Origin of the sequence: Phaeovulum sp. W22_SRMD_FR3 (genome assembly GCF_052113705.1) — a bacterium.
In the GTDB taxonomy this organism is placed as follows: domain Bacteria; phylum Pseudomonadota; class Alphaproteobacteria; order Rhodobacterales; family Rhodobacteraceae; genus JBGQOG01.
Genome location: NZ_JBGQOG010000024.1, coordinates 1 through 51,790, shown reverse-complemented (window position 1 = coordinate 51,790; position 51,790 = coordinate 1). Strand labels below are relative to the sequence as shown.

General features: G+C 64.3%; 45 protein-coding genes and 1 tRNA gene. 15 read left to right on the top strand and 31 right to left on the bottom strand.

Translation table 11 applies throughout. The annotated features are described in order from the left end of the window. Positions 1 to 74 precede the first annotated feature (74 nt). From ACEN2S_RS20605 to ACEN2S_RS20585, 5 genes are all read right to left on the bottom strand, one after another. Positions 75 to 1,163: a hypothetical protein gene (locus ACEN2S_RS20605; RefSeq protein ID WP_441870024.1), complete on the bottom strand. Its 1,089-nt coding sequence runs from the start codon at positions 1,161 to 1,163 to the stop codon at positions 75 to 77. A gap of 53 nt (positions 1,164 to 1,216) precedes the next feature. Then, a complete protein-coding gene (locus ACEN2S_RS20600) occupies positions 1,217 to 1,813 on the bottom strand; it encodes a hypothetical protein (RefSeq protein ID WP_441870022.1) in 597 nt (198 codons plus the stop codon). An 86-nt stretch (positions 1,814 to 1,899) separates the two neighbouring features. After that, positions 1,900 to 2,937, bottom strand: coding sequence for a hypothetical protein (locus ACEN2S_RS20595; protein WP_441870020.1), 1,038 nt, complete (start codon positions 2,935 to 2,937; stop codon positions 1,900 to 1,902). 22 nt (positions 2,938 to 2,959) lie between these two features. Beyond that, positions 2,960 to 3,394 (bottom strand): helix-turn-helix transcriptional regulator, encoded by a 435-nt coding sequence (locus tag ACEN2S_RS20590; protein WP_441870030.1) that lies wholly within the window; start codon positions 3,392 to 3,394, stop codon positions 2,960 to 2,962. 46 nt (positions 3,395 to 3,440) lie between these two features. Beyond that, positions 3,441 to 4,073, bottom strand: coding sequence for a TetR family transcriptional regulator (locus ACEN2S_RS20585; protein WP_441870028.1), 633 nt, complete (start codon positions 4,071 to 4,073; stop codon positions 3,441 to 3,443). 423 nt (positions 4,074 to 4,496) lie between these two features. Here ACEN2S_RS20585 and ACEN2S_RS20580 point away from each other — a divergent pair, with 423 nt between their 5' ends. Both ACEN2S_RS20580 and ACEN2S_RS20575 read left to right on the top strand, forming a co-directional pair. Continuing rightward, positions 4,497 to 5,930: an NAD-dependent succinate-semialdehyde dehydrogenase gene (locus ACEN2S_RS20580; protein ID WP_441870018.1), complete on the top strand. Its 1,434-nt coding sequence runs from the start codon at positions 4,497 to 4,499 to the stop codon at positions 5,928 to 5,930. A gap of 239 nt (positions 5,931 to 6,169) precedes the next feature. Further along, entirely contained in the window at positions 6,170 to 7,375 is a 1,206-nt protein-coding gene (locus tag ACEN2S_RS20575; protein WP_441870016.1) for an aminopeptidase P family protein, read from the top strand. Between the two features lie 56 nt (positions 7,376 to 7,431). On the opposite strand, the gene ACEN2S_RS20570 is transcribed toward ACEN2S_RS20575, so the two are convergent. The 4 genes from ACEN2S_RS20570 to ACEN2S_RS20555 form a co-directional block, all read right to left on the bottom strand. Then, entirely contained in the window at positions 7,432 to 8,805 is a 1,374-nt protein-coding gene (locus tag ACEN2S_RS20570; protein ID WP_441870014.1) for an aspartate aminotransferase family protein, read from the bottom strand. A gap of 454 nt (positions 8,806 to 9,259) precedes the next feature. After that, positions 9,260 to 10,372, bottom strand: a complete 1,113-nt coding sequence (gene argE, locus ACEN2S_RS20565) for an acetylornithine deacetylase (RefSeq protein ID WP_441870012.1) — start codon at positions 10,370 to 10,372, stop codon at positions 9,260 to 9,262. A 338-nt stretch (positions 10,373 to 10,710) separates the two neighbouring features. After that, a complete protein-coding gene (locus ACEN2S_RS20560) occupies positions 10,711 to 12,150 on the bottom strand; it encodes an NAD-dependent succinate-semialdehyde dehydrogenase (protein ID WP_441870010.1) in 1,440 nt (479 codons plus the stop codon). A gap of 1 nt (position 12,151) precedes the next feature. Continuing rightward, the gene (locus ACEN2S_RS20555; protein ID WP_441870008.1) at positions 12,152 to 13,198 is read right to left on the bottom strand and encodes a tartrate dehydrogenase; all 1,047 of its coding nucleotides are present in this window, start codon (positions 13,196 to 13,198) and stop codon (positions 12,152 to 12,154) included. Positions 13,199 to 13,655: 457 nt separating this feature from the next. Here ACEN2S_RS20555 and ACEN2S_RS20550 point away from each other — a divergent pair, with 457 nt between their 5' ends. Next, positions 13,656 to 14,384: a heparan-alpha-glucosaminide N-acetyltransferase gene (locus ACEN2S_RS20550; protein WP_441870026.1), complete on the top strand. Its 729-nt coding sequence runs from the start codon at positions 13,656 to 13,658 to the stop codon at positions 14,382 to 14,384. 460 nt (positions 14,385 to 14,844) lie between these two features. Here ACEN2S_RS20550 and ACEN2S_RS20545 read toward each other — a convergent pair. After that, a tRNA-Ser gene (locus ACEN2S_RS20545) sits at positions 14,845 to 14,934 on the bottom strand. Between the two features lie 164 nt (positions 14,935 to 15,098). Here ACEN2S_RS20545 and ACEN2S_RS20540 point away from each other — a divergent pair. Next, the gene (locus ACEN2S_RS20540) at positions 15,099 to 15,923 is read left to right on the top strand and encodes a DUF2059 domain-containing protein (RefSeq protein ID WP_441870006.1); all 825 of its coding nucleotides are present in this window, start codon (positions 15,099 to 15,101) and stop codon (positions 15,921 to 15,923) included. A gap of 51 nt (positions 15,924 to 15,974) precedes the next feature. Here ACEN2S_RS20540 and ACEN2S_RS20535 read toward each other — a convergent pair whose 3' ends face one another. From ACEN2S_RS20535 to ACEN2S_RS20490, 10 genes are all read right to left on the bottom strand, one after another. Continuing rightward, positions 15,975 to 17,153: a pyridoxal phosphate-dependent aminotransferase gene (locus tag ACEN2S_RS20535; RefSeq protein WP_441870004.1), complete on the bottom strand. Its 1,179-nt coding sequence runs from the start codon at positions 17,151 to 17,153 to the stop codon at positions 15,975 to 15,977. 37 nt (positions 17,154 to 17,190) lie between these two features. Next, the gene (locus tag ACEN2S_RS20530; protein WP_441870002.1) at positions 17,191 to 17,808 is read right to left on the bottom strand and encodes a TetR/AcrR family transcriptional regulator; all 618 of its coding nucleotides are present in this window, start codon (positions 17,806 to 17,808) and stop codon (positions 17,191 to 17,193) included. Further along, a complete protein-coding gene (ppk2, locus tag ACEN2S_RS20525) occupies positions 17,801 to 18,676 on the bottom strand; it encodes a polyphosphate kinase 2 (protein WP_441870000.1) in 876 nt (291 codons plus the stop codon). Before ppk2 ends, ACEN2S_RS20530 begins: the two co-directional genes overlap by 8 nt. Positions 18,677 to 18,734: 58 nt before the next feature. Further along, positions 18,735 to 19,682: an alpha/beta fold hydrolase gene (locus ACEN2S_RS20520; RefSeq protein ID WP_441869998.1), complete on the bottom strand. Its 948-nt coding sequence runs from the start codon at positions 19,680 to 19,682 to the stop codon at positions 18,735 to 18,737. Continuing rightward, complete coding sequence (locus tag ACEN2S_RS20515; RefSeq protein ID WP_441869996.1) at positions 19,672 to 20,595, bottom strand: homoserine O-succinyltransferase; 924 nt, start codon at positions 20,593 to 20,595, stop codon at positions 19,672 to 19,674. Before ACEN2S_RS20515 ends, ACEN2S_RS20520 begins: the two co-directional genes overlap by 11 nt. A gap of 99 nt (positions 20,596 to 20,694) precedes the next feature. After that, positions 20,695 to 21,567, bottom strand: a complete 873-nt coding sequence (locus ACEN2S_RS20510) for an ATPase (protein WP_441869994.1) — start codon at positions 21,565 to 21,567, stop codon at positions 20,695 to 20,697. Positions 21,568 to 21,601: 34 nt separating this feature from the next. Continuing rightward, positions 21,602 to 22,594 carry a DMT family transporter gene (locus tag ACEN2S_RS20505; RefSeq protein ID WP_441869992.1) on the bottom strand — a complete coding sequence of 331 codons (993 nt, stop codon included), beginning with the start codon at positions 22,592 to 22,594 and terminating at the stop codon, positions 21,602 to 21,604. A 208-nt stretch (positions 22,595 to 22,802) separates the two neighbouring features. Continuing rightward, the gene (locus ACEN2S_RS20500; RefSeq protein WP_441869990.1) at positions 22,803 to 23,900 is read right to left on the bottom strand and encodes a hypothetical protein; all 1,098 of its coding nucleotides are present in this window, start codon (positions 23,898 to 23,900) and stop codon (positions 22,803 to 22,805) included. Between the two features lie 114 nt (positions 23,901 to 24,014). Continuing rightward, the gene (locus ACEN2S_RS20495) at positions 24,015 to 24,938 is read right to left on the bottom strand and encodes a DMT family transporter (RefSeq protein WP_441869988.1); all 924 of its coding nucleotides are present in this window, start codon (positions 24,936 to 24,938) and stop codon (positions 24,015 to 24,017) included. A 66-nt stretch (positions 24,939 to 25,004) separates the two neighbouring features. Beyond that, the gene (locus ACEN2S_RS20490) at positions 25,005 to 25,187 is read right to left on the bottom strand and encodes a hypothetical protein (protein WP_441869986.1); all 183 of its coding nucleotides are present in this window, start codon (positions 25,185 to 25,187) and stop codon (positions 25,005 to 25,007) included. A gap of 275 nt (positions 25,188 to 25,462) precedes the next feature. Between ACEN2S_RS20490 and ACEN2S_RS20485 the strand changes: the two genes are divergently transcribed. Next, positions 25,463 to 26,443: a tellurium resistance protein gene (locus ACEN2S_RS20485; protein ID WP_441869984.1), complete on the top strand. Its 981-nt coding sequence runs from the start codon at positions 25,463 to 25,465 to the stop codon at positions 26,441 to 26,443. A 78-nt stretch (positions 26,444 to 26,521) separates the two neighbouring features. Beyond that, positions 26,522 to 27,970: an IMP dehydrogenase gene (gene guaB, locus ACEN2S_RS20480; RefSeq protein ID WP_441869982.1), complete on the top strand. Its 1,449-nt coding sequence runs from the start codon at positions 26,522 to 26,524 to the stop codon at positions 27,968 to 27,970. Between the two features lie 87 nt (positions 27,971 to 28,057). On the opposite strand, the gene ACEN2S_RS20475 is transcribed toward guaB, so the two are convergent. Next, positions 28,058 to 29,527, bottom strand: coding sequence for an MDR family MFS transporter (locus ACEN2S_RS20475; RefSeq protein WP_441869980.1), 1,470 nt, complete (start codon positions 29,525 to 29,527; stop codon positions 28,058 to 28,060). 273 nt (positions 29,528 to 29,800) lie between these two features. Between ACEN2S_RS20475 and ACEN2S_RS20470 the strand changes: the two genes are divergently transcribed. Beyond that, positions 29,801 to 30,394, top strand: a complete 594-nt coding sequence (locus tag ACEN2S_RS20470; RefSeq protein ID WP_441869978.1) for a MarR family winged helix-turn-helix transcriptional regulator — start codon at positions 29,801 to 29,803, stop codon at positions 30,392 to 30,394. 117 nt (positions 30,395 to 30,511) lie between these two features. Here ACEN2S_RS20470 and ACEN2S_RS20465 read toward each other — a convergent pair whose 3' ends face one another. The 8 genes from ACEN2S_RS20465 to ACEN2S_RS20430 all read right to left on the bottom strand — a co-directional run bounded on the left by ACEN2S_RS20465 (position 30,512) and on the right by ACEN2S_RS20430 (position 39,958). After that, positions 30,512 to 31,498: an MBL fold metallo-hydrolase gene (locus ACEN2S_RS20465; protein WP_441869976.1), complete on the bottom strand. Its 987-nt coding sequence runs from the start codon at positions 31,496 to 31,498 to the stop codon at positions 30,512 to 30,514. 413 nt (positions 31,499 to 31,911) lie between these two features. After that, the gene (gene guaA / locus ACEN2S_RS20460) at positions 31,912 to 33,468 is read right to left on the bottom strand and encodes a glutamine-hydrolyzing GMP synthase (RefSeq protein ID WP_441869974.1); all 1,557 of its coding nucleotides are present in this window, start codon (positions 33,466 to 33,468) and stop codon (positions 31,912 to 31,914) included. Positions 33,469 to 33,597: 129 nt separating this feature from the next. After that, a complete protein-coding gene (locus ACEN2S_RS20455; protein WP_441869972.1) occupies positions 33,598 to 34,887 on the bottom strand; it encodes a branched-chain amino acid ABC transporter permease in 1,290 nt (429 codons plus the stop codon). Beyond that, positions 34,884 to 35,894 carry a branched-chain amino acid ABC transporter permease gene (locus tag ACEN2S_RS20450; RefSeq protein WP_441869970.1) on the bottom strand — a complete coding sequence of 337 codons (1,011 nt, stop codon included), beginning with the start codon at positions 35,892 to 35,894 and terminating at the stop codon, positions 34,884 to 34,886. The genes ACEN2S_RS20455 and ACEN2S_RS20450 overlap by 4 nt, the downstream gene beginning before the upstream one ends. A 1-nt stretch (position 35,895) precedes the next feature. Beyond that, positions 35,896 to 36,600 (bottom strand): ABC transporter ATP-binding protein, encoded by a 705-nt coding sequence (locus ACEN2S_RS20445; protein WP_441869968.1) that lies wholly within the window; start codon positions 36,598 to 36,600, stop codon positions 35,896 to 35,898. Next, positions 36,597 to 37,391 (bottom strand): ABC transporter ATP-binding protein, encoded by a 795-nt coding sequence (locus ACEN2S_RS20440; protein ID WP_441869966.1) that lies wholly within the window; start codon positions 37,389 to 37,391, stop codon positions 36,597 to 36,599. Before ACEN2S_RS20440 ends, ACEN2S_RS20445 begins: the two co-directional genes overlap by 4 nt. Positions 37,392 to 37,495: 104 nt before the next feature. Continuing rightward, positions 37,496 to 38,680, bottom strand: coding sequence for an ABC transporter substrate-binding protein (locus ACEN2S_RS20435; protein ID WP_441869964.1), 1,185 nt, complete (start codon positions 38,678 to 38,680; stop codon positions 37,496 to 37,498). 180 nt (positions 38,681 to 38,860) lie between these two features. Then, positions 38,861 to 39,958 (bottom strand): GlxA family transcriptional regulator, encoded by a 1,098-nt coding sequence (locus ACEN2S_RS20430; RefSeq protein ID WP_441869962.1) that lies wholly within the window; start codon positions 39,956 to 39,958, stop codon positions 38,861 to 38,863. A 211-nt stretch (positions 39,959 to 40,169) separates the two neighbouring features. On the opposite strand from ACEN2S_RS20430, the gene ACEN2S_RS20425 reads away from it, so the two are divergent. Then, the gene (locus ACEN2S_RS20425; protein ID WP_441869960.1) at positions 40,170 to 41,543 is read left to right on the top strand and encodes a class II 3-deoxy-7-phosphoheptulonate synthase; all 1,374 of its coding nucleotides are present in this window, start codon (positions 40,170 to 40,172) and stop codon (positions 41,541 to 41,543) included. Positions 41,544 to 41,649: 106 nt separating this feature from the next. Here the strand turns inward: ACEN2S_RS20425 and ACEN2S_RS20420 are convergent, their stop codons facing one another. Further along, positions 41,650 to 42,438, bottom strand: a complete 789-nt coding sequence (locus tag ACEN2S_RS20420) for a PAS domain-containing protein (protein WP_441869958.1) — start codon at positions 42,436 to 42,438, stop codon at positions 41,650 to 41,652. A gap of 204 nt (positions 42,439 to 42,642) precedes the next feature. Between ACEN2S_RS20420 and ACEN2S_RS20415 the strand changes: the two genes are divergently transcribed. Genes ACEN2S_RS20415 through ACEN2S_RS20405 form a run of 3 tightly spaced genes read left to right on the top strand, consistent with a single transcriptional unit; the run spans position 42,643 to position 44,681 of the window. Then, complete coding sequence (locus tag ACEN2S_RS20415) at positions 42,643 to 43,515, top strand: YicC/YloC family endoribonuclease (RefSeq protein WP_441869956.1); 873 nt, start codon at positions 42,643 to 42,645, stop codon at positions 43,513 to 43,515. Between the two features lie 3 nt (positions 43,516 to 43,518). Beyond that, a complete protein-coding gene (gmk, locus tag ACEN2S_RS20410; RefSeq protein WP_441869954.1) occupies positions 43,519 to 44,163 on the top strand; it encodes a guanylate kinase in 645 nt (214 codons plus the stop codon). Further along, on the top strand, positions 44,160 to 44,681 hold the full coding sequence (locus ACEN2S_RS20405; RefSeq protein ID WP_441869952.1) for a gamma carbonic anhydrase family protein: 522 nt from the start codon (positions 44,160 to 44,162) through the stop codon (positions 44,679 to 44,681). The genes gmk and ACEN2S_RS20405 overlap by 4 nt, the downstream gene beginning before the upstream one ends. A 6-nt stretch (positions 44,682 to 44,687) precedes the next feature. Here the strand turns inward: ACEN2S_RS20405 and ACEN2S_RS20400 are convergent, their stop codons facing one another. Beyond that, the gene (locus ACEN2S_RS20400) at positions 44,688 to 45,806 is read right to left on the bottom strand and encodes a Gfo/Idh/MocA family protein (protein WP_441869950.1); all 1,119 of its coding nucleotides are present in this window, start codon (positions 45,804 to 45,806) and stop codon (positions 44,688 to 44,690) included. Between the two features lie 82 nt (positions 45,807 to 45,888). Between ACEN2S_RS20400 and ACEN2S_RS20395 the strand changes: the two genes are divergently transcribed. The 4 genes from ACEN2S_RS20395 to iolE all read left to right on the top strand — a co-directional run bounded on the left by ACEN2S_RS20395 (position 45,889) and on the right by iolE (position 51,523). Then, positions 45,889 to 46,737, top strand: a complete 849-nt coding sequence (locus ACEN2S_RS20395; protein ID WP_441869948.1) for a MurR/RpiR family transcriptional regulator — start codon at positions 45,889 to 45,891, stop codon at positions 46,735 to 46,737. A 134-nt stretch (positions 46,738 to 46,871) separates the two neighbouring features. Continuing rightward, complete coding sequence (locus tag ACEN2S_RS20390) at positions 46,872 to 48,788, top strand: bifunctional 5-dehydro-2-deoxygluconokinase/5-dehydro-2-deoxyphosphogluconate aldolase (protein WP_441869946.1); 1,917 nt, start codon at positions 46,872 to 46,874, stop codon at positions 48,786 to 48,788. Beyond that, positions 48,785 to 50,611: a 3D-(3,5/4)-trihydroxycyclohexane-1,2-dione acylhydrolase (decyclizing) gene (gene iolD, locus ACEN2S_RS20385; protein WP_441869944.1), complete on the top strand. Its 1,827-nt coding sequence runs from the start codon at positions 48,785 to 48,787 to the stop codon at positions 50,609 to 50,611. Before ACEN2S_RS20390 ends, iolD begins: the two co-directional genes overlap by 4 nt. Before the next feature lie 15 nt (positions 50,612 to 50,626). Then, on the top strand, positions 50,627 to 51,523 hold the full coding sequence (gene iolE, locus ACEN2S_RS20380) for a myo-inosose-2 dehydratase (protein WP_441869942.1): 897 nt from the start codon (positions 50,627 to 50,629) through the stop codon (positions 51,521 to 51,523). The last annotated feature ends 267 nt before the right edge of the window (positions 51,524 to 51,790 follow it).

The following is a 51,790-nucleotide window of genomic DNA, read 5'->3' as shown; positions in this document are numbered from 1 at the left end:
TTCCGTCTCGTCATATCCACACTCCAGTTCCTTGGTCACGATCTTATCTTCGTGTCCACGAAACCGGCAGCAGCTCAGACAGGCAGCCGCGCGCGGACCTGATCGCCGTGCGAGAGCCGCTCGCAGATCCGGTCCAGCAGGAAACGCAACTGTTGCAAGCTGCCTGCGGAGGCGCGGATATCGTCCCACAATTCCTTATGCGCGGGCGTGGCAGTGAGGATGGTGCCCCGAAAATCGCCGCCCATGAGGCTTTCAGCCAGATCGCGCCCGGTTTGAGCGGACCAGGGCATCAGGGGGGAAAGCGCGAGGCTCGCCAGAACCATGGCCGGGGTCGGCGGGCGTTTGGCCAGCGCCAGATGCAGCGCGGTCTCGCCAATGACATCACGCTCGGGCAAACGGCCCGGCAGGCCGGAAAGGGCCACGCCCTGGGCAGCGAAAGCGCGCGCGATCTGGCGTGGATCGTCCCCTGTCAGCACGGCGATATTACGGGCTGGCACCCCAGATTCAATCAGCGTCCGGGCGCGCGCAGCGGCGAAATCGGCGCAGGCAGCGGGATCGCGCAAGCCATAGAACGCGAGGCTGTCATCCAGAACCCCGGAGGTGATCGCCTGCGCGGAAACCCCGCCCTGCAACGCGTGCAGGCGGCTGCCGATCGGGGCCGCCGGCGTGTAGGGGCTTGCGGGAACAGAGCCGAACTCATCCCGGATCCGGCCATAAAGCGCCTGCATCGCAGCGGGAGCCAGAGGATCCAGCGAACCTTCAACCACCGGCAAGGGATCAAGGAACCGCCCATGCGGCAGGGTCAGCACATGGCGGATCGGTGCCAGCCCCTCTGGCAGCGCATCGCCCAACCTTTGCCACAGCGCGACCAGCGCCAGGAGATGCCGCCTGGCGCGGTGCTCGGGTAGGTGATCGACGCTTGGCACCTTCAGATCCGGGGTGGCCAGCACAAGATCCGTCAGCGCAGTGGTGACGGCCGAGATCGTCTCGACCGGTGCATTGTCGAGACTTTCCGCCCAGACCGGATCAGGCGCCTCGGCAATGGCGCGCCCCGGCGCCCACTCGGCGGCTATAGGCGCAAGGGACAGTTCGGCAAGGCCGGTATCGGTCAGGCGGTATTGCAAGCCGGAACGCGGATCAATGACGAGAAAGGGGTAATGCATGAATGGCCTGCAATCTGCTGATCAGGGAAACTGTAAAGAGGTTGAGCACGATATCAAAGCATTAGACGAGATGATCCTTGCCCGGGGGGATATAGAAGCGCCAGAAGCAGACCCGAGAGTGCGTAGGGCTCATCACCCATGACTGGCCGTGTGCCATCACTCTGAAACAGACTGAGGGCGGAGATGGGCGCCTTCGGGGCCAGTGCAGCCCACACCTCCGTCTCGTCCAGATTGCAGCACAAGGCAATCACCGCCTCGTCCGAAAGGCCGATCTCGCGTTTCAGCACAGCGGTGCAATCCGCGACCGCGCCTCTGCGCTGTTGCAGAACAAGCAAGCGCAGGATCGCCGTCTCGTCCGCATTAAGGCCCAGATGCGCCGCGATAGTGCGCAAACGGGCAAGCGGTTGGTCCGGTGGCACCACCATATCCCGCAAGGTTGCGCCGATATAATCGCCAAGTGCCTGCCAATACTGTGAGGACACACCGGGCCTATGGCGTCCCATCGGGGCGACAGGCGGCAAGGCGCAAAAGACATCCGGGCGTGTGCAAATCCACCCCGCCAAGACCAATGCCTCGGAGCGATGGGCCGGGATGGCATGGAGCAGCCGCAACGCGATGCCGTGCAGTGTATGGGTTTCGGTCTGGTGCATCCTGCCCTCTGTGGTTTGAGAGCAGGATGCGGGTTGGATGCATCAGATTCGGACGGAGCCCCGACGACATCCTGTATATGCCAACACTAATCTTTGTTTGTCTGTAATGCCCTTCTCAGAAGCTGGGCGAACGCGCTGGCATGAAATATTCCGTCCTCCTCTGGTTCCGGAAGGTCTTTCGCGAGTCGAACAAGTAAATTCCAATCCTTCTCGTCAAGAGATTTTCTGGTGCCAGTCGGAAATGCACTGCCATTAGGAAGCGTTATCAGTCCAGTTCCGTCTCGAGTATAGAAGTGGCCTTTATTGTCCGCTGTGACATTGTCGAATCTGTGGGCCAAAATGTGGGCCAAGACTTTTGGTCTGCCACCGTTTGGGCCGAAGTAGAACTCGACAAATTTTGCATTTAGGTTTTCCATTTCACCATGTGGCCAACCAATAAAAGTCCGCTCTGGATCATGTTTCAGTAGTGCCTCAAAACTAACGTCGCCTCCCGCACCGCTTTTTGCAGATTCTTCTGCGGCGACTTTGATTTCATTGTCATCCGCATTTGTTCTGCAAATGATGAAGCCAACCCCGGCATGTGAAAAATGATCCGGGTCAGCCGCGATTTGCTCAAGCACCGTCATCCCGTTAAAGTCAGCAATTCGGTTTGCGGTCCGTGGCCGGTATCGTTCCGCCGCAAGTTGAAGCGCCTCTTTGTCAACCATACTTGCCTGAGAATACAGGTTATCAAACCACTTAGTAGCTTGCTCCCAGAGATGGCCACCCTGCTTGTGAAAGACCCCAGCTTCAATAAGTTGCGCCGGGTTTACATCAAGACCTAGACCATTGGCAGATGCGTTGGCGGAACCAATCACCACACCGGCATTCGAGATATAAACCTTGGAGTGCAGGTTGTCGATGTGCTTCAGGCTCCTGTTTTTGGGCGCCCCTAAGGATTCCAACGCTTTAGGAGAGGTCGATCCACCGACGATGTCGCAGACAATCCTGACATCCCCCCTGCGCGCCAGATCTTCACCAAACCCATGCGCACCCCAATAAGCGACCGCACACCGAACATCTTTGCCGACGACAACCTCGCGGATTCGCTTTGTCAGTGACGCACCCGATAGGAACTCAGCCATTATATCTCCCCTCCAAAATATACTACCCGCTCAGCGTCTCAACCCTATCGCCCCAGCGGGCGAGATACCATTCCATTTCCTGCCGCCCCCCGGCTCTGAACCGCACCACCAAAGACCCGTCCTCCAGACTCTCCATGCTTTGCTTCGGATGGAACACGTATCCTGCAGCCTCCTCCGCCACATCGGGCAGAAAGCGCCACTCGACATCCTGCGGCTCTTCACGCCAGATGCCGAAGCTCTCGGAGAGCCAGTCCTGCAAATTGAAGCCTGCGGGACGAGTATAGGCGTCAGCCTCCAGAGTAATCTTTTCAAATCCCGCCAGCGCAAACAGCCGCAAGTCATCCTGATATTCACTCCAGGCCAGCAGGTATTGCCGCCCCTGACCAAACAGCATGGCGATGGGGCCAAGGCGGGTGTTACGCGACAGCTTGCCGGTGCTGCGGGAGCGGTGGTCGATGAATATGACAGCGACTTGATGTCGATCATTCCCCTGGACTATTTGCTCAACGTGCTCGGACCAGAAAAGGTGAAGGCTCTCGGGATCTCGGCTGATAAGCCCTTCCGGGTCGTCCTTTCGGTGATGGTTGACGCCTTGGCTTTGGCCGGAATGAAGGCGCCCTGTAGCCCGGCTTGCCTGTGCAAGGCGCGGCTTTCGGCGCTCCGGTCGCGGCGCATACCATAGGTCTGCGTGGCCTATGTCCGCTTTGGGCGTTTTGGCATGGCTGCGGGGCGCGCGGGCAGGTCGCCGCGATCTCGGGCGCGATCTCGGGCGGCGTGTCATGGGCCTTTTGCGTGATCATGTCAGCAAAGCAGGTGACATCGGGCAGATCGCCGGTCAACAGATCTTTGCGCAAATCAAGATCGGCAGGCAGCCGGGCAGGCGGGTCGGCACTGTGCTGGCAAGACGCCCGGACGAAAAGCCCGCCGGGCACCTCGTCCCAATGGGCCGCGGCGGCAGGCATCAGCGCGTCCTTGCAGGCGAAGGGGTGGAAAAAGCTGCCCTTGCTGGCCCCGGCCTCGGCGCAGAGCTGTTCAACGCCTGTCGCGGTATCGCCCTTGGCGCGCAGAATGCTGAGCGCCGCGTCGAGACGCCCGGTTTTTGAATTTGTTGCGGGACGATCTTTGACTATCCACACCCTTTGGCATGTTGAACCCGGCAGGCAGGGAGTCAAAGCAAATTTTCACGCCGCCTGCACGAGAGCGGGTTCTGGTCTGCTGATCTGGCCGCGCAACCCGGTCGCCCGCGCGCTGGCCCCGGGGCGGCGGCGCGCTCAGAGGGGGCGGGGCCCGGGCTTCCCCTCCCGCGCGGCTTTCGCCCGCGTGCCGGGCGGTTTCGGGCCAGATGCCGCTTTATGCATAACGCGCTGATATGGGTGGTTTTGGCTTCTGGTATGCAAGTCGAAATACCCCGGCTTCCCCCGGTTTTTATGATGCCTTTGTGCATCTGCGGCGGTTGACCTCTGCCCGACGCACGCTAGGGTCTCCCCCATCCGCCACGGGGCTTCACCCGGACGGCGCATCCATTGGGTCCCGCTTTCGGGGACCGTTCGAGAGGTTCTATGTCCAGCTATCCCAACACCCAGCTTTTCATCAACGGCATCTGGCGCGACGGCAGCGGCGCGGCGATCCCGGTGGTCAACCCGGCGACCGAAAAGGTCATTGGCCATGTCGCCCATGCCGAAATTGCCGATCTGGAGGCCGCCGCCGATGCTGCCGTCGCCGGGTTCGAGATCTGGCGCAACACCTCGGCCTATGACCGCGCCAAGGTGATGCGCAAGGCGGCCGACCTGCTGCGCAGCCGCGCCGACATGATCGCCGAGCTGATGACGCTTGAGCAGGGCAAGCCGCTGATCCAGTCGAAAATGGAGATCATGGGCGCCGCCGATGTCATTGACTGGTTTGCCGGTGAGGCGCAGCGCACCTATGGCCAGATCATCCCGGCGCGCGCGGCCAATGTCACGCAGATGACGATCAAGGTGCCGGTCGGCCCGGTGGCGGCCTTCACGCCCTGGAACTTCCCGATCAACCAGGTGGTGCGGAAGCTCTCGGCGGCGCTGGCCACCGGCTGTTCCTTTATCGTGAAAGCACCGGAAGAAACCCCGGCCTCACCCGCGGAACTGATCCGCGCCTTTGCCGATGCCGGTGTCCCGGCGGGTGTCGTCAACCTCGTGTTCGGCGTGCCGTCGGTGGTGTCGGAATACCTCATCGCGCATCCGGCGATCCGCAAGATTTCCTTCACCGGCTCGACCCCGGTCGGCAAGCAACTGGCCTCGCTCGCCGGTCTGCACATGAAACGCGCGACGATGGAACTGGGCGGTCACGCGCCGGTGCTGATCTTCAACGATGCCGATATGGAAAAGGCCATCTCTTTGATGTCGATGCACAAATCCCGCAATGCCGGGCAGGTCTGCGTCTCGCCGACCCGTTTCCTCGTGCAGGATGGCGTGGCCGATCAGTTCATCGAGGGCTTTGCGAAGGCGCAAGAGGCGCTGAAAGTGGGCAATGGCATGGAGGCGGGCACCGAGATGGGGCCGCTGGCCAATGAACGCCGCATTCCGGCGATCGAGGGGATGCTGCAGGATGCGGTCTCTCTGGGCGCGGAAGTGGTGACCGGCGGCCGCCGGATCGGCAATGAGGGCTATTTCTTTGAGCCGACCGTGATCACCAATGTGCCGACCAATGCCAAGATGATGAATGACGAGCCCTTTGGCCCGGTCGCCATCGTCAACCGCTTTGCCGAGGCCGAAGAAGCCATGGCCGAGGCGAACCGTCTGCCCTTCGGTCTGGCGTCTTACGCCTTCACCGGCTCGTCGAAAACCGCGCAATATCTGCGCGGCAACATTCAGGCGGGGATGCTGACGGTGAACCATCTGGGTCTGGCGCTGCCGGAAGTGCCCTTCGGCGGCATTCAGGATTCGGGCTACGGCACCGAAGGCGGCTCGGAAGCGGTGGATGCATATCTCGACACCCGTTTCGTCAGTCAGGCGGACTGATTTTAAAACAAGGCGTTGCGCGGAGATCTTCGCGCAACGCCTGAAGGCTTCGGGCGTGCAAAGGCCGCTTGCTTTTTGCGCGGCCGCCGCGCATCCTTGGCCTTGAGCAGGCAACGATGGCGTCGTTGCAGGGCATGCGCCCGGGCTTGTGGTGCAGGTTCCGTCCCCGCCACCGCGTCCTGTACGCCGGGATCTTTCGGGGTCCTGGCTGCGGCAGACCCCCGATGTGAGGTCTGAGAATGACGAAACGTCCTGAATCCTATCGTTTTCACCAAGGCGACCGTGTGTTGCCCTTTGCTGATGCGGAATATGCCGCCCGTCTGGCAGGTCTGCGCAGCCGCATGGCCGGGCTGGGCGTTGAGGTGGCGGTTTTCACCTCGATGCACAACATCGCCTATTATTCCGGCTTTCTCTATTGCTCGTTTGGCCGTCCCTATGCGCTGGTGGTGACCGCACAGGATGCGGTGACCATCTCTGCGGGCATCGACGCGGCCCAGCCCTGGCGGCGCGGTTCTGGCGACAACATCACCTATACCGACTGGGCGCGCGACAATTACTGGCGCGCGGTGGCGCAGGTGGCGGGGCCGGGCCGGGTGGTCGGCTATGAGGCGGACCATCTGACGCTGGTGCAATCGGCGAAACTCGACGCTTTCCTCAGCCCGAAAGCCCGCGTCGACATTGCCGAAACCACCATGCGGCAGCGGATGCATAAATCACAGGCCGAGCTGGATCTGATCCGCGCCGGGGCGGCTGTGGCAGATGTCGGCGGCTTTGCGATCCGTGACGCGATCCGCGCAGGTGTGCGTGAGATTGACGTGGCAATGGCGGGCCGCGACGCGATGGAGCTGGAGATTGCGCGGCTTTACCCCGACGCCGAATACCGCGACACTTGGGTCTGGTTCCAATCCGGCATCAACACCGATGGCGCGCATAATCCGGTGACCGGACGGCACTTGCAGCGCGGCGATATCCTGTCGCTGAACGCCTTTCCGATGATCTCGGGCTATTACACCGCGCTCGAACGCACGCTTTTTCTGGGCGAGGTGGATGCCGCCGCGCTGAAGATCTGGGAGGCGAATGTCGCCGCACATGAATACGGGATGAGCCTCTTGCAACCCGGTGCTTCCTGTTCGGAAATCACGCATAAGATCAACGCCTTCTTCGAGGAACGTGATCTTTTGCAATACCGCACCTTCGGCTATGGCCATTCCTTTGGCCTGCTCTCGCATTACTACGGGCGCGAGGCAGGGCTGGAGCTGCGCGAAGACATCGACACCGTGCTGGAGCCGGGCATGGTGATCTCGATGGAGCCGATGCTGACCCTGCCTGAGGGGCAGCCCGGCGCCGGGGGCTACCGCGAGCATGACATCTTGTTCATCACCGAGACCGGCCATGAGGATATCACCAGATACCCCTATGGTCCGGAGTTCAATGTCGTCGGGTAACGCGCTGCTATATCGATGAAAACCTGCCCGGCCCTCTCTGCGCCGGGCAGCATTGGTCAACGCATCGCGGCGCGGATTTCGGGGTCTTCCAGCGTCAGGTCCAGCACCTTGCGGCTGCGCGCGACAATGGCGTCAATCTCGGCATCGGTGCAGCAGAGCGGCGGCGCATAGCCAAAGCACCCATTGGCAAAGGCGCGGATGATCAGCCCCTGGTCCCAGGCCCGGTCAAACAGCCGGGTGGCGGCGTTCAGCGCGGCGGGCAGCGGGGTTTTCTTCTCCTTGTCGGTGACGAGCTCAATGGCCGCCAGCATGCCCCGGCCGCGCACATCCCCCACCAGCGGGTGATCGGCCAGGGTCTGCAACCCCGCCAGCAGCCGGGCGCCCGCCTTGCGGCCATTCTCGAAAATCCCATCCTCATACAGCCGCAGCACCTCCAGCGCGACCGCCGCCGAGACCGGATGCGCCGAATAGGTAAAGCCATGCCCGATGGCGGCCGCGCCTGCGCTGTCGGCGATGGTCTGATAGACGTGATCGGCCATGAACACCGCCCCCATCGGCACATAGCCCGAGGTCAGGCCCTTGGCCGTGGTCATGAAATCCGGCACGATATCTTCATCGCTGCAGGCAAAAAGCGGCCCGGTGCGGCCAAAGCCGGTGATCACCTCATCGGCGATGAACAGGATGCCCATCTCGCGGCAGGCTTCGCGCATCGCCTTCATCCAGCCCGGCGGCGGCACCAGCACCCCGCCCGAGCCCTGGATCGGCTCAGCATAGAACGCCGCCACCCGGTCTTCGCCGAGTTCGGCGACTTTCGCGCGCAGTTCGGCCAGCGAGGCGGCGATGATCGCGGCCGGATCGGTGCCGACCGGGTTGCGGTAGACGTAATGCGACGAGATTTTATGCTGCCAGCTCCACGGCACGCCAAAGCCCGCGTGAAAGCCGGGCAGGGCGGTCAGACCCGCCCCGACGGTGGTCGAGCCGTGATAGCCCTGCTCCATCGAGATGAACTGATCGCGCTGCGGCTGACCCTTGGCGTGCCAATAATAGCGCACGAAGCGCACGGTGCTGTCGACCGCATCCGAGCCGCCGAGGGTGAAGTAGATGTGCTTCAGATCGCCCGGTGCCCGCTCGGCCAGGGCCGCGGCCAGACGGATCGGCGCTTCGGAGCCGAGGTCGAAATAGCCGGTCGCATAGGGCAGGCGGCGCATCTGTTCGGCGGCCGCTTCCACGATACTTTCATGGCCATAGCCCGCGTTCACGCACCAAAGCCCGGCAAAGCCGTCGATCAGCTGGCGGCCTTCGGCATCGGTGACGGTGGCGCCTTTGGCCGATTGCAGCACCCGCACGCCGCGCGCTTCATGGCCGCGCCAGGAGGCGACGGGATGGATCAGGTGGTCGCGGTCAAGCTCTTGCAGAGAGTTGGTCAGCATCGGGGTCTCCGGGGTCAGCCCCGCGCCTGCGCGGCGGGGGCGTGGGTTTCAGACGGGCAGCAGGGCCCCGCGCGCAACCGTCTGTGGGCCCGCCGGGAGGCGCGGTTGCCAACCCCGGTGCGGGGCCGGTTGCCCGGAGCCCACAGACCCGCGCGGACCGGCAGGCCACCGCGATGCCCAGGCTTTGGGGATGAGGGCCGGGCGCAAGGGCGGCGGTGCATCGGGGATTCCTGCTTCTGCCCGTCAGCCTATCGCCGCTGGCGCAGCATATTGCGCTGCATCGGGGGTGGGGGCGGTATTTTCGGGCGGGGGCGCGGCGCTGCGAAAGCACGATATTGCGCGGCGCGGGTTCTGACCGGGACGGCGCGCGGAGGCCCGCCGCCGATCCGGCCACCCTGGCCGCCGCCCCGCAGGCACAGCCTGCAGGCCCGCCAGTCTCGGCTGTCCCAAAGCTTTAGCGGCTCAGATGATCCGCCAGCGCCAGCACCATGTCGCGCGCGGCGTACAGCTCCTCAACCTTCAGATATTCCTCAGGTTTATGCGCGCGGCTCATGTCGCCCGGGCCGCAGATGATCGCCGGAATTCCCGCCGCCTGAAACAGCCCCGCCTCGGTGCCATAAGAGACCGCCGGACCCGGTGCAGCGCCGCTCAGGCCCGCCACAAGCGCCGCGAGCGGATGGCCATCATCCAGCGCCAGCGCCGGATAGCTGGAGAGCAGCTCAAGGCTGAGCGCCTCTTGCGCCGCCACGATTGCCTCAACCTGAGCCAAAAGCCCGCGCGGATCGGTGCCGCTGATCGCGCGCGCCTCGATCTCAAGCCAGGCCGCATCCGGAATGATGTTGAGCGCCTGACCGCCGCCGATCCGGCCAATCTGCAGCGTGGAATAGGGCGGCTCAAACGCCGGATCCTGCGCGCCGGTTTCGGCGGCATCGCGCGCGGCAAGCGCGGCATTCAGCACCGGGATCAGCGCGTGAATCGCATTCGCCCCCAGATCCGGGCGTGCGGAATGCCCCGGCACCCCGCGCGCTGTCACCCGCAGCGCGGCCTTGCCCTTGTGGCGCAGCACCGGCTGCATGCCCGACGGCTCGCCCACGATACAGCCCAGCGGCGGCGCGCAAAGATCCGGTAATTGCCCGATCAGATGCGGCACCCCCTTGCAGCCCGCCTCTTCGTCATAGGAGAGCGCGATGTGGATCGGCGCGCCGAGCGTCCGCGCCGTCAAGGCGGGCACGGACGAGAGCACCGCCGCCACAAAGCCCTTCATGTCGCAGGCACCGCGCCCGATCAGCCGATCCCCCTCATGGCGAAGGGTGAACGGATCGGCCCGCCATTCCGGCTCGCCCGCGGGGACCACATCGAGATGGCCGGAGAGGATATAGCCCGGCCGGTCCCGCGGCCCGATGCTGGCAAAAAGGTTGGCACGGTCGCCCTCCGGCCCGGTGATCACCGTGCTCTCCACACCCTGCGCGGCCAGATGGTCGCGGATGAAATCGATCACCGGGCCATTCGGTTGGCCCACGACCGAGCGAAAACCAACGAGGGTGGCAAGCATGCGTTCGGGGGTCATGACGGCTCCTGTGACCTGTGACGGGATCAACGGGGCGGTTGCACCCCGTGGCCAGAGGGCCACCGGGCGGCGCAGAGGTCAATGGCGCACATCGGCAAAATGCAGCTGCATGCAGGCGCCGCGCGGGTGTCCCATGCTCGGCGCCGTGCCTTGGGGAATGATCCGTGCCGTGCGCCCGAGCCTCTTTTTTGACGTTTGATGAATGGCTTGCAGGCCGTTCTTTGGCGAAGGTGATGTGACGCAGACCCGGCGCGCGCTGTCGTGCCGGGTCTGCGTCATGGATCAGATAAATGCCGTGGATTTATCGAATGGTAAATCAGTGCGTTGCGGAGAGATCTTCATCCAAGGCCGCCAATATGGAAGGCTTTGGTTTCCAGATATTCGGCAATCCCCGCCTGTGCGCCCTCACGCCCCAGCCCGGACATTTTCACGCCGCCAAACGGCGCCACCTCGGTCGAGACCATGCCGGTGTTCAGCCCGACCATGCCGAAATCCAACGCCTCGCCCACCCGGAACCCGCGCGCGAGATCGCGGGTGTAGAAATACGAGGCGAGGCCAAAGGGCGTGCCATTGGCAATCGCAATCGCCTCTTCCTCGGTCTCAAAGCGGAAGATCGGCGCGACGGGGCCAAAGGTTTCCTCGGAGGCGAGCTCCATGTCGGTCGTGGCTCCGGTCAGCACCACCGGATCGGCGTACTGTCCCGGGAGGTCGCGGGCGGGTGTGGCGCGCGTGGCTCCCTTGGCCAGAGCATCCGCGACATGGCGGTTGATCTTCTCAATCGCCGCGGCATTGATCATCGGGCCGATCTCCACGCCCGCCTCGGTGCCCGGGCCGACCTTCAGCGCCGCCACCCTTGCGCTGAGTTTTTCCACAAAGGCGTCATGCACCCCGGCCTGCACCAAAATCCGGTTGGAACAGACGCAGGTCTGGCCGCCATTGCGGAATTTCGACATCATCGCCCCGTCGATGGCCAGATCGAGATCGGCGTCATCAAAGACGATGAAGGGCGCGTTGCCGCCGAGTTCCAGACTGAGCCTTTTCACCGTCGGCGCGCATTGCTCCATCAGGAGCGCGCCGACGCGGGTGGAGCCGGTGAAGGATAACTTGCGCACGGTGGCGCTGGCGGTCAGCGTGGCGCCGATCACCGCCGGGCGGCCGGTCAGGATGTTGATGACGCCTGCCGGAATCCCCGCGCGCTCGGCCAGAACGCCGAGTGCCAGCGCCGAATAGGGTGTGAAATCAGAGGGTTTGATGACAACGGTGCAGCCCGCCGCCAGTGCCGGGGCCACTTTGCGGGTGATCATCGCATTCGGGAAATTCCACGGTGTGATGATGGCGCAGACGCCGACCGGCCCGGGCATGGTCAGGATGCGGCGGTCGGCGGTGGGCGAGGGGATCATGCCGCCATTGATGCGCCGCGCCTCTTCGGCGAACCATTTCACAAAACTCGCGCCATAGCGGATCTCGCCCACCGCTTCGGCCAGGGGTTTGCCCTGCTCGGCGGTCAACAGCGCTGCCAGATCGCTTTCATGCGCCAGCATCAGATCATGCCAGCGCATCAGAAGCCCCGCGCGCTCGGCATGGGTGCGTTTGCGCCAGCCGCGCATCGCGACCTCGGCGGCGGAAATCGCGGCCTCCGTCTCCTCGGCGGTGCAATCGGGCATATGGCCCATGGTTTTGCCACTGGCGGGGTCGGTCACCGGCAGATCGGCGCGGGTGATCCAGCTGCCGTTGATCAGCGCCGCCTGACGGAAAAGATCGGGATCGTTCAATTGCATCTCAGGCCTCCAAAGCGGTCAGAATGGCGGTGGTGATCGCCTCGGTCGAATGGCTGCCCGGCCGGGTGCCGATGCCGCCCGCCGTCGCCGTCTCAATCGCTGCCAGCACGGCGCGGGCGGCCGCGGCCTCGCCCAGATGCTCCAGCATCATCGCCGCCGACCAGATCGCCGCGATCGGATTGGCGATGTTTTTCCCCGCAATATCAGGGGCCGAACCATGCACCGGCTCAAACATCGAGGGGAAGCTGCGGTCGGGGCAGATGTTGGCCGAGGCCGCGAATCCAAGCCCGCCCTGAATCGCCGCGCCCAGATCGGTCAGGATGTCGCCAAAGAGGTTGGAGGCGACGATCACGTCAAGGCTTTCCGGCGCCATCACCATCTTCGCCGCCATCGCGTCGATATGGGTATGGGTCACCTCGACATCCGGGTAGTCGGCGGCCAGCTCGCGCGTCACCTCATCCCAGAAGACCATCGAATATTTCTGCGCATTGGATTTGGTGACCGAGGTCAGTTTCTTGCGCCGCGCGCGTGCCTGCTCAAAGCCGAAGCGAAGGATCCGCTCCACCCCCGCGCGGGTGAAGACCGAGGTTTCCACCGCCACCTCGTCCGGGGTGCCCTGATGCACGCGGCCGCCCGCGCCGGAATATTCGCCCTCTGTATTCTCACGAATGCACAGAATATCAAAGCCTTGCGATTTCAGCGGCCCCTCGACACCGGGCAAAAGGATATGCGGGCGGATGTTGGCATATTGCCGGAAGGCCTTGCGGATCGGCAATAAAAGCCCGTGCAGCGAGACCGAATCCGGCACCGAATCCGGCCAGCCGACGGCACCGAGGTAGATCGCGTCAAAGCCGGAGAGCTGCGCGATTCCATCCTCGGGCATCATCATGCCATGGGTCAGGTAATGGTCGCAAGACCATGGGAAGGTTGTTGTTTCAAGCGAAAATCCGAATCGCGCGCCTGCGGCATGGGCGACCCGCAGCGCGGCCTCGGTCACGTCAACGCCGATCCCGTCACCGGGGATCAGGGCCAGAGAATAGGATGTCATGGGCGCAAGCCTTTCTGCATGTCGGGTGCCGCACGATGGGGCGGACGGTTTCATGCCACTGTAACGATTGAGCGCCGCAGCGGGCACTGTTTTGCGCCGCGCGGCAGAATATCCTGCGGCGGATCTGCGGTTTCCGGCTGCGGCTGGCGCGAAAACCCCGGCCCGAGCCGCCTCTGGCCCGCCGTCGCGGATCCTTGTGACTCTTTGGCCCGTCTGCAGGGACCCGTCTGCAGGGACGCGTCGGCAGGGGCCGGTCCGCGCGGTGCGGCGGCTTTCTGCGCCCTCTGACGCGGGGGCGTGAAGGGGCATGGAAGTTTCCGGTCTGGCCGGGTAGCGTCCGGGCACTGCCATAAGGCGTGGCCGGGGGCGAGGGATGATGCAAAACGGGGGGCCTGCAGCAGAGGCTGCGCCGCGACAAGAGCTTGAGGGCAGGCGGCCGGGCCCGCCGACAGGACGCATTTGGGCGCTCGATCTGGCGCGAACCGCGGCAATCCTCGGCATGGCGCTGTATCATTTCACCTATGATCTGGCGTTTTTCGGCTTCATTGAGCCGCATGTGCCGTTCAGTTTCGGCTGGATCCTTGAGGCGCGGATTGTGGCGACCAGTTTTCTCGGTCTCGCGGGGGCCAGCCTCGTGCTGGCGCATGGGCGCGCAATCCGCTGGCGGCATTTTCTGCGCCGCTTTGGCTGGTTGGTGGCAGCCGCGGCCGCGATCAGCCTGTCCACCTGGTTTGATGATCCGGAACGCTATGTTTTCTTTGGTATCTTGCATTGCATCGCCGCGGCCAGCCTGATCGGCCTGGTGCTCCTGCGCCTGCCTGCTGTTCTGACGCTGGCGGCCGCTGTGGGCGTTCTGGCGATCTGGCTTTATCTGCCGCGCGTGGGGTTTGATGCCAATTACCTGCTCGGCCTCGGCCTCTCGCGTGAGGTGCCGCGGTCGATGGATTTTGTGCCGCTGGTGCCCTGGCTCGCGCCCTATCTGGCGGGGATGGGCATTGCGCAGCTCCTGCGCGGCCGCGCGCGCGGGACAGCGAATGGCCCGGCCGCGCCGCGCCCGGCACCCGCCGCGCAAAGCCGGTTGCAGCGGGTCCTGGCCTGGCCGGGGCGGCATTCCCTGGTGATCTATGTGGTGCACCAGCCGCTCTTGCTGGGGCTGACCTGGGCCGCCGCGCAACTGCTCCGCTGAGCCTGTCACCGGGCCGCACGACAGAGTCGGGGCGGTCTGGCACGGGTCTGGCTCGGGGCAAGCTGAAACGCGGTGCAACGACAGGATATTCAGGTGACACCGCCGTGCTGCAGGCGGGATGGCACCGTGCCGAGCGGCGCGCGGAAAACCGGACAGCGACGGCGATTGCCATCTGCTCTCAGGGGGCACCCCGAGCGTGTTCCGCAGGCGTATCCCGCAAGCGCAGGCTGCGTGAGGCCGTGGTGACGGAGGCAGGGCGCAATGAAGCGGCAGGCGTCCTTGATCTGCGCAGCACGCGGCCCGCCATTCCGCATCGGGCGCAAAAACCATGGAGAGCCGCGAAGCCGACATTGGCAAGGAACAGCGCTGACCCGCTGTTTCCCAAACATTCTTCTGTGCTGAGTGTTTCGGCGGACGGATCCGCGAGTGCCCCAAATCTCCCTATGAAATCAAAGGGAAATGGCGGAGAGACAGGGATTCGAACCCTGGGTGGGCTCTCACCCACAACGGTTTTCGAGACCGCCGCATTCGACCACTCTGCCACCTCTCCGCGTCAGGGGTCGTCGTGGGGCGGGATTTAGCCCGGGATGCGGGGGCATGCAACCGCTTTTTGCACGGATATGACGAAACCGTGGCAGAAAGTTTTTGCGGCTTCGCTTGGCAGCGGGGATGGGGCAGATTACCTCTGACAGACGCCCCCGAAAGGAGCCTCAGATGTCTTTGCCCTTCCGTCTTGCCGCCGCGGTTTTTCCGCTTCTCTGCGCCACGACGCAGCAGGCCACGGCCGAGCCCGCCGATGTGCTTGAGGCGTTGCGGCTGCAGGATGTGCTGGCGGTCATGGCGCAGGAGGGGGCGGCCTATGGCGAGGATCTGCAGGCCGAGTTGTTCCCCGACAAGGGCGGGGCGTCCTGGGCGGCACAAGTGGCCGCGGTGCATGATCCGGCACGGTTGCGCCCGCTGTTTGACGAGGTGTTCGCCGCCACGTTTGACACCTCGCAAGAGGCTGAAATTCTGGAGTTTTTGCAATCCGATCTCGGCAAACGGATTGTCTCTCTCGAGATTGACGCGCGGCGTGCCTTGCAGGAACCGGGCATTGAAGAGGCCGCCAATGCGGCGCGGGACGCGGGCTATGACGCCGGCAATCCGCGGCTGCGCGCGGTGGAAGATTTCATCGAACGCGCCGATCTGATCGAGCCGAATGTCACCTCTGGCATGAATGCCAATCTGGCGTTCTACCGGGCGATGGTGCAGGCGGGGGGCCTGTCCTATCAGGTGACCGAGTCGGATATGCTGGCTGAAATCTGGGGGCAGGAGCCGGCGGTGCGCGAGCAGATGAACAGCTGGGTGGTGAGCTATCTTTTCATGGCCTATGCGCCGCTCAGTGACGCCGAGTTGGAGCGTTATGCGGTCTTCAGCACGTCGACGGCGGGCCGAGCGCTGAACCGGGCGCTTTTTGCCGGATTCGATGCCATTTTCGTCGACAGCTCCACCCGGCTGGGGGCCGCCGCCGGGGGGCATCTGGCGGGCGAGGATCTGTGATCCCCGCGCCGCTCTGCACCTAACGGTGCTGCGCCACAGGAGGGCGCGGCATCAGCCGAGCTGCCGCCGGGCAAAATCAGCCAGACGGGTCAGCGCGATTTCCAGTTGATCATCCGCGAGGGTCAGCGCGATCCGCAGATGCCCGGCAGATGAGGCGCCGAAACTTTCCCCCGGCATCAGCGCAATTTTCTCTTCTGCCAAGAGCTTACGGGCAAAAGCTTCACCAGACATACCGGTCGCGCGGATGTCGGCCATCACATACATCGCCCCCGAGGCCGAAGAGACCCGCAGCGCGGGATTGTTGGCCAGCACGCGGCAGGCCAGATCGCGGCGCCGGTGGAAAGGTTCGGCCACCTGCGCCTCAAACGCCGGGCCCTGCCGCAGCGCGAAGAGTGCTGCTTCCTGGATGAAGCCCGGCAGGCCATAGGTGGTGTTGATGTTCAGCGCATGCAGCGCCGCAATCACCGGCTCGGGCGCCACGATCCAGCCGATGCGGCTGCCGGTCATCGCATGGCTCTTGGAGAGCGAGCCGAGCACCACGGTCCGCTCGGCCATGCCGGGCAGGGCGCGGGGACTGATATGCGTGCCTTCCCAGACCTGTGTGTCATAAACTTCATCTGAAATCAGCCAGAGATCCTGCGCGATGCAGACCTCGGCAATCGCTTCCAAAGTCTCACGGCTGTAGAGCGCGCCGGTGGGATTGTTGGGGCTGTTGATCAGCAAGGTGCGGGCGCCGCTCTCGCGCGCGGCCCGGGCCAGCGCGGCGGGGTCGGGCTGAAACCCGGCTTCGGCGGCGGCGGGCACGGCGCGCACAAGGCCGCCCGCCGCGCGGATGGTGCCGGGATAGGTCGGGTAATGCGGATCGATACAGAGGCCGGTCTGACCCGCATCGAGCAGCACCTGATGCGCGGCATAAAGGCCCGCCTGACCGCCGGGGGTGACAATCACCTGCGCCGGGCTGGTGGGGACGCCGGTGCGGGCGGTGACCCGGGCGGCAATCTCGGCGCGCAACGGCTCAATCCCCTGAATGCCGGAATAGCCGGTGGCACCCGCCATGGCGGATTGATGCATGGCTTCAAGGATTTCCGGCGCGGTCTTGATGTCCGGCTCACCGATGGTCAGGTTCAGCACCGCCTCACCCGCCGCGATCATCTCGCGCGCCCGGAACAAAATCTCCCACCCGTCCGGGCCATCTCCGGTCATATGGGCCACGCGCTGCGCGAGTTGCATGAGAAGTGCCTTTCAGTGTCTTGAAATATTGGGGGTTTCAGGCGTCGGTGGGAATCAGGCCCAGGCCGCGCAGATAGATGCCGATGCCGCTTTCCAACAGATCATCGGGGGTGAATTGCGTCCGCGTTCCGGGCGGGGTGCGGGCGTAAAGCTCGACCACGCCGTGGCACATCGCCCAGAAATGCGCCGAGAACATCGCGGCGGGGGGCCGCCTGCCTGCGGGAATGTGGCGCGAGAGGGTCTCGGCGGCGCGGGTCAGCACCGCCTCGGCGCGGGCCGAGGCCTGGGCGATGGCGGGGTCATGGTTGGGCGAGATACCGGACTCGAACATTGCCATGTAATGCCCTGGAAACTTTCGCGCAAATGCCAGATAGGCCCGGCCCACCGCGCCAAAGGCCGCCAGTGCCGAGGGCTGGCCATTGGCATAGGCATGTTCCATCAGATCGGCGAAAATCGTATAGCCCTGCCGCGCGCCCTCGGCGATCAGATCCTCGCGCCCCTCGAAATGCCGGTAGACCGCGGCGGGGGTGACCCCGGCGGTCTTGGCGGCCTCCGAGAGGGTGAAACCGGTCGGCCCATGCGTCTCGATCAGCCGCAGCGCCGCCTCGACCAGAGCCTGTTTCAGATTGCCGTGATGGTAGCCGGCCTTAGCCATTCCAGATCTCGATCCCACCGCAGACCTTGGGGTCGATCTCGCCAATCGCCTCTTTGCTTTTTCCTTTATAATCAACGGCATTCAGCACGGTCTGAATGGCCGCCAGCCGCGCGCGGTTCTTGTCATCCGAGCGGATCACCGTCCAGGGCGCGAATTCCGTATGGCTGCGCGAGAGGGTCTCGCCGATGGCGGTGGTGTAGTCATCCCACTTTTTCAGCCCCTCAACGTCGATCCAGCTCAGCTTCCACTGTTTCAGCGGATCCTTTTCACGGTCGAGGAACCGGCGCAGCTGTTCGGCGCGGCCGACATTCAGCCACAGCTTGACGAGAATGATCCCCTCATCCACCAGCATCTGCTCAAACTGCGGAAGTTGCTGGAAAAAATGATTGCGCTGATCGGGGGTGCAAAAGCCGAAGACCTGTTCGACAACGCCGCGGTTGTACCAGCTGCGGTCAAAAAGCGCGATCTCGCCCGCCGCGGGCAACCAGTCCACATAGCGCTGGAAATACCATTGCGTCGCCTCGCGTTCCGAGGGTTTCGGCAGCGCCACGATATAGGCCGAGCGCGGATTGAGATTTTCGCGCATCCGCTCGATCGTGCCGCCTTTGCCCGCCGCATCGCGGCCCTCAAAGACCACCATCAGTCTTTTGCCGGTGTCGCGCAGATCCCAGAGCATTTTCACCAGCTCGATCTGCAGCTTCTCCATCTGCGGCTCATATTCCTCGGAATCAAGCACCCGCTCATAGGGATAGGACGGATCAAGGATGTCCTTTTTCTTACCCTTTTCAATGGCTTTGCGGATGTCCTTCGGCGCCTCATCCTCCAGAAACTTGCTGATGTCACCGACGAAAGGGATCTCTTGGCTCATGGCGGGCTCCGTTGCTGCTCTGGCCAGTATGGCGATTGGGCGGGCGGGTGCAATCGCCCTAAAGGCGGGCTTCGGCGCGGGCGCGGTCGGTCAGCCGGGCGAGCGCCGCCAGCACCGCGGGGATCGCCGCATGCTGGCTCATATGGCCGATGCCGGGCAGCACCGTCAGGCGCGCGCCGGGGATGGCCGCGGCCAGTTGCCGGGCGTGAATGTCGAGGTCCACCGTGGTGTCGGCGTCGCCGTGCAGCACCTCGACCGGCAGGTCGAGCGCGGGATAGAGCGGCACCATCGCGCGGATTTCTTCTTTCAGGCTGGCACGTTGGCGGGCGTTCAGCGCGAAACTGGCCCGGCGCACCGACATCATCGGCACGAAATGCGCCACATAGCCCTCGGGCATCTCTTGCGGCGCGAAAACGGCGGCGGTTTCGGCGGATACGGTGCTTTCGGGCACCCAGGCGGTGATCAGCGGCACGGTGATCAGCTGCCCCCAGCGCGGCGCGGTGATCTTGTAGAGAAACGGCATGTCGGTGGGCCAGACCTCAGAGGCCGCCGAGAGTGCGAGCAGCCCCGCGATATGGTCGGGATGCCCCGTGGCCCAGGCCAGCGCCACCGCCCCGCCATAGCTGTGGCCGAGCACCAGCGGGCGCGTGGCGCCCAGCGCCGCTGCCGCCGCCTGCAGGACGCGCGCCTGCGCGGTGATCGTGTCATCCTCCGGGATCGGGTCCGACCAGCCGAACCCCGGACGGTCAAAGGCGATGACCCGGTAATGCGGCGCCAAGAGCGGGATCAGGTCAAAGCTGAAATCCCGCTCGGACCCGGACGCGCCGTGGATCAGCACCAGATCGGGGCCGGTGCCGGTGACCAGCGCGTGCACGCGCCGCCCTTCAACGGTGACAAACTGCCCCTCGGGCGGCGCGGCCTGTTCCGCCGCACGCTCACGCGCGCCCGCGCGCCACAGCGTCGCCCCGGCCAAAAGGCCGAGGAGGATCAGGGCACTAGCAGCCAATCTGAGCAATGTCATAGGGCGTCGATTGGTAGATTTCATTGATCCAGTTGCCGTAGAGCAGATGCGCATGGCTGCGCCAGCGGTTCAGCGGCGCCCGTTTCGGATCATCCGAGGGGTAGTAGTTGCACGGCACATTGATCGGCTTTCCGGCCGTGACATCGCGGTCATATTCCTCTTTCAGCGTGCCGCTGTCATATTCGAAATGGTTGAAGATATAGAGCGCGCGGTGCCCGGCATCCTCCAGCAGACAGGGCCCGGCCTCATCCGAGGCGAGCAGCGTTTTCAGCGCGGGCAGGGCGTCCACTTCCGGCTGCCGCATCTCGGTCCAGCGGCTGACCGGGATCACGAAATCATCCGAGAACCCGCGCAGGAAGGGCGAGGCGGGGGCAAGATTGCTGTGGCGGAAACAGCCAAAGACCTTGTGGTCGAGCACATGCTTTTTCAGCCCGTGGAAGTGATAGGCCATCGCCATCCCGCCCCAGCAGACGCCAAAGGTCGATTGCACATGACTCTGCGTCCAGTCAAAGACCCGGCAGAGCTCGTCCCAATAGGTGACGTCTTCAAAGTCCAGATGTTCGATCGGCGCGCCGGTGATGATCAGCCCGTCGAATTTCTCGCCCGAAGCCTCGACCTCGGCGAAAGGACGGTAGAATTCGGCCATATGTTCGGCGGCGGTGTTCTTCGTCTCGTGATCGGTCATCCGGATCAGCGAGAGGTCGATCTGCAGCGGCGTCGCGCCGATCAGCCGGGCAAACTGGTTCTCGGTCTGGATCTTTTTCGGCATCAGATTGAGCAGACCAATCCGCAGCGGCCGGATGTCCTGCATCGCGGCGCGGCCCGGCGACATGACCATCACGCCTTCGCGCGAGAGGATGTCATAGGCGGGCAGCGTTTCGGGCAGGGTGATCGGCATGATGGTCTCCTTCTGGATCGACAGATAGGGCGGGCGGGCGCGGTCTTCAATGTGACCGTACCCTTAGGGCAAACGGGTTAAGGCCGGGTTGGCAGGGGCTCAGCCCCGCATTCGCCGGGCGTCGATCGCGCCGGCTATCAGATCGGTGAAATCACTGGCCGACCGCACGAGCGCCACGTCCTCGGCCTTGACCGAGATCCCCCAGTTGGCCGCCATCGCCGCATAGCGCGGCTGACGGTGGGCGAGGGCGCGGGCATAGGTCCAGCGCACGAAATGGTCGGGGTCCACGGCTTCGGGGGCAAGGCCCAGATCGGCGCGGTATTCTGCCCAGGCGGCCTCGAGAAAGGCGGGCTGATAATACATCGGCTTCGGCGCGCGGTCGAAGCGGCGGATCAGCTCTTCGGTATGCGCCTCCGAGCCTTCGATCCAGACCATCAGCGCCGCATTGGACAGCGTGGTCAGCACCGGATCGGCGGCATCCGCAGGGTCGACCACCTCGCAGATCGAGCCGCCGGTGTCGCAGACGAAATGCTGGTAGCCATAGAGGTCATGCGCACGGGAAATGAAATGCGGCGTGTCGGTCAGTGCGGCCTGTTCCGCCGCCTGATGCTGCGCCTGCCGCTTTTGGTACTCGGCAAAGGGCAGGCCGCCCTTGGCCGGATTGCCCGGCTTGCCAAGATAGGTGGACAGCGGCGCCAGATTTTCAAAGGTGATGTTCGAGGCGATATAGACGCTGTCGGTCAACAAAAGCTCGCGCAGCAGCGGCACTTTCATCGCCTCGCGCTTGAAATTGTCAGCGATATGCTCGCCCATGTAACGGGTGCCGATGCGGTAATCGATGGAATAGTGGAACCACTGGCCGGTGCCGCGCAACGTGGCCGAGACATGGGTCTTGCCCAGACCGGACATGCCGAACAGCAGCACTTTCTTTTGTGCCGCGTCCCGCCATTCCGCTGCCGTCTGATAGATCATCACCCGTTCCTGCCTGACTGCTGTTGCAGGCGGTTTACTCTGCGCCCGCGCCCGCGTCACGGGGTTTTCGACGGCGGAGGCGCGCAATCAGCTTGCCATCCAGCACCAAAAGCCCTGCCACCAGCACGAAGAACCCGGCAAAGACCCGGGGGGCCAGCGCCTCGCCATAGACGGCCCAGCCGAGCAGGATGGCGATGGGCGCGGCCATCAGCGTGGTCAGCGACATGTTTCCCGCCCCGACCAGCGCCAGCGTGCGGTAGAGGAGCACGAAGGCCAAGGCCGAAGCGCCCAGCGCCAGCCACAGGACCGCCGCCCAGACCGGCAGCGACCAGTCAAAGCTCGGCACGCCTTCGGTGATCAGCGCGGCGGGGATCATGATCACGCTCGCCCCGGTCATCATGCCGGCGGCGGCGACCAGAGGTGGCACGCCCTTCATGGCGCCGCGCGAATAGACCGCGATGCAGGCGTAAGAGAGCGAGGAGCCAAGCAGCGCCAGCTGGCTGAGCGAGCCGAGGTTGAAATTGGTCAGCGCCGCCGGGCCGATGGCGATGGTCACCCCGAGCAGGCCGAGCAGCACGCCGGTGCCCTTGCGCCGGGTCAGCCGCTCATCGGGCAGCAGCAGCGCCGCCACCAGCACGGTCATCAGCGCGGTCGAGGAATTCAGGATGCCCGCCAGCCCGGAATCGATGCGGTGCTGGCCCCAGACGATCAGCGAGAAGGGCACGGCATTGTTGAACAGCCCCATCAGAAAGAACTTGCCCCAGAGCCGCAGATCGCGCGGCGGCCGCTGGCCGCGAAACGCCAACACCAGCCAGAGCGCCATTGCCGCCAGCCCAACCCGCAGCGACACCATGGTGAACACCGGCACCTCGGCCAGCGCAATCTTGTTGCACAAGAACGAGCCGCCCCAGATCGACGAGAGCAAGACGAGCAGGAACCATCCTTTGGCGGGGATGCTGGTCTGGGTGACGGCGGCCCGCAAAGGCGCGCTGCGCAAGAGGCTGTCGGGGGAAATATCGCGCGGCATCGGGGCCTCCTTGATGGTGCCCCCTCCCTAACGCCCGGGAGGATCTGCCGCCATCCGGATCTTGCGCCTAGTACAATTTTTGCCAGTCCGTCCCGGCTTGCGCAGGGACCGCTGGCGGTCGTCCCCTCTTGGCAGGCGCAGGGGATTGGCGGTGCGGGGCATGAAAAAGCCCCGCCGAAGCGGGGCCGATCCTGTTCATGCCAGAGGCTCAGAAGCTGTAACCGACCCGGATGCCCCAGCCGATGCCGGAGTTGTCGGTGAAAACGCCGCCAATACCCTTGGTCGTCGCATCACCGATTTCCACGTAGCGCACACCTGCCGTGACCTTGACGGCGTCTCTGGTGTAGGTCGCCGCGAGGCCAATCGACTTCATCCCGCTGTGCGGCCCAAGGTTGCCCGTCAGGGCGCTGTTGGTTTTTTCATAGCCCAACAGCACCGCACCCGACCAGTTTTCGTTGAACTTGCGGCCAAGGCCGAGGTTCCAGGTCACGACATCATCGGCATAATCGACAAGCGGGCTGCCCAGTGCGGTGTGGTAGACCACGGGGTCGATCTTGAAGGCGGTCCATTCCGCCCAGCGCACCGAGCCAAAGAGCAGGGTGTCGGGAGCGATCCCGGTCTGGAACTCGAGATTGAGCGATTGCGGCACGGTGGTCGAGAAACCGGGTGCGGCCACATAGCTGCCGCCGACGGTCTCTCTCGCTTCGAAATCATGGGTAATGGCGGAATTGTAGGTCAACGCGACCCGCGCCGCAATTTCCGGCTTTTCCCAGGCGACGCCAAGCACATAGCCCAGATCACGCTCGGTCGAGGTGCTCATCCCGTAGACAAAGGTCGACGGGGCGGGCGGCAGGACATTCAGCGCAACAACGCCCGAGGCTTCCTGAAGCCGCAGACCGCCGATGACCGAGAAGTTCTGCGGCAGCTTGTAGCGCAAAAGCGCCGTGATCGCAGTGGAATCCAGCGTCGCCGTGCTGCCCCGCAGCGGGTAGAGACCGCCACTGGGGTAATCGACATCCGCGCCGATCGGCTGGTCCAGAATAAGCGCCAGATCGAGTTTGTCATTCAGCGCCGTTTTCACACCGAGCGAATAGGTGGAATAATCCCCGGCCATGTCACCGGATCCGATGGCTCCCCCGCCCACGGTCCCCGACACTTCCGGGCTGAAGCTGCCATAGCTCAGCTCCGCATAGTTTCCGTCTTCGAAGAGGATGGCGACTGATTGAGTCGAGCGTTCCACCCCTCCGGCACCGGCCGCACTCGCCCCTAAGGCAAGCGCTGCCGCCGTCATCAAAACACGTCCCATATGATCCTCATCCCTGCGTGTTCAAGTAACGAGAACACTACCACGGTGCGACAAAGCGTCAATCAAGCGAAAGTGATGACGTAACGTCGTAACCCTTGTCTGCCAAGGAAAAAATCAGGATTCCTTTCGCAAATTGAGAAGGTTGGCTAATAAAATGATAGCGCCACCAGCAAAGACTGACCACAAGAGCGGCTCCCCATACAAAAGCATGCCAATGACCGCGATCAGCGGCAGCCGCAGGAAATCCATCGGCACCACCACCGAGGCCGGCGCGAGGCTGAGTGCCCGCGTCAGGCAGAAATGCGCCCCAAGCCCCGCACAACCAATGATTGTGAGCGGCAACAGCGATTGCGCGGTCGGCAAAGCGATCTGACCATCACGCCCCGCCATGATCAGGCCAAAGGCCAGCTGCATGAACACCAGCCAGAACAGGATCTCGATCATCGGCACCCGGCGGGTGATCACCTTGGTCGTCAGCGCCGATCCCGCAAAGCCCAGTGCCGCCAGCAGGGCCGCCAGCGTGCCGGTCGAGAGGCCGCCCGACGACCAGGGCTGCGCCACGATCAGCACGCCCACAAACCCCAGCAGCGCCGCCAGCAGACGGTTGCGCGTCAGCCGCTCGCCCAACACCAGCGGGGCCGCCAGCGCCACAATGATCGGATAGGAAAACTCCAGCGCGAAGAGCTGGCTGAGCGGGATCAGCGTCAGCGCAAAGAACCACAGGTTCTGCCCGGTGAAATGTGACAGGTTGCGCAAGAGATGCAGATGCAATTGCTTCACGCCCACCCGCCGCTGGTCGGGCCGCAGCAGCAGCACGGCCAGAATGATGATCACACCAACCGCCGACCGCCAGGTCATGATCTCGAAAGTGTCGTGATAGGGCGCGGCAAAGCGCCCGGCGACCGCCATCGAGGAAAAGCCGGTGATCGCGCCCAGCATCCAGAGCGCCGCCGCCAGCGGTCGGTTGACCGGCACAGCGGGCGCGTCGGCTGCGGGCAGGGTGCCCGGCAGGGCGGCAAGGGGGACTTCTTGGGTCATGGCGAACGCTCCGGTTGACCGCCGGACCCTTGCCCAGCGCCGATGGATTGTCCAGCCCGGCCGCGCTTACTGCGCGAGGACCGCCAGCAGAAGGTGCAGCGGATGTTGGCCCGTGATCCAGGCCAATGTCCCAGCCAGTGAAATCACCAGCGATACGGTCAGCGGCGCCCAGGCGCGCAGGATATCGGCCTGCGTTTCGGGGTCCGCAAAAGGGGCTCTCCGCCCGGATGAGGAAATGCGTTGTGCCATAAGTCCTTTATGAACCGTTCAGGTTGATGAAGTGTTAAAGTCTTATTTTTGTTCAACTTTTATCAATCATTCTGTCCGGGTCTGCACCTTTTGTTAAGCGGCGCCACGCCGGTGCGGTGCCGCGTGCGGCGCGGGTCCTGCGACGGCGCTGCGACAGGACTGCCGCGGGCCCGGAAGCGGTCCCTGTGCCCGGCAGCAGGGGCCGGAGAATGCGACACTGCGGGCCATGGCTTTTTGCGGTGAAACCGGGGTAACTGATCGAAACGGAGGTTCTCATGCCATTCACCGCCCCGAAACCACAGCCACGCGGCTTTGCCCGCCGCGTGCCACCTGCGATCTTTCCGTCCCTTCTGGGCCTGTTGGGGCTGGGGCTGGCATGGCGCCGTGCCGCGCCGGATTTCGGTCTGCCGGGCGGGATAGCCGATCTGGCACTGGGCATGATCAGCGCAGTTTTCTGTTTTGGGATATTGGCTTACACGGCCAAGTTCATGCGACGTCCGGCGGCGGTGGCCGAAGATCTGAAGATTCTGCCGGGCCGGGCGGGGCTTTCCACCATGGCGATGGGCATCTATCTGATGGCGGCGGTGCTGGCGCCCTGGCTGCCGGGCCTGTCTCCGGCGATCCTGTTTCTGGGGCTGGCGGTGCATCTGGTGCTGATAGCGCTGATGCTGGGTGATCTGGTCGAGGCCCCAGCCGAGCAGCGCCGCGTCACCCCGGTGATGCATCTGAGCTATGTCGGCCCGATTGTCGGCGCGCAGATGGCGCTGGCTTTGGGCTATAGCGCGCTGGCGGCGGCGATTTTCTGGATCACCCTGCCGGTGGCGTTGCTGATCTGGTACCGCAGCGCCCGCCAGGCCCTGCGCGAGCGGGTGCCCGCCCCCCTGCGCCCTTTGCTGGCGATCCATCTCTCGCCCGCGGCGCTGATGGGAACGGTGTCGCTGGGCCTTGGCTATCAGACCTTGGCGCTGGCCTTTGCGGTGCTGGCGGCGCTGATCCTGACCGCATTGGTGCTGGGCGCGCGCTGGCTGCTGGCGGCGGGGTTTTCGCCCTTCTGGGGGGCCCTGACCTTTCCGCTCGCGGCGACGGCCACTCTCTGGCTGGCGCTTGGCGGCGCATTGGGCAGCGGCGCCTGGCGCGGCGCGGGCGACGGCGCGCTGATCGCCGCCACGCTGATCATCCCGCCAATCGCGGTCAGGGTGCTGCAGCTTTGGGCCAAGGGCACGCTGGCCATAAAAACCAACGCTGCCACGGCCTGAGCGCGCTTTCGGTCTTGCCAATCCCCCCGGGCCATGAAACAGGGAACCGCCAAACGGAAGCTGCCAAGGAGGGTATCCATGCAGATTCGAGAGGCGCTCACCTTTGACGACGTTCTTCTGGTCCCGGCCGCATCCAGCGTGCTGCCGTCCGAAGCAGACGTGTCCACTTGGGTGACAAAATCCATTCGGATGAACATCCCGCTTCTGTCGTCCGCGATGGATACGGTCACCGAAGCGCGGATGGCGATTGCCATGGCGCAGGCCGGGGGGATCGGGGTGATCCACCGCAACCTCAACATCGAGCAGCAGGCCAATGAGGTCCGCCGGGTGAAGCGGTTTGAATCGGGCGTGGTCTACAACCCGATCACCCTCACCGCCGACCAGACCCTCGCCGATGCGAAAGCGCTGCAAGAGCGCTACAACGTCACCGGCTTCCCGGTGGTCGATGGCTCGGGCCGTGTGGTGGGCATTGTCACCAACCGTGACATGCGCTTTGCCAGCGACGACAAGACCCCGGTTTCCGCGATGATGACCACCGACAATCTGGCGGTGCTGATGGAGCCTGCCGATCTCGAAACCGCCAAAAGCCTGATGAAGGCGCGGCGGATCGAGAAGCTGCTGGTGACCGATGGCGGCGGCAAGCTGACCGGTCTTCTGACGCTGAAAGACACCGAAAAGGCCGTGCTGAACCCCAATGCCTGCAAGGATGACCTCGGGCGCCTGCGGGTGGCGGCGGCGACCACGGTGGGCGATGCGGGCTATGAACGCTCGGTCGCGCTGATCGAGGCGGGCTGCGATCTGATCGTGATCGACACCGCGCATGGCCATTCCGAGGGCGTGGCGCGGGCGGTGGCACGGGTCAAGGCCTATAATTCGGCGGTGCAGGTGGTGGCGGGCAATGTGGCCACTGCTTCGGCTACCAAGGCGCTGATCGACGCCGGTGCCGATGCGGTCAAGGTGGGCATCGGCCCGGGCTCGATCTGCACCACGCGGATCGTGGCGGGTGTGGGTGTGCCGCAGCTGACCGCGATCATGGATGCGGCTTCGGGCGCCGATGGCATCCCGGTGATCGCCGATGGCGGCATCAAGTTTTCGGGCGACTTCGCCAAGGCGATCGCGGCGGGCGCTTCCTGCGCCATGGTCGGCTCGGCCATCGCGGGCACGGATGAAAGCCCCGGTGAGGTGATCCTCTATCAGGGCCGTTCGTTCAAATCCTACCGTGGCATGGGCAGCCTTGGCGCCATGGCGCGCGGCTCGGCCGACCGCTACTTCCAGAAGGATGCGGCCTCGGACAAGCTGGTGCCGGAAGGCATCGAGGGTCAGGTGCCCTACAAAGGCTCTTGCGCGGCGGTGATCCACCAGCTGGTGGGCGGCCTGCGCGCGGCGATGGGCTATACCGGCAGCCGCACGGTGGCCGAGATGAAGGGCGGCTGCGAATTCGTCCGCATCACCGGCGCCGGGCTGAAGGAAAGCCATGTGCACGACGTGCAGATCACCCGCGAAAGCCCGAACTACCGCATCGGCTGATCGGTTCGCTTGCGTGACAAAAGGCCCCCGTTCATCAGAACGGGGGCCTTTTTCGTCGGGGCATGACCTGCGGTGGTGGGAATGCTGTCAGGCGGCCTTGGGGGCCAGCGCCTCCGCATCGGACATGTCTTTGTGACGCGCCACCGGCAGCGGTGCCGGTTTCATGAACAGGGCCGCGGCGAGCCCGATCAGCAAAAGCGCCGCCCCGGTCAGATAGATCGGGGTGAAGGCCTGCGAGTAGAGATCGCCGACCAGGTGCTGGCTCTCGGCGGGCAGGGCGGCCAGCATTTTCGGCGTCAGCTCGGCCACATTCGCCACGCCGGGGATGGCGGTCAGTTTCGAGGCCAGCCCCTGCGACAGGATCGCGCCGTATATCGAGATGGCGATGGCCGCGCCTCCCATCCGGGTCAGCGTCACCGCACCGGTGGCGGCGCCCACATCTTGCTTGGGTGCCGCGTTCTGCACGCCGATCACCGGCGCCTGCTGGCCCAGCCCGATGCCGAACCCTTGCAGCAGCATCAGCGTGCCGATCATGAGCAGCGGCGTGCCGGCATGGGTCTGGCTGATCCCCACCAGCATTGCCATGCTGATGCATTGCCCGGTGATCAGATAGCGCTTGAAATGGCCGCTGCTGGCAATCAGCCGCCCCGCGCTCATCGAGCCGATGACGATGCCGCCGGTCAGCGCAATGAAGAACAGCCCCGCCCGCGACGGGCTGAGCCCGGTGGTGGTCTGCAGATAGAGCGCGATGTAATTCACCAGCCCGATGCCCGTCGCCCCCGAGGTGATCGCCACGATCAGCAGGAGCGGGATCACCGGCTTGCGGAACAGATGCAGCGGCACGATGGGCTCGGGCGCGCGGCGCTCGATCTGCACCCAGACCAGGGCGGAGACACAGCCAAGGACCAGCACGCCCAGCGCCGCCGGGGTCAGCAGGCCGCCGAAGATCTGGCCGCTGTCCGCCCAGAGCACCAGCGAGGCGATGGTCAGCGCCAGCGTCAGCGCGCCCCAATAGTCGATCTTGGGCGTGCGCAGCGGGCGGCGGTAGGGCAGCATGATGATCAGCCCCGCCAGCGCGATGGCCCCGATCGGCAGGTTGACCAGAAAGATCGAGCGCCAGCCGAAAGCATCCGACAAAAAGCCGCCCAAGGTCGGGCCGATGCTGCCCGAGGCCATCAGCATCAGGCTGGAAAAACTTTGGTATTTGGCGCGCTCGCGCGGCTCGAACAGATCGGCATTGACCGAAAAGATCGAGACCATGATGCCGCCGCCGCCCAAGCCCTGCAGCACCCGCGCCGCGATCAGGCTGTCCATTGACCAGGCGAAGCCGCAGGCCAGCGACCCTACGAGGAACAGGCTGACCGCCGCCAGCATCACATATTTGCGGCCAAAGAGATCGCCGAGTTTCCCGTAGATCGGCATCATCGCACTCGTGGCGAGCAGATAGGCCGAGCCGACCCAACCGAAGCGCTCAACCGCGCCGAATTCTGCGACAATCGTCGGCAAGGCGGTGGAGACGATCTGGTTGTCGAGCGTCGCCATGAACAGGGTGAGCATCAAAAAGCAAAAGACGATCAGCCGTTTGCGCGGATCTGCGACCAGAGGCCCCAGATCAGGCCGCCGGTCAGGCCCTGTATCAGGCCCCCGGTCAGCCCCCTGATCAGACCGGATGCGTTGCGCCGCAGCAGAGTGGGCGCTATCGAGGGGGGAAGAGGATAAAGGGGGCATGGGACATCCGTTTGTGGCTTGTCTATATGTGTGCTGATGGCATATAAATGTCAACAGCACATATTTGCCGGTCCTTTCACCGCCGTTTGAAGGAGAGATGACATGACCCAGAGCTCGGATCCGGCCCGCCCGGCGCCTGAGGCCGCGCCTGTGGCTGGGGCCGCGGCTGTGGCAGGGGGCGGACTGCCCTCGGCCAATCAATCGCTCGACGCCAGCATGCGGCCGGAAGTATTGCAGGTTTCCGATGTGATGCGCCGCTGGCGGGTGTTGATTGGCCGGCGGATCATTTCGCGGCGCGCGATTGCCAATGTCGACCCGCGGATCGATCTGTCGCATGTGGATGTGCTCGATGTGGTGCGGCAATTGCAGCAGGATTCAGAGGCGACCGTGGGCGGCGTGGCGCGTGCGATGCGCATCGATCCGTCGCGCGGCAGCCGGATCATTGCCGATATGGTCGAGGAGGGGCTGTTGCTGCGCGATGTCTCGGCGCAGGATTCGCGCCGCGCGGTGATCCGCCGCTCGGCACTGGGCGAGGCGTTGCAGGCGGAATTGCGCAAGGTGAAAATGGCGCTCCTGGAGGATATTCTGGGGGAATGGGCACCGGGCGAGGCAGAGGAATTCGCGCGGCTCTTTGCAAAATTCGTGACCGCGATGGAGGCGGCCTCGGGGGAAAGCAGCGAGGGTTGCGCGGGGTGAGACCCTGGGCGGGGGGCGCTGCCCCCCCCGGCCTGCGGCCGCCCCCCCGAGGTATTTTGGCCAAGAAGAAAGGCACTTTGACCAAGAAAAAGCGGCGCTGCGGTCGTGCGGTGCTGCTCAGGCGGGCAGGTGGAAGTGGTCGCCGGGGTTGGCGGCGCGAAAGCGGTCGGGGGCGATGCCCTCGGCCGCAAGCGCGGCGGCGAGGCGGTGCACCGGGTCTTCGCGGGGCTCGTCGGTCAGTTGGAAGACGCCCCAATGGATGCCGATCGCGTGGAGTGCCCCGGTGTCGCGCATGATCTTGACCGCTTCGGACGGGTCAGTGTGTTGGGCGGCCATGAACCAGCGGGGGCTGTAGGCGCCGATGGGCAGCAAGGCGATGTCCGGGGCGCCAAAGCGCGCATGCATGGCGCGGAAGATGGCGCCGGTACCATAGCCGGTGTCGCCGGCGAAATAGACCTGCCCCGGATCGGTTTGCAACATGAAGCCCGCCCAGAGCGCCTCGCGGCGGTCGCCGAGACCGCGGGCGGACCAATGCTGGGCGGGCACGAGGTGCACCCTGGCGGTCGGGGTCAGCGCGATGCTGTCGCCCCAGTCGCCGGCCACCACGCGGGCACCGGGCACGGCCGCTGTAATCCGGGCATCATTGCCGAGCGGGGTGACGATCAGCGGCTGATGGCGGGCCTGCAGGCGGCGCAGGGTGCGGAGGTCGAGATGGTCGTAGTGGTTGTGCGACACGAGCACCGCGTCGATGGGCGGCAGGTCGTCAAAGGCGATGCCGGGGGCGGTGACGCGTTTCGGCCCGGCAAAGCGCAGCGGGCTGGCGCGGTCGGACCAGACCGGATCGGTGAGGATGTTGAGGCCATTCGCCTGCACCAGGGCGGTGGCATGACCGACCATGGTGACCCGCAGGCCGGTCACCCGCGCCGCGGGGACGGCCGGGCGCACCGGCACGGATTTGGGCCAGCGCGCGGTGGTTTCGCCGAGTTTCCAGCGCAAGATGTCGCCGAGCGAGCGGTCGGTGTCGGGGTGGCCGGGGTTGAAGAACCGGCGGCCGTCGAAGTGATCGCTGACGGGGCGGTGCGGATGTGGTCTGCGCTGTCTCATGGATCCCTGTCTGTCTCATGCCCCGTCGGGCAAAGCGCGGTTGTAGCACGGGCCGGGGGGGAATGTCGCGGGCAGGCTTGCTTGACGTGGGGGCCGGGGCCCGATGATCCGGGGCAGTGTGATCCGGGGCGCGGTCTTCCGGGGCGTGATGGTCTGCCGCGTGGTGGCCGGTTGCTCGGCGGCAGGTCGCTCGGTGGTCAGCCGCGCGGCGGTACCTGAGCGCTGTCGCCTGAGGGCCTGTGCGGTGGGAAGGCGTGCCTCGGATGCGGCCGCGATGCGCGGGGGGTGCCGTCGGGGTATGAAACAGCCGCCGGACCCGGGCAGGGCGCGGCGGCTGTTTCGGAAGAGAGGCCGGGCGCGGGGCGCTGTGGCCCCTCAGACGGTGCGGGGCCGCAGCGCGGGCCCCGGCGCCTTTATTCCCATTCGATGGTTCCCGGCGGTTTTGAAGTGATGTCATAGGTGCAGCGGTTGATGCCCTTGACTTCATTGATGATCCGCGTGGCTGTTTCGCCAAGGAAATCATGGCTGAACGGATAGTAGTCCGCTGTCATCCCGTCCACAGAGGTCACCGCGCGCAGGGCACAGGCGAAATCATAGGTGCGCCCGTCGCCCATCACGCCGACGGTTTTCACCGGCAGAATGGCGACGAAAGCTTGCCAGATTTCATCGTAGAGCCCGTGTTTGCGGATCTGGTCGATGAAAACCGCATCGGCCTTTTGCAGGATCGCCAACTTTTCGCGGGTGATCTCGCCCGGGCAGCGGATGGCCAGACCCGGCCCCGGGAAGGGGTGGCGGCCGATGAAGCTCGCCGGCAGGCCGAGTTCGTGGCCGAGGGCGCGCACTTCGTCTTTGAAAAGCTCGCGCAGGGGTTCGACCAGTTTCAGGCCCATCTTCTCCGGCAGCCCGCCCACGTTGTGGTGCGATTTGATGGTCACCGATGGGCCGCCCGAGAAGGAAACGCTTTCGATCACATCCGGGTAGAGCGTGCCTTGCGCGAGGAATTCCGCACCGTCGATCTGATTGGCGTATTTCTGGAAGACATCAATGAAGAGCTTGCCGATGGTCTTGCGCTTCACCTCGGGGTCGGAAACCCCTTCCAGCGCGCCGAGGAAGAGATCGGACTCGTCGGCATGGATCAGCGGGATGTTGTAATTGTCGCGGAACATCTTGACGACTTCCGCCGCCTCGTTGAGGCGCAGGAGGCCGTGGTCGACGAAGACGCAGGTCAGCTGGTCGCCGATGGCTTCGTGGATCAGCACGGCGGCCACCGAGCTGTCGACGCCGCCGGAGAGGCCGCAGATCACCTTTTTATCGCCGACCTGGGCGCGGATCTTGGCGATCGCATCGTCCTTGTAGGCGCCCATCGTCCAGTCGCCGGTAAAGCCCGCGATCTTGATGAAATTCTCATAGAGCGTGGCGCCGTTCGGGGTGTGATGCACCTCCGGGTGGAACTGCACGGCGTAGAAGTGGCGGCTGACATCGGCGGTGATCGCGAAGGGGGCATTGGGCGAGGTGCCGTAGACCTCAAATCCCGGCGCGATCTGGCTGACGTGGTCGCCGTGGCTCATCCAGACCTGCTCGCGGCCCTCAAGGAACCAGCCGTTGAGGAGCGGGTTGCGCGCCTCGGACGGGGTCACATAGGCGCGGCCGAATTCGGCGGTGCCGTGGCCGCTCTCTACCTTGCCGCCGAGGCATTCCATCATCACCTGCTGGCCGTAGCAGATCCCGAGGATCGGCACGCCGAGGGTGAAGGCGGTGGCGGGCGGGCGGGGGGAACCCTCCCGGGTGACGCTGTCCGGTCCGCCCGAGAAGATGATCGCTTGGGGGGCGAAATCGGCCAGGAAGGCATCGGTGACCTTCTGGAACGGATGGATTTCGCAATAGACATTCAGTTCCCGCAGGCGGCGCGCGATCAGCTGCGTCACCTGAGAGCCGAAGTCGATGATGAGGAGGCGTTGATGCTGGGTCATGTGCGGGGAATAATGGCGCATGCGCGGGCTGGCAAGGGGGAACCGGGGGCCAGCCCCCGGACCCCCGAGGTATTTTTGCCAAGAAGAAAGGATAAGGCCGCGCGACGTGGCCCGCGCGGCCTTGTGGGGTTATTTTCCCGGGATCAGGCCACGGGGGCTGAAGCGCAGGACGAGGAGGAGGATCAGCCCCATCGTCAGCAGGCGCATATGGGCGGCGCTGTCGAGGAGGTGCTGTTTCAGCGCGCCATCCGCCATGCCGGAAGTGATCAGGTGCAAAAGGCCATTGCCCCAGGGTTCGACCTTGATCCAGAGGAACCAGATCAGCATGCCGCCGAGCACCGAGCCCCAGTTGGAGCCGGAGCCGCCGACGATCACCATCACCCAGATCAGGAAGGTGAAGCGCAACGGGTTGTAGGAACCCGGCGTCATCTGGCCGTCCAGCGTGATCATCATCGCGCCCGCGAGGCCGCAGACGGCGGAGCCGAGGATGAAGATCTGCAGATGGCGGCGGGTCACATGTTTGCCCATGGCGGCGGCCGCCGTCTCATTGTCGCGGATGGCGCGCATCATGCGGCCCCAGGGGCTGTTCAGCGCCTTTTCGCTGAGCCAGATCAGGGTCAGGAGCACGATGAGGAAGAGGCCGGTGTAGAGGAATTTCACCAGCAGCGTCGAGGCGGTGACCGGGTCGAGGCCGAGGCCTGCGGCATGTGCAACAAAGCCCGGGTCGGCTTGCAGGTCGATCTCATAGGGGACCGGGCGCGGCAGGCCGATGATGTTTTTCACGCCGCGGGCCAGCCAGTCTTCGTTTTTGAGGACCGCGATGATGATCTCGCCGATGCCGAGCGTGGCGATGGCGAGATAGTCGGAGCGCAGGCCGAGGGCGGTTTTGCCGACGCCCCAGGCGGCGAGGGCGGCAAAGAGCGCGCCGACCGGCCAGCTGAACAGGATTGGCAGGCCGAACCCGCCGAGATTGCCGGCGGCCGAGGGGTTGATCGCCTCGATCGCCGCGACGGCGGGGTCAAAGACCGCACGGAAGGCGAAGAAGCCGCCGATCAGCAGGGCGAGCATGGCGAGGGCGCGCGCACGTCCCGTCATGCGGCGGTAGAGCGCGGTGGCTCCGACCAGCACCAGCGCCGCAAGGAGGAAGGCCGCGATGATCTGCCAGCCGCCGGCCTGAAAGGCGCCGGGGGTGGGCGCGGTGGCGATCAGCACCGGCGCGAGGCCGCCGAGGGCCACAAAGCCGACGATCCCGGAGTTGAAAAGCCCCGCGTAGCCCCATTGCATGTTCACGCCGAGCGCCATGATGGCCGAGATCAGCCCCATGTTGAGGATGCCAAGCGCCGAATTCCAGCTGCCGGTGACGCCCTCGAACAGGATCAGCGCGGCCATGGCGGCGAAAAGGATGAGGTTCCGGGTCATACCGATTTCCCCTTGAAAAGGCCGGTGGGCTTGAAGAGCAGCACGATGATCAGGATCGCAAAGCTGACCGCGAATTTATACTCGGTGGACATCAGTTGCAGCAGACCGTCGGGCGCGAGGCTGTCGGGCAAGAGGTAGCCCGCGACTTTCTTGAAGGCATAGGTCACCGAAACTTCGGAAAAGGCGATGACGAAACCGCCCGCGATGGCGCCCAACGGATTGCCGAGGCCACCGACGATGGCCGCGGCGAAAATGGGAAGAAGGAGCTGGAAGTAGTTGAAGGCCTTGAAGCTTTTGTCCAGCCCGTAGAGCGTGCCCGCGATGGTGGCGAGGGCTGCCGCGATGATCCAGGTGATCATCACCACCCGCTCGGGGTTGATGCCCGAGAGGAGGGCGAGGTTTTCATTGTCGGAAAACGCCCGCATGGATTTGCCGGTCCGGGTGCGGTTGAGGAACCAAAACAGCGCCCAGACCACCAGCACGGCGGTGATCAGCGTGATCACTTGCGTCGAGCGCAGGGCGAGGCCCTCGGCAAGGCCGGTGGCATCCTTGAACCCTTTGGCGGTGATCACGAAACGCGCACCATCGTCGAACTGGATCTCATCCACGCCGATCAGAAAGCGGGTGATGCCGTTCATGATGAACATCACACCGACCGATACCATCACCAGGATGATCGGATCGGCCTTGGTCTTGCGGTAAAAGCGGTAGACGGCGCGGTCGGTCAGCAGCACGAGCGTGGCGGTGATCGCGATGCCGATGGGCAAAGCGAGGAGGGCCGTGGGCAGCGGCGCGATGCTGATGCCCGCCGCCTGCAGGCCCCAGGTCACGAAGATGGTGGCGGCGGTGCCAAAGGCCATCGTGTCGCCATGCGCGAAGTTCGAGAACCGCAGGATGCCATAGATCAGCGTGACGCCGAGCGCGCCCAGCGCCAGTTGCGCGCCATAAGAGGCGGCGGGGATCAGCACGAAATTGGCCAATACGACCAAAGCGTTGAGAATATCCATGTCAGCCCCCGAGGAAGGTGCGGCGAACTTCCGGATTGGCCATCAGGGCCGCGCCGGTGTCGGTGTAAGCATTGGCGCCCTGCACGAGCACATAGCCCATGTCCGCGATTTCAAGCGCCTGACGGGCGTTCTGTTCCACCATCAGGATCGAGATGCCGGTGCGGGCCACCTCGATGATCCGGTCGAACAGCTCATCCATCACGATCGGGCTGACCCCGGCGGTGGGTTCATCCAGCAGGAGAAGCTTCGGCTGCGTCATCAGCGCGCGGCCCACGGCGACTTGCTGGCGTTGCCCGCCCGACAGCTCGCCCGCAGGCTGGCGCCGTTTGTCGCGCAGGATCGGGAACAGGTCATAGACCTGCTCGATGGTGGCGCGGAAATCATCGCGGCGCAGGAAGGCACCCATCTCGAGGTTTTCCTCGACCGACATCGAGGGGAAGACGTTATGCGTCTGCGGCACAAAGCCCATGCCCTTGGCCACCCGGTCCTGTGGTGAGAGGCCGGTGATGTCGATGCCGTCCAGCGTCACTTGGCCCTGACGCAGGTTCAGCATGCCGAACACCGCCTTCATCGCGGTGGATTTGCCGGCGCCGTTCGGGCCGACGATCACTGCGATCTGACCTTTTTCCACGGTCAGCGTGCAGCCGTGCAGAATGTCGGTGGCCCCATAGCCGCCGGTCATGTTTTCCGCTGTCAGAAAGCTCATACCCCGGCCTCCTGTTGCAACTTGTCTTTGTTTTTCAATCCGGTGCCGAGGTAAGCCTCAATCACCGCCTCGTTTTGCATGATGCTTTCGGCAGAGCCTTCGGCCAGCACCTTGCCCTCGGCCATCACGATGACCGGGTCGCAGAGGCGGCCGATGAAATCCATGTCATGCTCGATCACGCAGAACGTATAGCCACGTTCCTTGTTCAGCCGGACGATGGCATCGCCGATGGTATTGAGCAGCGTCCGGTTCACCCCGGCGCCGACCTCATCCAGAAACACGATCTTGGCCTCAACCATCATCGTGCGACCCAGCTCCAGCAGCTTTTTCTGCCCGCCCGAGAGATTGCCCGCCTTTTCGTCCTTGAGATGCGAAATCGTCAGGAAATCAAGCACCTCGTCGGCTTTCCTCAACAAGGCCGCCTCTTCGGTGGCGATGCGCGCGCGATTGAACCAGGTGTTCCACAGCACTTCGCCCGATTGCCCGGCGGGCACCATCATCAGGTTCTCGCGCACCGACATCGAGCCGAATTCATGCGCGATCTGAAAGGTGCGCAAGAGCCCCTTGTGGAACAATTCATGCGGCGGCAGGCCGGTGATATCCTCGCCATCCATGATGACACGGCCGGAGGTTGGTTGATGAACCCCCGCCATCACGTTGAAAAGCGTAGATTTTCCAGCACCGTTCGGGCCGATCAGCCCGGTGATCGAGCCCTTGCGGATCTCGAGGCTGGCGCCATCGACGGCGCGAAATCCGCCGAAATGTTTGTGCAGGTTCTGAACCTGAATCATCGTTCCCCCGATCGGTTGCGACCGTGTCGATGCCCCTTGAGGGCGTTTTTATAATGGAAAACAGCCCGGATCGCTCCGGGCTGTCTGAGGGGTATGGGCTGGGCTTAGCGGTAGCCCAGAACTTCCATCTTGCCGTCCTTGAACTCGATCTCGCGGTAGGTGCCGGCGCTTTCGCCATTGCCGATCAGCTCGAGCGAGGTGGCGCCGACATAGTCGATATCGCCGCCGTCTTTCAGGATTTGCAGACCTTTGGCCAGCTCGCCCGGCAGGATTTTCTCGCCCGGTGCGTTGGCGACATCCATGATCTTGCCTTTGTATTCGGCCGGATCCGAGGAACCCGCCGCTTGCATCGCCAGCATGATCAGCGCCGCCGCGTCATAAGCCTCCGACGAATAGACCGAGGAGCCATCGACGCCCGCAGCTTTGGCCATTTCCATATATTTGTCATGGCCTTCGCCTTCGGAAGCCGGGTTCTGGCCGAAGGAGCCGTTCACTTCCGCACCGAATTTGTCCTCCAGTACCTGGCTGACCATGCCATCGGGGAACATGAACGTGTCAAAGGCGCCCGAGTCGAGCGAACCGCGCACGATGCCCGCGCCGCCCTGGTCGACATAGCCCGCAACCACCAGCACCTGACCACCGGCCGCGGCCAGCGCACCGACTTCGGCAGAGTAATCGGCTTTGCCGTCGTCATGCGCGGCGTCGATGGTCACTTTGCCGCCATTGGCTTCAAAGGCGGTTTTGAAGCTGTCGGCCAGACCCTTGCCATAGTCGTTGTTGGTATAGGTCAGCGCGACTTCGGTGATGTTGCGCTCTTTCAGGATGTCGGCCATGACCTGACCCTGACGGGCGTCCGAGGGCGAGGTGCGGAAGAACAGGCCGTTGTCTTCCATATCCGACAAAGCGGGCGAGGTGGCGGAGGGCGAAATCATCACCATTCCGTTCGGCATGGCGACGTTTTGCAGCGAGGCGCCGGTTTCGCCCGAACACATGCCGCCGACGATGCCCTTCACCTTGTCGGTGGTGATCAGACGCTCCACCGCGGCCGAAGCGGCGGCCGAATCGATGCAGGTGCTGTCCACGCGGACCGAGGTCACGGTCGAGCCGTCGAGCAGCAGGCCCGAATCCGACACTTCCTTCATCGCGATCTCAGCGCCGCCCGCCATCGGCGGGGCCAGGCTCTCCAGCGGGCCGGTGAAGCCGAGCGAGATGCCCAGCTTGATGTCTTCGGCCTGCGCCGCACCCGCGATCAGCGCGGTCGCCGCCGTCGCCAGAAGCAGTTTTTTCATGTGTTCTCTCCCGTATTGGCATCATTTTCTGGCCAAAGCCTACGGTGCCATTTGGGAAAAGAAAAGCGGCGGAAATGCCGTAATGCATCGGCCCCATGCCCGCTGACGTCGCGTCTGGCCTGCAAAGTGCCGCTTTTCTTTGATCGGATGGTCAACGGATGCGGTGGCGGCGCAACGCGCTTACGCTTCGCCGTCATCGTCCTCTTCGAAATCGTCCAGATCGAGAGAATCGAGGTCGCCCATATGCTCCTCATCGCCGCCGCCCCCAGCGCCCGAAGTGCCACGCTCGCGGTAGGGGGTGGTGCCGTAATGCGCGCGGTAGCATTTCGAGAAATGCGAGGGGCTGGCAAAGCCGCAGGCCAGCGCCACGTTGATCACGCTCATTTCCGTTTGCATCAGCAGGTTACGCGCCTTTTGCAGGCGGATTTCCATGTAATAGCGTTTGGGGCTGCGGTTCAGATAGCGGCGGAACAGCCGCTCCAGTTGACGGGTGGACATGCCGACTTCCTCGGCGAGTTTGGCCGGGCTGATCGGGTCCTCGATATGCCCCTCCATCCGCTGGATCACTTGCGCGAGCTTGGGGTGGCGCACGCCGATTCGGGTGGGAATCGACAGGCGCTGGCTGTCCTGATCGGTGCGGATCGAATTGTAGATCAGCTGATCGGCGACGGTATTGGCCAGCTCTTCGCCATGATCGGCCGCGATGATCTTCAGCATGAGGTCGATGGAGGCGGTGCCGCCCGCCGTGCTCATCCGGTTGCCATCAATGACAAAAACCGATTTCGTCAGCAGCACTTCCTCAAATTCCTCAAGGAAGCTGTCCTGATTTTCCCAATGGATCGTCGCGCGTTTGCCGTCCAGAAGCCCGGCCTTGGCCACGGCCCAGGCGCCGGTGCACAGCCCGCCAATCGCCGCCCCGCGCCGCGCCTCGCGCCGCAGCCAGTTCAGGATCGGCTTTGTGGTCGCCTCGGCCACATCAATGCCGCCGCAGACCATGACCGTATCGTCGCGCCCGATCTCATCCAGCCCCAGATCGAGCCGCATCGCCGTGCCGTTGGAACAGGCGGCTTCACGGCCGTTTTCGCCGGCCAGTTTCCACTCATAGACTTTGCGCCCGGCGACTCGATTGGCCAGCCGCAAGGGTTCGATGGCGCCCGCAAAGGACATCATCGTGAACTTGTCGAGCAGCAGAAATATGAAGCGCCGCGCCTTGTCGCCGGGCGCACGGCGCGGCGCGGTGGCAGAGGTGCCGCTGGGGGCAGGAGTTCTTGCGATCATTTGCGACCTGTTGGTGTCGTTCGCGGTAGCAAATCAGCGAATTCGGCGGCCCGCAAGGGGGCACCGTTCCTAACGTCACTTTGGACCACGGGGGCGACAAAAACCAGCGAGTTTGCGCCATTTCACTTGGGGGTTTACGCTTAACCCCTGCGGCGTGTAAAAGCGCGCTCGTTAACGCGAACATCGCGTCAGAGTATGGAAGGAGAGGGACATGACCAAGGCCTGGACGAAATCCGATTGGCGCGCAAAGCCGCGGGTGCAGATGCCGGACTATCCCGACACCTATCAACTCAATCAGGTTGAGGCGCAGCTGAACGCTTTTCCGCCGCTGGTGTTTGCCGGGGAAGCCCGTCGCCTGAAGGCGCAACTGGCCGAGGCCGCTGCGGGCCGCGCTTTCCTGTTGCAGGGCGGCGATTGCGCCGAGAGCTTCTCGGAATTTTCCGCCGACAACATCCGCGACACGTTCAAGGTGATGTTGCAGATGGCGATCGTGCTGACCTGGGGCGCGAAAGTGCCGGTGGTCAAGGTGGGCCGGATGGCCGGGCAATTCGCCAAGCCGCGCTCGGCGGCGATGGAAACCGTGGCCGGTGTCGAACTGCCGAGCTACCGCGGTGACATCATCAACGGTTTCGACTTCACCGCCGAAGCCCGGATCCCGGATCCGCAGCGCATGTTGCAGGCCTATACCCAGGCTGCGGCCAGCCTGAACCTGCTGCGCGCGTTTTCGACCGGCGGCTATGCCGACATCCACCGCGTGCAAAGCTGGATTTCTGGTTTCGTCGAAGAGCCCGCCTCGGCGCGCTACAAGGACATCGCGCATCGCATTGAAGATGCTATGGATTTCATGGCGGCAGCCGGGGTCACCTCGGAAACCGCGCATGAGCTGAGCACGGTGGATTTCTACACCAGCCACGAAGCCCTGCTTCTGGAATATGAAGAGGCGCTCTGCCGCATCGACAGCACCACCGGCCTGCCGGTGGCGGGGTCGGGCCATATGATCTGGATCGGCGACCGCACCCGGCAGCCGGATGGCGCGCATGTGGAATTCTGCCGCGGTGTGCAAAACCCGATTGGCCTGAAATGCGGCCCCTCGACCACCGCGGAAGACCTCAAGGTGCTGATGGCCAAGCTGAACCCCGAGAATGAGGCGGGCCGTCTGACGCTGATCGCGCGCTTTGGCGCGGGCTCGGTCGGCGATCACCTGCCGCGTCTGGTGAAAGCGGTGAAGGAAGAGGGTGCGAATGTGCTCTGGTCCTGCGATCCGATGCACGGCAACACGATCAAGGCGGCTTCGGGCTATAAGACCCGTCCGTTTGAATCGGTGCTGCGCGAAGTGCGCGAGTTCTTCGGGATCCACAAGGCCGAGGGCACCATCCCCGGCGGCGTGCATTTCGAAATGACCGGGCAGGACGTGACCGAATGCACCGGCGGCGTGCGTGCGGTGACCGATGAGGGGCTCTCGTCGCGCTACCACACCGCTTGCGACCCGCGCCTGAACGCCAGCCAATCGCTGGAACTGGCCTTCCTCGTCGCCGAGGAACTGATGGACCGCCGCAAGGCGCAGCGCCTGGCCGCGGCCTCCTGATCGGGCCACATGAATGCAAAAAGGGCGGCCATATGGCCGCCCTTTTTGTTTGGGATCAAGGGGAAGGGGGGTGAAGCTCAGGTAAGCGCCCCTTCCGTCAATGTCCTCAGCTGTCGGTCTTGACCAGCCGCATCATCGCCCGGCGTTCTTCCGGGCTGGCGGGCAAGGGCCGTCCGTCCAGCGTTTGCGTGGGCTGCGCCGGGGCCGGTTGCGCCGGGGCACCGGTGACCGTGCGCAGCGCCGGGCGCAGCAGGTCGAGGCCGGGGATATGACGTTTCGCCGGGGCGGGCTGGGCGGCCACTTCCGGGCGGATCGGCTGCGGCAGCGAAGCGGCGGGGGCGGTGACGCCGGCCTGCACCGGGGTCAGATGCACATGGGTCACTTCAAAGCGGCGCGGGCTGCGGCCAATCTCGCCATCCGAGACGAGGCAGCCGAGCGCCCGGGTGACATCGCCCAGATCCGATTTCAGCGGCAGGATCAGCAGACGCGCGGTCAGCGCCGGTTTGCCAATGCCACCCTCGGCAGTCAGCGTCAGCTCGGCAATCGCGGGTTCCTGGAACATGCTCTCCAGCACTTCCGCCACTTGCTTGCGGCCTGCCGGGGCGAAGAAAGCGGTCAGCGGCATGCCGCGCACTTCCATCCCCATCAGATCGTTGAGGTGCATGCCCGCAAGGCGGAAACGCGCCATGCCGGGGGCCACACGCTCGAGGATGAAGGCAAACTCCAGCGCCCGTTCAATGCCGCGCGGATCAACCTCGGCGCGCGAGGGCACTGGACGGCCGCGGCGCAGCCCTTCCCAATAGGCGCGCACTTCCTCGACAACGCGGTTTTGCGCGGCGCGCTCAAACCCGGCCATCGACACCACTTCACCCAAACCGTCGCGTTCATGTTCCATCGTAAACCACCAATCCTGATCTGTTGAACCGGCCACAAATCACGCTGGATCCTGCCCGGTCTGTCCTGATGTGGCGGTCCGTGTTACACCCGCCTCACCTTGCTTACCTGAGTATTAACATACGCGTTTTGTCGCGAATTGCGCGGAGAAAGTTATCGAATGGTTAACCCTTCCAAACCCGGTCGGACGCCGCAAATATTAAGCATGACGGGCTTTGCGAGCCTGCGGGGTGCTGCCGCCGGACAAGAGTGGCTTTGGGAGCTGCGGGCGGTGAATGGCAAGGGTTTTGACCTGAAAACAAGGCTTCCGGAGGGTTTTGAGCCGCTCGAGCCGGTTGTGCGGGCGCGGATCGGGGCGGATGTGGCGCGGGGCAATCTGAGCCTCAGCCTGAAACTTGGTAAAGGAAATTCCGGCGAATCGCCGCGTCTGAACCCCCGGGTTTTGGCTGAAGTGTTAACAGCCCTTAAGGAGATTGAGGCCACCGCCAGCGCCCGGGGACTCAGCCTCGCGCCGAGCCGGGCGAGCGATATTCTGGCCCTGCGCGGCGTGCAGGAGGCGGGGCCGCTGCCGCTGGACCTTGAGGCTTTGCGCGACCCGCTGCTGGCGGATCTCGAAACCCTTCTCTCGGCGTTTGACGGGGTACGGGCGGGCGAAGGGGCGGCGCTGGCTGCCGTACTTTCGGCGCAGGTCGCCCGGGTGGCCGAGCTGACCGAGGCGGCATCTGAGGCCGCCGAGGCGCGCCGCCCGGAGGTGGCCGCGCAGCTGCAGGCGATGGTGGCGGCGCTGACCGGGCCCGGGGCGGATGCGGCGCGGCTGACGCAGGAACTGGCGCTCTTGGCGGTGAAGGCCGACGTGACGGAAGAGCTGGACCGCCTGCGCGCCCATGTCGCCGCCGCCCGCGCGCATCTGGCGGGGCCGGGGCCGGTGGGGCGCAAGCTGGAGTTTCTGGTGCAGGAATTCCTGCGCGAGGCGAACACGCTCTGTTCCAAGGCGGGTTCCGCCGCCCTCACCGCCATCGGGCTTGACCTCAAGCACGTCATCGACCAGATGCGCGAGCAGATCCAGAATGTGGAGTGAAGAATGACCGATCCGCGCCGCCGTGGCCTTCTTATCATCCTGTCCTCGCCCTCGGGTGCGGGCAAGTCGACGCTGGCCAAACGGCTGATGGCCTGGGACGAGGGGCTGAGATTCTCGGTTTCGGCCACCACCCGCGCGCCGCGTCCGGGCGAGGTGGACGGGCGCGAATACTATTTCCGCAGCCGCGCAGAGTTTGAGGCGATGGTGGCGGCGGGCGAGATGCTGGAACATGCCGAGGTTTTCGGCAATCTCTACGGCACCCCCAAGGGCCCGGTCGAGGCGGCCATGCTGGAGGGGCGCGATACGCTCTTTGACGTGGACTGGCAGGGCGGGCAGCAGATCCGCCGCTCGTCCCTGGGCAAGGATGTGGTCTCGATCTTCGTGCTGCCGCCCTCGATCGAGGAACTGGACCGGCGCCTGCGCGGCCGGGGTCAGGACAGCGACGAGGTGATCGCCGGCCGGATGGCAAAAAGCCGTGATGAGATCAGCCATTGGTCGGAATATGATTATGTGCTGGTCAACAATGACATTGACGCCGCCGAGGCGCGGCTGCGTATCATCATCGAGGCCGAGCGCGCGCGGGCCGACCGTCAGCCGGGGCTGACCGATTTCGTGCGCAACCTGAACCGGGAGTTTGAAGACCGATGATCTATGAGCTGGACGGAATCGCGCCGAAGATCGCCGAGGATGCCTGGGTGGCGCCGGATGCCAATCTGATCGGGAAGGTGGTGCTGGAGGCGGCGGCGAGCGTCTGGTTCGGCTGCACCCTGCGGGGCGATAACGAAGAGATCCGCGTCGGCGCGGGCAGCAATGTGCAGGAAAACTGCGTGCTGCACACCGATATGGGGCACCCGCTGGTCATCGGCGCCAATGTCACCGTGGGGCATAAGGCGATGCTGCATGGCTGCGTGATCGGCGAGGGCAGCCTGATCGGCATGGGGGCCACCGTGCTCAACGGCGCGCGGATCGGGCGCGGCTGTCTGATCGGTGCCGGGGCTTTGATCACCGAAGGCAAGGAAATCCCGGATTTCTCCCTCGTGATGGGCGCGCCGGGCAAGGTGGTGCGGCAACTCGATGCCGAGGCGCAGGCGCGTCTCATGAAATCCGCCGCGGGCTACCGCGCCAATGCCGCGCGGTTCCGGGCCGGTCTGAAACCGGCCCGCTGATCTTTATCAGAGGGTTACGCGGCGATCTTCGCGCGCACTTTGCGCGATGGCATGGATCACCCGCTCAACATAAAGCCCTTCAGCAAAGTCCATCTTGCAGGGGCTGCCGCTCTGGATCGAGGCGAGGAATTCCGCCGCTTCGATCACTTTAAGATCGTTGAAGCCCAGCTGATGCCCCGGTGCCGGGCAAAACTCGCCATAGGGTGGATGCGCCGGGCCGGTGAGAATCGTGCGGAACCCCTGTTCCGCCTTCGGACCGCGGTTCTGATAAAGCTGCAGCTCGTTCATCCGCTCCTGATCAAAGATCACCATGCCTTCGCTGCCGTGCACCTCATAGCCCAGCCGCGATTTGCGCCCCCAGGCGGCGCGCGAGATCACCATGCTGCCCTGCGCGCCATTGGCAAAGCGCACCACCGCCGTCGCCGCATCCTCATTCTCCACCGCCGCCCGGCCAGAGCCATCCGCCAGCGGCCGCGTTTCATAGACGGTCTGCATGTCGGCGATCAGGCTCTCGATCGGCCCCATCACCCCCATCGACAGCGAGACGAGATGCGAGCCGATGTCGCCAAGTGCACCCAGACCCGCCTCGGCCAGCTTTGCGCGCCAGCTCCAGGCGAGGTCGGGATCGGCCTGATAATCTTCCTCCACCCAGCCGCGGAACTGGATCACCCGGCCAATCGCGCCCTCGGAAATCAGTTTGATTGCATGCTGATGCGCGGGGTTCCTGATGTAGTTATACCCCAGCATCGTCGCCTTGCCCGCGGCTTTGGCGGCCGCCACCATTGCTTCCGCCTCCGCCTCGGTCAGCGCCATTGGCTTTTCGCACCAGACGTGCTTTCCGGCCTGCAGCGCCGCAATCGCCATCTCGGCATGCAGCCGGTTCGGCGTGGTGATCGAAATGGCGTCAATCGCCGGATCGGCGATCAGCGCGCGCCAATCCGCCTCGGCCCTCTCAAAGCCCCATTGCGGCGCCAAAGCCTCGGCGCGCTCCAGCGGCGTGTCACAAAGCGCCACCAGCCGCACCCGCGGATGGGCGCCCAGAACCGGCCCGGCATTGGCCCAGGCCAGGGCATGACATTTGCCCATGAAACCGGTGCCGATCAGCCCCACTCCCAGTGTTTGCATCCGAACGCCTCCCCACGATCTGTGATAGAATAAAAATTTCATTCGTGGTATCTAGGGTTCCATCTGCTTGTCAAGGACGTCCATGCCGCGCGATTCCGACCCCAATCCCGCCCCGTCGGCCCCCGCACCCGAGAGTGTGGCGGCCTTTGATCTGCGCCTGAAAGAGATCTCGGATTCGCTGCCCAAACGCCTGCGGCAATGCGCGGATTACATCGCGGCCAACACCGACCGGATCGCGGTGTCGACGGTGGCCGAGCTTGCACAGGGCGCGGGCGTGCCGCCCTCGGCCTTGATGCGGTTCTGCCAGATCCTGGGCTTTCGCGGCTTTTCCGAGATGCAGCGGCTGTTCCGCGAGCATTTCGCGCCCTCGCTGCCCGATTATGCCACGCGGCTGCACAATCTGCGCGCGGCGGGCACCGGCTCGCCACAGGCGCTTTTGGCAGAGTTCATCGAGGCGGGGCATCAATCGTTGGAATCCTTGGCCCGCAGTGCCGATGGCGTCGCGCTGAGTGCCGCCGTTTTGCATCTGTCGCAGGCGCGGATGGTGCATGTCGTGGGCTTTCGGCGGGCCTTTCCGGTGGCGAGCTATCTTGCCTATGCCTTTGAAAAAATGAACATTCCCTCGATGATTCACGATGGCACCGGCAAGCTGGATCACGCCCATGCCCTGCGTGAGGGGGATGCGCTGGTGGCGATATCCTTCGCGCCCTATTCGGCGGAAACCATCGCTTTGGCCGAACATGCTGCCCAGCGAAAACTGCCGGTGATCGCGATCACCGACACGCCGATCAGCCCGGTCGCGGGGGGGGCGGCGGCGCTTCTCTGCGTGCCCGAAGTGGATTTCGGCGCCTTCCGCTCGCTCTCGGCGACGCTGGCTTTGGCGATCACTTTGGCGGTGGCCGTGGGCACTGCGCGGGCAGATCAGCGCTGATTTTTGCCTAAATGCACAGCGCAGAATTTTTGGAACAAAAAACTCTTCCACCGCGCCAAAAAATGGAATAAATATTCCAAATCTGCACCGGGACTCGTCTTGATCCGGGGAGGAGCAGAGCAGGGAGGGGATAGATGAAAACGCTCGATGTGATTACCATCGGCCGCGCCTCGGTCGATTTGTACGGCGCGCAGGTGGGGGGACGGCTCGAGGATATGGGCGCGTTCCAGAAGTATATCGGCGGCTCGCCCTGCAATATGGCGGCGGGGACGGCACGTCTGGGGCTGAAGTCGGCGCTGATCACCCGGGTGGGCGATGAGCATATGGGCCGCTTCATCCGCGAGGAATTGGCGCGTGAAGGCGTTGATGTGCGCGGGGTGAAGACCGATGCCGAACGCCTCACCGCGCTGGTGCTGCTGGGGATCCGCGATGAGCATCAGTTTCCGCTGATCTTTTACCGGGAAAACTGCGCAGATATGGCGCTGTGCGAGGATGACATTGATCCCGCCTTCATCGCCGAGGCGCGCGCCGTGGTCGCCACCGGCACCCATCTCAGCCACCCGCGCACCGAAGCCGCCGTGCTGAAGGCGCTGCGTCTGGCCCGCGAAAACGGTGCGCAGACGGCATTGGATATTGATTACCGTCCGAACCTTTGGGGCCTGGCCGGGCATGGTGATGGCGAAAGCCGCTTTGTCGAAAGCGCAGCTGTCACCGCCAAATTGCAGAAAACACTGCACCTTTTCGATCTGATCGTTGGCACGGAAGAAGAGTTCCACATTGCGGGCGGCACGACTGACACGGTCGCGGCCCTGCGCGCGGTGCGGGCTGTTTCGGGGGCGACGCTGGTCTGCAAACGCGGTGCCGATGGCGCGGTGGCCTTCACCGGCGCGATCCCGGACAGCCTGGATGCGGGGCAGACCGGCCCCGGCTTCCCGATCGAGGTTTTCAACGTGCTCGGCGCGGGCGATGGCTTCATGTCCGGGCTGCTGAAGGGCTGGCTGGATGGCGAAAGCTGGCCGGTCGCGCTGAAATATGCCAATGCCTGCGGGGCCTTCGCGGTCAGCCGCCATGGCTGCACCCCGGCCTATCCCAGCCTTGAGGAGCTGACCTTCTTCCTCAAGCGCGGTGTGGTGGAAAAGGCTTTGCGCAAGGACAAGGACCTCGAGCAGATCCATTGGTCCACCAACCGCAACGGCGACTGGCGGGACATGCATGTCTTTGCCTTCGACCACCGGATGCAGCTGGAAGAGATGTGTGATCAGGCAGGTGTTGATCATAAAAAAATTGGCGAATTCAAAAAGTTGTGCCTTGAAGCTGCCATGAAGGTTGCGGATGGCCGGCCGGGGTTTGGCGTGCTCTGTGACAACCGCGTGGGCCGCGAGGCACTGCATGCCGCCGCCGGGACCGGGCTTTGGATCGGGCGTCCGGTGGAATGGCCGGGGTCGCGTCCGCTGACGCTTGAGCCGGAGTTGGGCGCTGATTTCGGCGGTCTGGCCGAATGGCCGCTCGGTCATGTGGTCAAGGTGCTCTGCTTCTGCCACCCGGATGACGATGCGGCCACCCGTGCGGATCAGGAAGCGACGCTGACGCGGCTTTTCACCGCTGCGCGCCGCAACCGTCTGGAATTGTTGCTGGAAATCATTCCGTCCAAAGTGGGGCCAGTGGATGACATGACCTCGGCCACGCTCATTCAGCGGTTTTACGACATCGGCATTTACCCCGATTGGTGGAAGCTGGAGCCGTTCAAGACCGATGCCGCCTGGAAAAACGCCTGTGCGGCGATCACCCGCAACGATCCCTATACGCGGGGCATCGTCGTGCTGGGGCTGGATGCGCCCGAGGCGGAACTGGCGGCGAGTTTCGAGATTGCCGCCCGCCACGATCTGGTCAAGGGTTTCGCCGTCGGCCGCACGATCTTTGCCGATGCGGCGCGGGACTGGCTGAACGGCCGTCTGGATGACGCGAAGGCCGTTGAGCAAATGGCTGAAAAATTTGGAAATCTGTGCGCAGTCTGGGACGGTGCACGAGCGAAGGAAGGGAAGGCGGCATGACCACCATCCGGTTGACCGCGGCGCAGGCGATGATGCGCTGGCTCTCGGTGCAGATGACCGATGAAGGCACGCGCTTTATCGAGGGGGTCTGGGCGATCTTCGGTCATGGCAATGTGGCGGGGATTGGCGAGGCGTTGCACGGGATCGGCGATGCGCTGCCGACCTGGCGCGGGCAGAACGAGCAGACGATGGCGCATGCGGCCATTGCCTATGCCAAGACCCGGCGCCGCCGTCAGGCGATGGCCGTCACATCGTCAATCGGGCCGGGCGCGACCAATATGGTCACCGCCGCGGCGCTGGCGCATGTGAACCGGCTGCCGCTTCTCCTGATCCCCGGCGATGTCTTTGCCAACCGCCGCCCGGATCCGGTGCTGCAACAGATCGAGGATTTCGACGACGGCACGATCTCGGCCAATGATTGCTTCAAGGCGGTCAGCCGGTATTTCGACCGCATCCAGCGCCCGGAACAGCTGCTGACGGCGCTGCCGCGCGCGCTGCGGGTGATGACGGATCCGGCAAATTGTGGGCCGGTGACGCTCGCGTTCTGCCAGGATGTCCAGTCGGAAGCCTATGATTTCCCTGCAGAGTTCTTTGAGCCGAAGGTCTGGCACATTCGCCGGCCCGAGCCCGATGCCCGCGAATTGGCGGAAGTGGCCGCGTTGATTGCGGGCGCGAAAAAGCCGGTGATCGTGGCGGGGGGCGGTGTGCTCTATTCCGGCGCGGAAGGCGCGCTTGCCGATTTTGCGGCGGCGCATAACATCGCGGTGGTCGAGACGCAGGCGGGCAAAGGGACGCTCGACAGTCAAAACCCGCTGAACTTCGGCTCGCCCGGGGTGACCGGTTCGGCCTGCGCCAATGCGCTTTGCGCCGAGGCGGATGTGATCATCGGGATCGGCACGCGGTTTCAGGACTTTACCACCGGGTCCTGGACGGTCTTTGCCAATCCGGCGCGCAAGCTGATTTCCATCAACCTTGCCGGGTATGATGCGCAAAAGCACGGGGCGATCGGGTTGGTGGCGGATGCGAAGGTCGCCTTGGAACGTATTGAAGGGGCTTTGAAATCCGTGAAATTTGACGGACCGGACATGGCGGCCCGTGCCGCCTGGCTGGCCAAGGTTGCCGAGGTGACCGCAACGCCCGTGCATCAGGATCTGCCGAGCGATGCGCAGGTGATCGGGGCGGTGCAGCGGGTTGTTACGGACAGATCCGTGGTGATGTGCGCGGCGGGCACCATGCCGGGGGCGCTGCAGGTGCTTTGGCAGGCGGCCCCGAATGGCTATCACATGGAATATGGCTATTCCTGCATGGGCTATGAGGTGGCGGGGGCCCTGGGCATCGCCATGGCGCGGCCGGAGGCGGAGGTGATCTGTTTCGTCGGCGATGGCAGCTATATGATGGCCAATTCCGAGCTGGCGACGGCGGTGATGATGGGCGTGCCCTTCACCGTGGTGCTGACCGACAACCGCGGCTATGGCTGCATCAACCGGCTGCAACAGGGCTGTGGCGGTGCCGAGTTCAACAACATGTATAAAGACAGCCGCATCGTGAACCAGCCGCAGATCGACTTTGTCGCTCATGCAGGCTCGATGGGCGCGCATTCCGAAAAGGTGTCTGACATCAACGCGCTGGAGGCCGCTATTGTAGCGGCGCGGGGGCGCAAGATCCCGTCCGTCATCGTGATTGATACCGAGGCGGTGTCGGGCACCGGCGCGGGTGGCAGCTGGTGGGATGTGGTGGTGCCCGAGGTCAGCCCGCGGGCTGAGGTTGGCGCCGCGCGTGCGAAATACGAAATCAATGCCGCGCATCAGCGCGTGGTCAACTAACTCTCGGGTGAGAAAATGATCCTCTACGGAACCAACCCCATCGCCTGGTCGAATGACGACGACCAAAGCATCGGCGCGCATCTGAGCCTGGAGGACTGCCTGTCCGACTGCCAGAAGATCGGCTTTGATGGCATTGAAAAGGGCCATAAAATGCCGAACGAAGGTGCGGCGCTGAAGGCCAAGCTGGGTGAATATGGCCTGAAATTCGTCTCGGGCTGGCATTCGACCAACATCCTCGTCAACGACATCGAGACCGAAAAGGCCGCGATGCAGGTCTTCATCGACATGCTGAAGGGCGCGGGCTCGGACCGGATCATCACCTGCGAATGCTCGAACACCGTGCACGGCAATGATGCGGTGCCGGTGAACAACCGTCCGGTGATGAATGAGGCGGAATGGCTGCGGTTCACGACCGGCATCGAAGAACTGGCGAAATTCGCCGCGGAGCAGGGGATTACCCTTGTTTATCATCACCATATGGGGACGATCATCGAGACCGAGGCCGAGATTGACCGCTTCATGCAGATGACCGGGCCCTACACCAATCTGCTGCTCGACACCGGCCATTGCACCTTTGGCGGCGGCGATCCGGAAGCGGTGGCGAAAAAGCATATGGCGCGGGTGAAGCACATCCATTGCAAGAACATCCGCCCGGAATTCATGCGCGACGTTCGTGAGAACAACCTCTCCTTCGTGGAAGGCGTGCGGCGCGGCACCTTTACCGTGCCGGGCGATCCGGAAGGCTGTGTGGATTTTGAGCCGGTGCTGAAAATCGCCGCCGAGCATGGCTATTCCGGCTGGCTGGTGATCGAGGCCGAGCAGGACAGCGCGGTGCGCGAGCCGTTCCACTATCAGAACATGGGCTACAAGGCGTTGAAAGCCATGGCGCAGAGCGTCGGGCTGGATAAGTGAGACCACGGGCGGGCGGGCTTTGCCCCGCCCGATGTGACGAATGCCGGGGGGCTTTGCCCCGCCGAGACCGAGGAAGCCGGGGGGCTTTGCCCCGCCGAGACCAAGAAAGCCGGGGGGCTTTGCCCCGCCGATATGAAGAAGGAAGGGGGGGGTTTTCCCCCCGGGCCCCCCCAGACACCTCCCCCAAAACAAAAACGAAAAACACAGCGAACCCTCTTCGCACACCCTTTGTGAAGCCCGGGAAAAGCCACGCAACCCCCCCAACGT

Bases quoted from the DNA above. Each gene is read 5' to 3' on its own strand.
- ACEN2S_RS20445 (WP_441869968.1), bottom strand. From the start codon at position 36,600: ATGAGCTTTCTGACAGCGGAAAACATGACCGGCGGCTATGGGGCCACC.
- ACEN2S_RS20395 (WP_441869948.1), top strand. From the start codon at position 45,889: ATGCCGCGCGATTCCGACCCCAATCCCGCCCCGTCGGCCCCCGCACCC.
- argE (WP_441870012.1), bottom strand. From the start codon at position 10,372: ATGACCCCCGAACGCATGCTTGCCACCCTCGTTGGTTTTCGCTCGGTC.
- ACEN2S_RS20505 (WP_441869992.1), bottom strand. From the start codon at position 22,594: ATGCCGCGCGATATTTCCCCCGACAGCCTCTTGCGCAGCGCGCCTTTG.
- ACEN2S_RS20390 (WP_441869946.1), top strand. From the start codon at position 46,872: ATGAAAACGCTCGATGTGATTACCATCGGCCGCGCCTCGGTCGATTTG.
- ACEN2S_RS20560 (WP_441870010.1), bottom strand. From the start codon at position 12,150: ATGCAATTGAACGATCCCGATCTTTTCCGTCAGGCGGCGCTGATCAAC.
- ACEN2S_RS20570 (WP_441870014.1), bottom strand. From the start codon at position 8,805: ATGCTGACCAACTCTCTGCAAGAGCTTGACCGCGACCACCTGATCCAT.
- ACEN2S_RS20510 (WP_441869994.1), bottom strand. From the start codon at position 21,567: ATGATCTATCAGACGGCAGCGGAATGGCGGGACGCGGCACAAAAGAAA.
- ACEN2S_RS20580 (WP_441870018.1), top strand. From the start codon at position 4,497: ATGTCCAGCTATCCCAACACCCAGCTTTTCATCAACGGCATCTGGCGC.
- ACEN2S_RS20400 (WP_441869950.1), bottom strand. From the start codon at position 45,806: ATGCAAACACTGGGAGTGGGGCTGATCGGCACCGGTTTCATGGGCAAA.
- ACEN2S_RS20595 (WP_441870020.1), bottom strand. From the start codon at position 2,937: ATGGCTGAGTTCCTATCGGGTGCGTCACTGACAAAGCGAATCCGCGAG.
- ppk2 (WP_441870000.1), bottom strand. From the start codon at position 18,676: ATGAGCCAAGAGATCCCTTTCGTCGGTGACATCAGCAAGTTTCTGGAG.
- ACEN2S_RS20605 (WP_441870024.1), bottom strand. From the start codon at position 1,163: ATGCATTACCCCTTTCTCGTCATTGATCCGCGTTCCGGCTTGCAATAC.
- ACEN2S_RS20435 (WP_441869964.1), bottom strand. From the start codon at position 38,680: ATGAAAAAACTGCTTCTGGCGACGGCGGCGACCGCGCTGATCGCGGGT.
- ACEN2S_RS20455 (WP_441869972.1), bottom strand. From the start codon at position 34,887: ATGACCCGGAACCTCATCCTTTTCGCCGCCATGGCCGCGCTGATCCTG.
- ACEN2S_RS20415 (WP_441869956.1), top strand. From the start codon at position 42,643: ATGACGGGCTTTGCGAGCCTGCGGGGTGCTGCCGCCGGACAAGAGTGG.
- gmk (WP_441869954.1), top strand. From the start codon at position 43,519: ATGACCGATCCGCGCCGCCGTGGCCTTCTTATCATCCTGTCCTCGCCC.
- ACEN2S_RS20530 (WP_441870002.1), bottom strand. From the start codon at position 17,808: ATGGCTAAGGCCGGCTACCATCACGGCAATCTGAAACAGGCTCTGGTC.
- ACEN2S_RS20535 (WP_441870004.1), bottom strand. From the start codon at position 17,153: ATGCAACTCGCGCAGCGCGTGGCCCATATGACCGGAGATGGCCCGGAC.
- ACEN2S_RS20470 (WP_441869978.1), top strand. From the start codon at position 29,801: ATGACCCAGAGCTCGGATCCGGCCCGCCCGGCGCCTGAGGCCGCGCCT.
- ACEN2S_RS20500 (WP_441869990.1), bottom strand. From the start codon at position 23,900: ATGGGACGTGTTTTGATGACGGCGGCAGCGCTTGCCTTAGGGGCGAGT.
- iolD (WP_441869944.1), top strand. From the start codon at position 48,785: ATGACCACCATCCGGTTGACCGCGGCGCAGGCGATGATGCGCTGGCTC.
- ACEN2S_RS20555 (WP_441870008.1), bottom strand. From the start codon at position 13,198: ATGACATCCTATTCTCTGGCCCTGATCCCCGGTGACGGGATCGGCGTT.
- guaA (WP_441869974.1), bottom strand. From the start codon at position 33,468: ATGACCCAGCATCAACGCCTCCTCATCATCGACTTCGGCTCTCAGGTG.
- ACEN2S_RS20495 (WP_441869988.1), bottom strand. From the start codon at position 24,938: ATGACCCAAGAAGTCCCCCTTGCCGCCCTGCCGGGCACCCTGCCCGCA.
- ACEN2S_RS20600 (WP_441870022.1), bottom strand. From the start codon at position 1,813: ATGCACCAGACCGAAACCCATACACTGCACGGCATCGCGTTGCGGCTG.
- ACEN2S_RS20440 (WP_441869966.1), bottom strand. From the start codon at position 37,391: ATGATTCAGGTTCAGAACCTGCACAAACATTTCGGCGGATTTCGCGCC.
- iolE (WP_441869942.1), top strand. From the start codon at position 50,627: ATGATCCTCTACGGAACCAACCCCATCGCCTGGTCGAATGACGACGAC.
- ACEN2S_RS20450 (WP_441869970.1), bottom strand. From the start codon at position 35,894: ATGGATATTCTCAACGCTTTGGTCGTATTGGCCAATTTCGTGCTGATC.
- ACEN2S_RS20540 (WP_441870006.1), top strand. From the start codon at position 15,099: ATGTCTTTGCCCTTCCGTCTTGCCGCCGCGGTTTTTCCGCTTCTCTGC.
- ACEN2S_RS20475 (WP_441869980.1), bottom strand. From the start codon at position 29,527: ATGCTCACCCTGTTCATGGCGACGCTCGACAACCAGATCGTCTCCACC.
- ACEN2S_RS20405 (WP_441869952.1), top strand. From the start codon at position 44,160: ATGATCTATGAGCTGGACGGAATCGCGCCGAAGATCGCCGAGGATGCC.
- ACEN2S_RS20425 (WP_441869960.1), top strand. From the start codon at position 40,170: ATGACCAAGGCCTGGACGAAATCCGATTGGCGCGCAAAGCCGCGGGTG.
- ACEN2S_RS20515 (WP_441869996.1), bottom strand. From the start codon at position 20,595: ATGCCGATCACCCTGCCCGAAACGCTGCCCGCCTATGACATCCTCTCG.
- ACEN2S_RS20430 (WP_441869962.1), bottom strand. From the start codon at position 39,958: ATGATCGCAAGAACTCCTGCCCCCAGCGGCACCTCTGCCACCGCGCCG.
- ACEN2S_RS20420 (WP_441869958.1), bottom strand. From the start codon at position 42,438: ATGGAACATGAACGCGACGGTTTGGGTGAAGTGGTGTCGATGGCCGGG.
- ACEN2S_RS20465 (WP_441869976.1), bottom strand. From the start codon at position 31,498: ATGAGACAGCGCAGACCACATCCGCACCGCCCCGTCAGCGATCACTTC.
- ACEN2S_RS20485 (WP_441869984.1), top strand. From the start codon at position 25,463: ATGCCATTCACCGCCCCGAAACCACAGCCACGCGGCTTTGCCCGCCGC.
- ACEN2S_RS20490 (WP_441869986.1), bottom strand. From the start codon at position 25,187: ATGGCACAACGCATTTCCTCATCCGGGCGGAGAGCCCCTTTTGCGGAC.
- ACEN2S_RS20575 (WP_441870016.1), top strand. From the start codon at position 6,170: ATGACGAAACGTCCTGAATCCTATCGTTTTCACCAAGGCGACCGTGTG.
- guaB (WP_441869982.1), top strand. From the start codon at position 26,522: ATGCAGATTCGAGAGGCGCTCACCTTTGACGACGTTCTTCTGGTCCCG.